Genomic DNA, 55,913 nt, shown 5'->3' on the forward strand with positions numbered 1-55,913 from the left:
TGATTTCATCCAGCCAAAGGTTCTTTGCTATGCGAAAAAGCCATCTATCCAGATCGGTTCCCTGTGTGAACTGATCGAACTTGGTGAGGGCTCTTTCGATCGTTGAATGCAGCAGGTCTTCACCGTCATGAAGTGTCCCTGTCAGTGAGACCGCATAACGCCTCAGCCTTGGCAGCAGAGCCACCAATTCTTCACGCCATTCGTTGGCAGGGTCATGTTTCATAACTGCGTTCATCACCTTGGTAACGGTAAGCAAGCGGAGTTTATTCCCACTTTTTTAATTTTTTTCAATTTATTATGGCACAGAAAGCGGTTTCCTGCGCGTGTGAGTGTTAATCGGGGTTTATCTACTCAGTAGGGAATAAAATTGTGTGCTTACGCGTTTTCTTAATAGAATGGCGTTAAACGTCACCTGATACAGCGCGTTTGCGCTGTAAATTCGGCCCCCAAACACCTGGAGAACGGGATAATGAATTATAGGCACCTGACATTGCTGTGCGGCTTTAGCGCGCTTGTTGTGTCACAGGTGGCTTTTGCCTTCCCCGATGTCTCCCAGATACCTGACGCGCGCCCTTCTGGGCGTACTTCCGCATATGTGGAAAGTGCCTTGTTCGCTTACTTCGGCCCTGAAGAGGATGAAGCGGAAGACCAGGCTGAAGATGAAGCCGAGGAAGAGGCCGAAGAGGAAGCTGAAGCACAAGCGGAAGCCGAGGCAGAAGCCCAGGCTGAAGCGGAAGCCGAGGCCGAGGCTGAGGCAGAAGCAGAAGAACAGGCCGAAAAAGAGGCAGAAGATCAGGCCGAAGAGGAAGCTGAGGCACAGGCAGAAGCTGAAGCAGAAGCCCAGGCAGAGGCGGAAGCTGAAGCACAGGCTGAAGAAGAGGCTGAAAAGCAGGCTGAAGAGGAAGCCGAAGATCAGGCCGAGGAGGAAGCTGAGGCACAAGCGGAAGCTGAGGCAGAAGCCCAGGCAGAAGCGGAAGCAGAGGCACAGGCCGAAGAAGAGGCTGAAAAGCAGGCTGAAGAGGAAGCCGAAGACCAGGCCGAGGAGGAAGCTGAGGCACAAGCGGAAGCTGAGGCAGAAGCGCAGGCCGAGGCGGAAGCAGAAGCACAGGCTGAGGAAGAGGCTGAAAAGCAAGCTGAAGAGGAAGCGGAAAAACAGGCTGAGGAAGAGGCTGAAGATCGGGCTGAAGAGGAAGCAGAAAAGCAAGCTGAGGAAGAGGCCGAAGACCGGGCCGAAGAGGAAGCAGAAAAGCAGGCTGAGGAAGAGGCCGAAGACCGGGCCGAAGAGGAAGCAGAAAAACAGGCTGAAGAAGAGGCTGAAGACCGGGCCGAGGAAGAAGCGGAAGAGCGGGCAGACGAGCTTCAGGATGCAGCCGAAGAGGCGGCCGAAGAGGCAGAAGATGCTGCAGAAGACGCCGCAGAGGATGCTGAAGATGCGGCTGAGGACGCACGGGAAGCAGCCGAGGAATTCTCAAGGTTTGACGATGAAGATGACAGGGAAGACTTCAAGGAAGACGACGACCTTGATGACGATTTTGACGACGATGATGCGGTCGAACGCCTGAACGGGGCGGAAGATCAGGACCATGATGCCCGATCTGACGCGCGGGACGATGATGACCGGGACGATGATGACAGGGACGACCGGGTCCAGAGGCTGGGTGGCACGGAATACAGAGCCGCAGACTCCATCGTGGCGGAACGCGACATGTTTGAGATTGAAGAAGAGCTTGGCGCGGTCTTTGTCGCAGATGAAGTACTTCTGCTTGCTGAGCGGGAAGCCGCAGAGGCGATAGACCTGTCGTCCTTTGAAGATCGCAATGTGGAATATCTGGCAGGCCTCGACATGGTGCTTGTGCGCGCAAGCAGGTCTGGTGCCCCGGAACTGCAGCGCGACATTGATGATTTGACGGCGGCGCTTGAAAGCGGCGTTGTTGACCGCAACCACCTTTATGTGTCTGAAACTTCTGTTAGCCCGGACGGCGCAGCATCTTCCCCTGCCAGTATGGCCAAAGCGCTGGGCTTTGACGCCTATGCCGTTCCAGGCCTGGTGATTGGGCTGATCGATACGGCGGTCGACACCAGCCATCCATTGTTCCCGGCAGATACGATCGTCGTCCGGGACTTCGTCAGCTACGATGCGCCGCGGCCGCAAGAGCACGGTACGGCAGTGGCCAGTATCCTGATTGGCCAAGGACAGCAAAACCCATTCGGACTTCTCCCGGGGGCGACCCTATATTCAGCAAGTGTTTTCCTCGAAACCGGCAAGGGGCACAAGGTTGCAACCGCAGAAAGCCTAGTGCGGGCGCTTGACTGGATGCTGCAGAATGAGGTTGCTGTGGTGAATATGAGCCTGTCCGGCCCACGGAACCAGCTTTTGGAAATTGCTGTCCGCCGGTCGATCGAACGGGGCATGACAATTGTTGCCGCCGTTGGTAACGCGGGCCCGGGGGCGGCGCCACTCTATCCCGCCGCTATTGAGCCGGTCGTGGCCGTCACGGCCGTTGACGGTGAAGGCCGCGTGTTCCTGCGCGCCAACAGGGGCCAGCACGTAGACCTGTCCGCACCGGGTGTGGCAGTCTTTACCGGCGATCCAGCAGGTAAGTACAAGTCCAACACAGGCACTTCGATCGCGTCGCCATTTGTGGCGGCCATGCTGGCCCGGCTGGCGTCGGAAGAATATCAGGGCGAAGTCAACACAGCATTTGAGGCTATCAAGGCCCAGGCCACAGACCTTGGCAAGCCGGGATTTGATGAAGTCTATGGCTATGGTCTTGCCAGAACACACTCAGAATAAGAACACATTCAGATTAGAGGGGTTACAGGGAACAATTATGTGGAACGCGCGTGAAGTCGCACAGTGGGCTGTGCTTGCAGGGGCTTGTTCGTTGGTGATTGCCGGTGCAGCGAAGGCGGACAGTGGCCTGGAACTCGACCTGGAGTTCGGCGCCGAATATAACGACAACGTCACCATTGATTCCATCGATAGCACCAGCCGTCAGGGCGACAGCCTGTTGCGCATCAGTGGCGCAATCGGCGCACAGGTGTTTGAGAAAGGCGATACAAGTTTCAGCGGTCGCTATAGCTTCTTTCAAAGCATCTATCAGGACCTTTCGAACTTCGATCTGCAGATCCACGGCCTGTCCGCCCGCCTGAAAAGCAAAGTGGGCAAGGTGAATGTGGGCGGCAGCTACCGGTATGACCATATCCGGCTGGACGGTGCAGCATTTCTGGATGTCCATTCGGTGGGGCCCGATATCGGGCTTTTGGTTGCCAAGAAAACCTATCTTACCGCCAGTTACCAGTTTCGGCAGCAGACCTTCGCAGACCCATTGCGGTCAGAACGGAACGCTGACCGGCACAGCGCCGATGCCAAGGTTTATTTCCTGCTGGGCGACGGCAAGAACATCACAACGGGCTACCGCATTAGTCGACAGACCGCCGAAATCGACAGCTTGTCCTACTGGGGGCATAGCTTTGATGCAGGCTACAAGCATCCGTTCAAGCTTGGCAGCAAGGAAGCCACCTTCAGGCTTCGCTATCAGTACCGCCAAAGGGACTATTCCGGTTTTGACGCGGCGATTGGCGATGAACGGCAGGACAAGCGCCATACTGCCAGGGTCAGTCTTGAAGTTCCCCTGACTGAAAGGCTGGAGCTCGGGGCTGAATATAAATATGTGTCTTCGATATCCAACCTGCCGGTCGCTGACTATACAGGCAATTCGGTGCGGGCGTCCCTGAGCTGGTCCTTCTAGGGCTTATGCCTTGCGCAAGCGAAGCGCTCTCCCTGTCTCTGTCTCTGTTATAATCTGGTGCAACGCCACCTGGCGGCTTTTGCCGGCGGCACGATTTTCTGGATCGCGAACCGCGACAGGAAAATCAGGCTGGTGATGAGGTGCTGCCGGTCAAATCCGGCTCTTTCTATGCCCTTGATTGAAGCGATATTGTCTGGATGGCAAGTAATGACAGCCCGGTCGTGCCCAAGCGCGGCCAGCGTCTTGCAACCATACTGCAAAACGGTTGGATAAAGCTTTCTGCCGCGTGCTTCGGCGGCTGTCCAGCAATGGGTGAATAGCGGTGTCTCAGGGGCTTCACTGAGCAAGGTCTTGTAGCGGCTTTCAAACTGGATACAAGAATAGTGCAAAACCGCCTCGCCCGTGCCCACCACCACAAACATCAGGTCATTCTGGCGCAGCCCATCCGCATAATGCCTGTTTTCTTCCGTCAGCACCTGGCCCACGAGCGCTTTGATGGCCGGGTCCTGGATGGTGTGGCGGTTGATCTCCACTAGAGTACCAATTTCTGGTGTGATGTCCTTGTCTGCGACCGTATCTGTCAGCAGGGTGTCGAACACCAGATCCTTGTCGATCCGCACAAGGCGGCTGAACAGGAACCGAAAGAACCCGAAAGGGCCCCGCGTTTTCCAGATGCCGGTCAGGCGTTCAAGGATATAGCCCATTGCCGTGACGCCTCCTTCAGCCGCTATGAGCTCCGGAGGAGCTTCTTGAGTGCCTTCTTGACGCCGAGCTTTTCCAGAACGAATACCAGGGCTGCTTCCAGCCGCAAATTCAATCGGTAGAGAGCGGCGGTAAGGGCGTTTTTGAAACTCCGCGGCAACAGCAGCAGATTGATCTCCTCTCGCTCAGTATTGCCGAATTGCGCCTTATGGTAGCCATAGCCGGTACCGAAGTCGAACAGGCTTGGGGTATTTTCCTGCGCGTAGAGGTCTTCGATCACATGCATCTGCAAAACCGATCCCACAGACCATTTTGACCAGTCGGGGTCGAACCCCACGTCCGTATAATAATAGCAGCCCTCATAAAGATAGCCCAACATGAAGGCCACAGCCTGCCCATCAACGAACAGGATATAGTTCCTGAGCCAGCCTTTCTGGGCTGCATAGTCGAAGGTTTCTTTCAGGTGCGCGCGGTCGCGCAGCCCAAGGCTCAGCAAGCGCCATTGATATGTCTTCTTCGATAGCGGAATGGCATGGTCCAGAAAATCGTCCACGCTCTCCGGCGCTTGGTAACAAGCCGGAACAACGGCCTTGAACTCACGGCTCAGCTTGCGCTGGTCGTATTTGAGGTTGCGGCGTGTCTTGCCGTTCATGCCGCCAAAATAGTCCTCCACCGTTTCCGGCATGCGGATGAATTGGTGCGCGAACGGCTTTCCAACGGGAATGGCCACATATTGGCGCTTGATGGCTTCATCATGCATGATCAGGTCGTAAAGGGCGCTCTCAAGCGGCAGCCCCTCGATGCTTAAGGCACCTTCTGCCGTCAGCTCAGGGCGCAACCTCGCCAACAGGTCGCGGGTGTGCTGGCGATTCTCATCTGCGGTCAAGTCGTCATCTGCAAAAACTGGCCCTTCCCAAAGCTCATGGCGGACCAGCTTTTTCCGAAACCAGACAAGCTCACCAATCTGAAAGGGCAGGGGGCGGTCTTTCGTGAAGACCAGCGCGTAGGCGTAGGCCTTCTCGCGATCACTGCCTGAATAGACGACAACCTCGGCCTGGGGGTGCGTTGCCTTGATCCAGTCAAGATCGTGGCGCAGGTGGAAGCCTTTGGCGCGGCTTTTCATGTGCTGGAATGCCGCCTCAGCGTCCCTGGCGGTCCCGGCGCTGCCAGCATCAATTTTGATCCAGTTCATTGGTCCCTACCTGAGTCCGCCTTCATCTGAGCGTAGCCTCACGGTAAAGGCTACAAAAATCAAGCCTCTAAAGCGATGTGATGCTGTGCGAGGGCGCGAAGTTCTAGCCACGTCGGCGTCAGTACCAGCGAAACAGGTCATTGAGCCTGTTCTCGGCAACCCGCGCCATCACGGATGGAAGCGGCGCGGTGATCTGCGCTGCAGGGCCCGCTGTTGTGGCCTCGGCCCAGATTGGGGCTTTGTCCGTGAAGGTGCTGACGGAAAGGGCTGGGTCTTCGGCAATCAACTGGCAAAGCTTGCGCAGGCGCTTCTGGTTGACCCGGTTTACAGACAGGTCGCTGAAGCTTCTGTCATGGCGCTTAATGAACTCAAAAGGATGGGTCAGCAGCACGATGTCTTTGAGGCCTGCTTTTACCGCGCGGCGGATCACGGCCTTGGTTTCCGATGTGCCGCAGCCTGTGATGGTCAGGTTCTTCCAGTGGGTACGGCCAGCAAGCTTCATGTCAGCGTATCCCAGTACTGGCACTTCGATAGCCTTGCCAATGGTGTGACACCCGTGATCCAGCCTGAGCACAGGGTCATCGCTTTCATGAATCGCTCTGCCGATGGAACTGGAGACAGGAATGCCGAACTCTGCCATTGTGTCATAAACCAGCCGTCCCATCTGAAGGTTCCCGGCCCGGAAGGCCACCGGGTGCGGCACGCCCCAGCGGCGGAATGCTTCACATCCCGTTTCAAACATTTGCCTCAGGCCGCCTTCATCCATTGCCGCGGCGGAATCGCAGACTGGCTGCCCCGGCACATGCCCGGATGCCTGCAGCCACATGGGGTGCAGGTGAAGCTGTATGTCGTGCCCGGCTGAGCGGATGTCGTCGACAACCGGTCGCATGGCGTCAAACCCCAGGTGTGCGGTATGCGCGGCCTCAAGGAAGAACGTGGCTTTCGCGCCTGTTTCATGGAACGTGTCCAGCATGAACCCAAGGCCATGGGATTGGCCACCGATCATGCAGGAAATGGACTGTTCAGTGACGGGGCTGCCTTTGCCGGAAAAAAGCCCCCCGGCGCTGAATTCGGTATCGATGGTGATGAGGATATCGCTCATGTATGCATCAGGTGCCAGAGACCGTGGGGGTATCGTCGTCCTGAAGCTTGAAGATGTCCTCAACAGGCACGCCGAAATATTTCGCGATCTTGAGCGCGATGATGGTCGACGGCACGAAGCGGCCCACCTCAATGGTGCTGATGGTTTTCCGGGTGACGCCGATCTTTTCGGCCAGTTCCGCCTGGCTCATACGGTATTCGGCCCGGTAAACACGGATGCGGTTGTCGAGACTGGTCACGGCGCATCCTCCCCATACTCATCATCTTCTTCCGTATCCCGGCTCAGAATAAAGAAACTGATGCTGAAGACGTAAAGCGAGACCATGAGCGCGATCTGGATGAAAAAGGCTGCGGGCTGGTCTGTGAAGATTTTCCCCGAAAGGACCTGAAGCGCAAGCAGGGTAACGAAGGTGACGCTGAAGGCCAGCGTCGAGGCACGCGTCAGCATATCCTTGACGAAGCTTTCGGGTTCCTGACAGCCCGGACGGTGTCGGAAGGCCCCGATGCGCATCAGCGACCAGACAGCAGGCGCCACAATCAGGATCACCAGAATGCCGAGCGGCTTCTGAATGAGGTCAAGCGTTTCGGCCAGGTCGCTAGCCACAAGATGTTCGGCGGTGCCGATACTGTAGGACACTGCAAGAAGGAAGGTACCCACAGCCGTACGCTGCATGAATTTTTCAATGGTTTGTGCGGCAGAGGGTGTGGCTGTCATGCGGTTGCTCCGGCAGTTTAGGTGCGAAATGAAACCTAAAGGTTACACCTAAGGGGCTTGCGGGTGGAAGTCAAGCCGCGGCACAATCGCGACAGAATGATCCCGTTCAGGTTAGACTGGGCTTGCAAATATGCCCGCGCATGCCACATTGACACCAATCGGGATTATAGCCTCTCAGGGAGAGATGAGTGATGAGTAAACAGGAACAATATGAGCTGGTTGCCGAGCAGCTGCGTGCGGTTCTCGAAGGCGAAACAAATGTGACCGCCAGAATGGCGACTGTCTCTTGCCTGCTGTCTGAGGCGTTTGGTGAAACATACTTCTGGACCGGTTTTTACGTTGTTGACCCTGAAAAGGACAACGAGTTGGTTGTCGGCCCCTATCAGGGCACGCTTGGCTGCTTGCGCATCCCATTCGGCAAGGGCGTATGCGGCGCGGCTGCAGCGACGGGTGAAACCCAGGTTGTTGAGGATGTCCACGCGTTTCCGGGGCACATCGCCTGCGACAGCCGCTCCAATTCTGAAATTGTGGTGCCGGTACGTGACAAGACAGGCAAGCTGATCGCTGTTTTGGATGTGGACTCCACGAAATATGGCTCGTTCGACGAAGTCGATAAGCAACACCTTGAAAGCCTGATGGCTGACCTTTTTGCCGCCTGATAAACCAGACAAGGGAGACAATGGCGTGAAATATCTTCACACGATGGTCCGGGTAACGGATCTGGACGAATCGATGGATTTCTATTGCAACAAGCTGGGGCTTGTGGAAGTGGGCCGCAAAGAAGTGCCGGCCGGTCGCTTTACACTTGTATTTTTGGCGGCGCCCGGGGATGAAGAAGCCCAGGTGGAACTGACGTACAATTGGGACCCTGAGGAGTATGGCTCAGGCAGGAATTTTGGCCATTTGGCCTATGCGGTTGATGATATTTATGATATCTGTCAAAGACTTATGGACAAGGGTGTAACCATTAACAGGCCGCCTCGGGATGGCAGGATGGCATTCGTGCGCAGCCCTGATAATATCTCCATTGAGCTTTTGCAGAAGGGTGATGCTCTCCCCGCGCGCGAGCCATGGAGCAGCATGCAAAATACTGGCGAATGGTAATAGGCGAGTGGTAATAAGGTTGAAAACTACCCCAAATTAAGGACAAATTTTCGGGGTGTTAACCAAGTCTTTATGGATTCACGCCTCAATAGTAGTCTTAGGGGATGCGTAAGGGGATAATCTTTGCAGCTTCACTGGTCTGACAGGATTTCGTTCAAGCTGGCACGGACAGCGGTGATCATCGCGTTCGCCGTTGGGCTGGTTTTGTCGGCGGGTCAGGTGTATCTGGATTACCTCGAAGAAGGCGGCATTCTTGATCAGAAAGTGAACAAGAGCCTTCAGGTGGCCGAAAAAGCGGCTACGCGTGCCGTGCTTATCCTCGATAGTGATTTGGCGCAGGAAGTTGTCTCCGGCCTCATGGAATATGAGTATGTGGCCGAGGCCGCAATCCTGGACGACCACGGGTCGATCCTTGCGGGTGACCAGGCCGACACCACCAATTTCGGCCCCGCCAGCGTGAACTATGCGCGCTTCTTCATCGATGACGTGAAAACCTACATCTTCCCGCTGGACCTGCCGGACACCATGGCCGAGCGTCCCGGTAGCCTGCGTGTGGTGATTGACCGCGCAGTGGGCCTGCAGCCCTTTTTCTCGCGGGCGGTGACCACATTCCTGTCTGGCTTTGTGCGGAACCTTCTTCTGGTGATGCTGCTTTATTTCGCGTTCCACCAGGGGCTGACAAAACCCCTCGCGCAGATCGTGGAGAAAATTTCCTCGATCAGCCCGGAACATCCCGGCGAGCAGCGGATCAGCGTGCACAAGCGCCACAAGAAGGACGAACTGGGCCTTTTGGCAGGCCAGATCAACCTGGCGTTCGACGCTGTGCAGGTACTGCTCGATAACCTGCGGTCCACCAACAAGGCTCTTTCGTCATCTGAGGAAGCGCTGAGGAAGCGGTCCTGGGAGCTGGAGCAGGAGGTCGAGCGCACCAAGAAAACCTCAATGGAACTGATCGTTACCAAGGAGCAGGCAGAGGCCGCGAACCGCGCCAAATCTGTTTTCCTGGCAAATGTCAGCCACGAGCTTCGGACACCGCTCAATGCCATTATCGGTTTCTCATCCATCATGGCTGACCAGATGTTCGGCCCCATCGGGCATGAGAAATATCGCGAATATCTGCAGGATATCCGTTCATCCTCGGAACATCTTTCCGACGTGCTCGGCGAAGTGCTCGATTTGGCGAAAATCGAGGCCGGCCAGTTCAAGATGGAAGAGGAAGAGGTGGATATGAACAAGCTCTTCCACGAAAGCCATGCGCTTGTAACCGGCCAGGCGCAGCAGAAGGGCCTGAAGATCAAAATGGAGGTGCCGGACGGCCTGCCGATGGTTTATGGCGACCGCCTGCGCATCAAACAATCTGTGCTGAACCTGCTGTCGAACGCCGTGAAATTTACGCCTGAAGGCCGCGGCCATGTTACGCTCAAATCTTGGATGGACGATGAAGGCCGGATGGCGATCAAGGTGTCTGACCATGGCATCGGCATCCCGGAAGAAGAGCAGCAGCTTGTCTTCTCGCCCTTTATGCGCTCAGCCTCCGCGCTCAGCCGCTCCCACGAGGGCACGGGCCTTGGCCTGTCGCTTGTGAAGGCCTTTATCGACATGCATGGCGGCGATATCGAGCTTGAGAGCGAGGTCGATGTCGGCACCCGCTTCACCATCTTTATCCCGGCATCGCGTGTGCTGGTGGCGGACGGTGAAAAAGAAGCAGAGCCTGCAGCAGACCAGACTGCCTGACCGGGGGATTTACGATGAAATCGATAATGTGTGCAGCGCTTGCGCTTGGGCTCAGCCTGCCTGTGACTGCGGGTGATGATCCTGTTGCTTTGGTAAGCGAATTGTTTGACGGTATGCGGGCAGGCGACGGCGATGCCATTCGCGCGATGGTCTTGCCGGGCGCGAAGCTGGACCGTTTGAAGAAAGACGGCACCATCCACCAGGGCACATTTGAGAAATGGGCCGCCTGGGTGGATACGCTGGAGCCTGGCCAGGCAGACGAGCAGGTCTTTGGCGTGAAGATTCTGCAGGCGTCGGATGATCTGGCCACCGTTTGGGCGCCTTTCCAGGTGTCATTTGATGGCGAGATGGTCGGGTGCGGTGTGAACCAGTTCACCATGGCCCGGTCTGAAGGGGGCTGGAAAATCCTCTATGGGATCGATCAGCCAACCGGTGAAGACTGTACTAAATTTCGTCGTCAAATCGAGGGTCAGTAACCCAATATTCGGTAAATACCAGCGAATGGTCCAGGACGCCGTCATTTTTGACCGGCACAATCAGGCTTTCTGCATTCTTATGCTCTTTCTCAAACACCTGTGACTGGGTCGCGAACATCTTCCCGTGGTCGATCAGATGCTGTCCGGCGGTCCGCCAGCGTTCGAACAGCGGGGCGGGCAAGTGGTTTCGCCCGGTCTTGCCGGATATCTCAATGGTGGTTTCCGCAATCTCGCCGGCCAGGACCTTGGCGACAAAGTCGGTGACTTGCCCATCTGCGATGAAGAACTCAAAGAAGGATGCGTGGCGAATGAAGGGGGCGAGCTTTGGCGCGGTCACATGGGCGCGGTCCAGCATGCCATCGGTGTCCAACCGTTCCTGTGCCCATGCCCGGGCTTTTATCAGCACAGGGCGCGTTAGCTCCTGAGCGCTGATATAGCGGACTTCAACATTATCTGACACAGAGTTAGGCACCGACTTCCCCATCCTCCTCAAAACTCAAGCTTGCAGTCTATGCAGGGTCAGGCGCCAAAGCAAGAACGGCGGCTGCCAATTCGGAGCCGCCGTTCAAGATTGTTGCTGGCAGGATTGTTGCTGGCCAGCTTATCAGGCAGCGTCGAGCGCCTGTGCCAGGTCTGCAATCAGGTCGTCAGCGTTTTCCACACCCACGGAAATCCGGAGCATGCTTTCGGTGATGCCAAGGCGGACCTTCACATCGTCCGGCACGTCAGCGTGGGTCATGGCGAACGGGTGTTCCATCAGGCTTTCGGTGCCGCCAAGGCTGACCGCCAGCTTGATGATCTGCAGCGCGTCCAGCACGCGGAAGGCCGCGGCTTCGTCGCCGTCAATATCGAACGCGAAGGTAGAGCCGGCTGCGCCGCCGCACTGGTCGCGGAAAATGTGGTAGCTGGGGTGGTCTTCGCCCAGGAACCCCAGATAATGCACCTTCTTCACCTTCGGGTGGTCGCGCAGATATTCGGCAATCTGCTTGGCGTTCTCTGCCGCTGCAGTCATGCGCAGCTTCAGCGTTTCAAGCGAGCGCATCAACAGCCAGCCGGTGTGTGGGTCACACATGGTGCCCAGGATGGTGCGGAAACCCATCACCGGCCCCATCACATCCATGTTGCCGATTGCTGCACCGGCGACAACGTCGGAATGGCCGCCAACATATTTGGTCAGGCTGTAGATAACGATATCCGCGCCGTGCTCAAGCGGGCTTTGCCACACAGGGCCCAGGAATGTGTTGTCGGTCATGATCACCGGGCGGTGGCCGGTCTCTTCACCCAGCTTGTCTGCCTGGTCGCGGCAGGCGTGCAGGTCAATCAGGCCATTCGTCGGGTTGGCGGGCGTTTCAGTGTAGATCACCGCCACGCGGCCCAGCTTTTTCGCTTCTTCAAGGGCAGGTGCCAGCGTTGGCTTGTCGCCGCCGGCTTCAAACTCGACAGCCTTGATGCCGAATTCCGGCAGGATGTTGCGGATCAGGAATTCGGTGCCGCCATAGATGGGCGCGGAATAAACGATCACGTCGCCCGGGCGCAGGTAGGCCCACAGGCAGGTGGAAATCGCCGCCATGCCGCTTGAGAATGTCAGGCCTTTTTCGGCATCTTCCCAAAGCGCGAGCCGGTCTTCCAGAACCTCAAGGTCAGGGTTGTTGATGCGGGAATAAATCAGGCCCGGCTCTTCGCCCTCGGCCGCCTGGCGCTTACCGTAAGCCAGCTCGAAGAATTCTTTGCCATGCTTTGCGCTCTCGAACACGAAAGTGGACGTCATGAACACTGGCGGTTTCAGCGAGCCTTCGGACAGGGCTGGGTCATAGCCATAACCCATCATCTGGGTTTCCGGGCTCAGCTTGTGATTGCCGATCATTTTTTTACGGTAGTTTTTCCGGCTAGCGGTCATTGGGGCGTCCTTCATCAACTTATTCTTTTGCGTCTGACGACAATTTCTTTGGCGTCTTTGTCTGCGAAATTTGACGAATGTGCAACCAGATTTTGGAATGGCGGCCATTAATTAGCCAAGGCTGGCTGCGGCTTTGGCGCCTCTGGCGCCTTTTGGCTGTGCACTGAGTAACACGGTCGGGCAGGGCGTCGATTGTTGCTGTGCTCAGGAATATCAGGCGGTTCGGTGCTGTCCCCTTGCAGCGTCCCGTGACTACCGCCTTATGCGGCACGGGCGAAACCAAGCCAAAGATATTTTTTGTGCAGCGTTGGTTGCCGTTCGCCGTCGGCCCGATAGGGGCACATCTCCCCTAGGCAGGTCAGACCTGCTGTAGTAAAGCTACGCCTTTACAAAGTAGCGACTTTGGGGGCAATCGTTTGATCCGGGAAGTTCGGCAATATTTAGATGGTCTTACAGGCGGTGAAGGCGCAGTGAACGTGCTTCATGCTGTGCACCGCGCCGAGCTCCTCTCAGACGCAGACTATGTCTGGCCATGGCTGCGCTGGCCGCAAGTGATCGCGGACGGCGCGGGGACGGCGGGTGTGGTTGACGCGCTGTGCGAAGCGGCTGACACGACAGGCCTTTCCCCACTTGAAGCAGATATCGTCCGTCAGGGCCTCGCGCTCAGGCAGGCGTCCCCCGACCTAAAGGCGACCGAAGCGCTGTTCGCCACGCCGAAGGTGGTGCTGTCCCGGATTGATGGCATGAATCCGGTCGTGCTTCTGGAACTGGCCCTTCTGGCGTATCTGGAGAAGCGCTGGCGCATTCTTGAAGTCGCGGCTGTTAAACTGTTGACCGTGAAGCCGTGGCGCAAGGACGCAGCCCTTTCAGAGCGTGTCGAAGACTTGCTGTTCGAGCTTCTGGTTTTTGCCATCTATCGGCCTGCGATGCCGTCCTTTGTGAAGGACCCAACTGCGCTGGTGACGCGGCTTGAGAACCTTGCATCAGCCAGCCATGTGGCGGATGTGCTGGCCCGCGACAGCATCGCTGCAACCACCTTCTGCGCCAACAGGCTGGCGCTTGAAGGCAAATTTGACGAGGCTCTCGTGCTCTATGCTAGGGCGAACGCGAGAGACGGATTCCGGACACCCGTGTTCCAGCAGGCACAGGTGCTGTTGCCTGTTGGTGAACTGGAGGCCAAGGCTGCCCTAGAAATTGATGGCTGGATCGATGACCATGTGACGTCTGATATTGTTTTTCGCCACGCGCCGGAAGGCGAGCATGCCGTGATGGTTGCCTGCGAACAGCGCTATTTTGACTGGTACGGTGAACTGTATGCTGCGGTGATGGCGGAAACCAACCCGGGCGCACTGATTCATTTCCATTTCATCAACGTGGCCGATACCAGGGCGCAAATGGAAGCGCGGCTTGCTGCTTGGGAATCAGCTTACAATATTCGCCTGAATTACACCCTTGAAACCAACCGCATCGCGCGCGAGCACCCGGCCCAAATTGAAGGCATCTGCGTATGTACGCGCTATCTGCATCTGCCCACCTATCTTGAGAGGTACGAAGGCGTGACCATAACCGATATTGACGGCTGGCTTGACGCGCCGGTCGCCCAAGTCGCCGATTTTGGCTACAAAGACCTTCTGATTAGCAGCTGGATATGGCGCAAGAACAGCGGCTATTGGCGGCTGCCATGGGGCAACCTGGCAGGCGGGTTTATTTCCTTCGCAGGCACGGAAAAAGGCCAGCGTTATGCGTGCCTTGTGTCACGCTATATTCAGGAAATCTATCACCGAAACGCCCTTGTTGGCAGGCCGCTCTTTTATGCGGACCAAGCAGGCTTGTTCCTATGCCTGCTTCATGCCATCAAGGACTTCGAGCTTGATTTCGGTTTCCTTCTGGGCGGATTTGAGCAGAGCACTGAACAGCGTTACGGCTCCCGGCATGAAGGTAAACAACTGGCAATGAAAGCCAAGATAGAAGAATTGCGCCAGAATAAGGCGACCAGCGAAGGCCAGAATAAGGCGACCAGCGAAGGATAGAGTGTGACACAGTACCGAAACGTAATTTTGCTGGCGCTCGCGCAGGCCTGTTTCCTTGCCACCAGCATGACAATGGTAACCTTTGCGGGGCTTGCGGGCATTGCCGCCGCGCCTGACCCGAAGTATGCGACACTTCCCGTCACGCTCTCAATCGTATCAACCGCGCTTACAACAGCGCCCATGTCCATCATCATGCAGCGCACCTCGCGCCGGTTCGGCTTCCGCCTGGGCGCGGCCATCGGCGTTCTGTCCGCGCTGATGATGACCTATGCGGTCTATAGTGGCAGCTTTATTCTTCTGTGTGTGGGCGCGCTGATGGTTGGGCCGTTTCAGTCCAGCGCGCAATATTACCGCTTCGCGGCGGCTGAAAGCGTGCCGGCAGACAAATCCTCGAGGGCAATTTCCTTCGTGCTGATCGGCGGGCTTGTGGCGTCCTTCTTTGTGCCGACGCTGTGGCGCTTCTTCGGCGACCTGTTTGAGGGCGTAGACTATATGGGCGCGTTCGTTTTTGCGGCTGTTGTGGTGGCTTGCGTGTTCATCCCTGTGGCCTTCCTGCGGCCGCTTGAGGAAGCTTTTGATGTCGGGAGTGACAATGCCAAAGAGGAAGACGCACGTCCGATGGGGGCGATCGTGCGCCAGCCCGGCTTTATTGTGGCTGTGGTCAACGCCGCCCTTGGCTATGCCATGATGAGCTTTGTCATGACCGCTACGCCGCTGGCGATGGAGATCTGCCGGATCGGTGAGGCAAGCCCTGAGGTAATCCAGCAGCACGTGATCGCCATGTTCCTGCCCAGCCTGTTCACAGGCTTCCTGATCCAGCGCTTCGGGCTGTTTTCCATCCTGCTGGTGGGGCATATGGCCTTTGCCGTGGCCTTCATGACGGCGCTTTCGGGCATTGAAGTGATGCATTTCTCTGTCGCGCTTATTGCGCTTGGGCTTGGCTGGAACTTCTGTTTTGTGGGCGGCACCACGCTTCTGACCCGTGTGCACACACAGGCAGAGAAGGGCAGGGTGCAGGGCCTGAATGAATTTCTGGTTTTCTCCACCACCGGGGTTGCGTCCTTCGCCGCGGGCCTTATCTTGAACCTCTACGGCTGGCAGACCGTGAACCAGGCCGCCTTTGTCATGCTTGTGATCGCCTCCGCCATTACGCTCGTATGGGGAATGGCGGGACAGTTGCGGGCAAGGCGAGGCAGGCTATGAACCTAGACTTGGATGCGCAGGAGTTGGAGCTTCTCCGTAGGTTAAAAACGGATGTGTCGCAAATATCGGTATATAAAACCGAACCCTATCCGTCGGCAGTCTCATTTGAACTTTCAAATGGCGGCGTTGTCACCTTGACGGCAAGGAGCGAAGATGTTGCGCCACGATTTGAGGTTTTCCCTCTTCAGGTGACGGACCGCCGAATAGCAGGGGATGCTGACCTCGTAATTCCCTGTGGGAAAGTTGCTAGGGTAGAAGTCCTGAAGAAGGCGGAGTGGGACGAGCCCGCATCGTCGGCAGTGATAGAAGATCTGCTGGGGCAAGCAGATGGGGCCACACTTCAATGTGAAGGAGGGGCTTCCGACACGCCTGAAAATGCGATTAATAGAGTCAGGCTGGATGCAGGAATAAGGTGCCGCCTTGCTGATGGAAAGGAATTTGCGGTCGCAACTTCCATGTTCCCATTTTCGCTGTATGTAGCTGACTGTGGATTTTCGGAGCCGTTAGATTTAGGCATATATGACTTTGTCAAATTGGACTGATAGGGAGCATTAAATGATCATCGTTCTTTCACCGGCCAAGAAGCTTGATTTCGAAAGCGAAAACTTTGCGAGCGACGCCGGTCAGCCAAAACTGATGACCGAGGCGGAGGAGCTGGCAGGCTACGCCAAGAAACTGAAGGCGCATGACCTTAAGGCGATGATGGGCATTTCCGACAATCTGGCAGAGCTCAATGTGGCGCGCTTCAAGGCTTTTGAGGCGCCCTTTACAACAGCCAACGCCCGCCCAGCACTCGATGCCTTCCAGGGCGACGTTTATGTGGGGCTGGACGCCGCGAGCCTGTCTGATCAGGACCGCGCGTTCGCCAATGACCATGTGCGCATCCTCTCTGGCCTCTATGGCGTGCTGAAGCCCCTGGACCTGATGCAGGCCTACAGGCTTGAAATGGGCACCAAATTCAAGACCGAGAGAGGCCCGAACCTATATAGCTTCTGGGACACCAAGATCGCGGAAGCCCTGAACGAGGACCTTGAAGGCGATGGTGTGCTGATCAATCTGGCATCAAACGAATATTTCAAGGCGGTCAAGCCGAAGGCGCTGAAGGCGCGGGTGATTACGCCGGTGTTCAAGGAAATCAAGGATGGCCGCGCGCGTGTCGTTTCCTTCATGGCCAAGAAGGCGCGGGGCCTGATGACCCGCTATGTGATCGACAACCGCCTGACGGATCCTGAAGCCCTGAAGAAGTTCGACGTGGGCGGGTACAAGTTCGATGCGGCGGCATCAAGTGATGATCAGTGGGTCTTCTCCCGCCCTCAACCGTGACGAAAGCGGCCCTCAAAACAACATTTGATGTATCTTGTCATCCCCTGTTATAACGTCTCCTGAGACTTGGTGATGGGGGTAGCATGAACAGGGTTGTTTATCTCAGCTTGACGCTTTTTTTGGTCGCTGTGCCGTTAGGTTTGGCCTGGTCCAGCATGCTGAAGCCTGCGCCTGCGCCTTTGGAGACGCGCGAAAGTTACCGCGACAAGATCGCCATTGAGGGGCTTTTCGCTGTTCGCGGGACAGAAGGCAAGCAATCAGGCATTCCTGTCGTTTGGTTCCGCCTCAGGAACAATGGGCAGCGAACCGTTGATGAGGTGCGCGTGCATGTGAACTTCCTCAATAAGTATGGCGATATCGTCCATGAGGTGGACTTTCATCCGGTGCACACAGGCGCTTATGGTTTCGAGAAAGTCGAGCCGCTTGGCCCCGGCGATGTCTGGCAAATGTCGAATATTCGCTATTATATGCCCCAGGGTGTGCCGCACACCTGGAAGCCTGGTGCCGTGACAGCCCACGTGGAAAGCGTGCGTTTCAAAGAATAGCTCAGTTCGTCGCGCCAGACAGGCAGATAAACAATAGTTGTTTAGACAGCGCGGGCAGGAGCGTTATACTCCGCCACGATAAAAGATTCTGTGAGGGGATTTCCGATGGACTTCAAATTGAATGGCCAGACCGTTTCCTATGACGGCGACGGCGAGATGCCGCTTCTGTGGTATCTGCGTGACCTGGCAGGCATGACCGGCACAAAATTTGGCTGTGGGGCTGGGCTTTGCGGCTCCTGCACTGTGCATGTGGACGGCATGGCAACCCGCTCCTGCCAGACCTGGATGGCTGACGTGGAAGGCACAGAGGTGACAACCATTGAAGGCCTTGGGGACGGTGACACATTGCACGCCCTCCAGATCGCTTGGGCGGAAAATGACGTGCCTCAGTGCGGCTATTGCCAGTCTGGCCAGATCATGCAGGCGGCATCCCTTTTGAAGGACAACCCGAACCCCTCTGACGCGGATATCGATGAAGCCATGTATGGCAATATCTGTCGCTGCGGCACGTACCAGCGGATCAAGAAAGCGATCCGCGATGTGGCCTCGGGCAAAGTGAAGGGAGGCAAGCTATGAATTTCATGGTTGAAAATATCTCCCGTCGTGGCGCGCTGAAGACCCTTGGTGTGGCGACCGGCCTTGTGGTTGCGGCGCCGATTATTGCCAAAGGCGTTCGCGCCGAAGCCATGGGCACGGCCGGACAGCTTGAAAATTCCGCCTATCTGACGATTGCCCTGGACGGCACGGTTCACATCTTCATCCACCGGGTGGAAATGGGACAGGGCAGCCGCACCGGCCTGCCGCAGATCATCGCCGATGAGCTGGAGGCAGATTGGTCGCGCATTGTGTTTGAACCCGCCTATGGCGACAAGAAGTTTGGCGACCAGAACACGGATGGGTCTACCTCCATCCGGAAATTCTATGAGGCCTTCCGCGCCGCAGGCGCCGGCGCGCGCCAGATGCTGGAACAGGCGGCAGCCGCCCATTGGGGCGTTTCGCCTGCTGATGTGGAGGCAAAGAACCACCGTATCCACAATAAGGTGACGGGCGCGTCTGAAGACTTCAGCGCATTTGTTGATGCAGCATCCAAGCTTGAGGCACCGTCCGCTGACGCGCTCAAGCTCAAGTCCAACCCGGACTGGAACCTGATCGGCAAGCCCGTGCGCAACATCTATATGAAAGATTTTGTCACGGGCAGCAGCGTGTTTGGCCAGGACGTGCGGCGCGAGGGCATGCTCTATGCCGTGGCAGCCCGCCCACCTGTGGTTGGCGGCAAAGTTACAGCCTACAACAAAGAGGCCGCCATGGCGGTCAGCGGTGTTGTGGACGTTGTGGAACTGCCAGCGCTCACGCTGCCAGCGTCTTTCAAACCGCTTGGTGGGGTGGCGGTTCTCGCAACCAACACCTGGGCTGCAATGAAAGGCCGTGAGGCGCTTGAAGCCCAGTTTGAAGGCGGTGAGAATGCGTCCTATGACACCACCGAATATGAAAAAACGCTGTGGGAATCGATTGACGGTGACGGCATCACGCACGTGGACCGGGGCAATGCGCCAGCCGCGATTGAGGCGGCAGACAAGGTCTTATCCGCAGACTATTTCGTCGCGCACCAGCACCATATGACCATGGAGCCACCGGCGGCGACCGCCGAATGGCAGGGCGACGACCTGAAGATGTGGGTGTGCTGTCAGGACCCGCAGTCTGTTCAGCAAACTGTGGCCGCGTTTGTCGGTAAAAAGCCCGAGGAAATCTATGTCGAGGCAACACTGCTGGGCGGTGCGTTCGGGCGCAAGTCAAAACCGGACTTCGCAGCCGAAGCAGCCATCCTGGCCAAGCATGCCATGAAGCCTGTGAAGATGGTGTGGACCCGTGAAGACGACGTGCATCACGGTTACTATCACACTATTTCTGCCCAGCGCGTGACCGCAGGCATGGACGGTTCGGGCACTGTAACCGCCTGGAACCACAAAGCGGCCTATCCATCCATTGGCGGGACTTTCAACCCGGCGGCGGACGGTCCGGGCAGCTTTGAACTGGGCCTTGGCCTTCTGGATCTGCCGTTCGACGTTGAAAACCTGCGCGTGGATGCCGGTAGCGCGAAAGCCCATGCCCGTATCGGTTGGCTCAGGTCTGTGACCAACATCCAGCAGGCATTTGCCATTGGCTCTTTCGTGGACGAACTGGCCAATGAGGCAGGCAAGAACACGGTTGATATGTGGATGGAAATGATCGGCAGTGACCGCAAGCTGAACCCGACCCAGGACATGCCGAACCTTCTGAAGGGCGAACAGCGCTCCAGCTACTCAAACTATGGTGAATCGCTTGAACGCCATCCTGTTGATACGGCGCGCCTCAAGGCAGTGCTCAAGAAAGCTGCTGATATGTCCGGCTATGGCAAGAAAATGCCAAAAGGCCGCGGCATGGGCATCAGCGTGCATCGCAGCTTTGTCTCCTATGTCGCCTGCGCGCTGGAGGTGGAAGTTTCTGACGCGGGCGAGCTGAAGGTGCATAACGCCTGGATGGCAATCGATTGCGGCGTTGCCGTGAACCCGGACCGGGTGAAAGCCCAGATGGAAGGGGCTGTTGTGTTTGCGCTTTCCCATGCGCTGCACGGTGAAATCACGTTCGAGAATGGCGCGGTGGTGCAATCGAACTTTGATGGCTATCCGGTCTGCCGGATCGACGAAGCGCCACACGTGGAAACCGCCATCATCCAGTCTCATGCCGCACCGGGCGGTGTGGGCGAACCCGGTGTGCCGCCGGTGGCTGCAGCCCTTGCAAACGCCATTTTCCAGGCAAGCGGCAAGCGCATCCGCCGCCTGCCGATCAAGTATCAGCTGATGGATTGAGCCACAGTGAACAGAACAGTGAACAGATAAGGAAAAAGGCGCCGTTCGGCGCCTTTTTTGATGGTGACCTACATCCAGGCTTTTCTGGATGCTTCCACTTCATACAGGATACAGTCGCGCCAGGCGTCCGCATCCGAAAGCGACATGAAGGGCACATAAAGCATTTGTCCGGCCAATTTGATTTTCAGCGTTGCAAGCTTTCTGCGTCGTTGGCTGGGGCTTTGGGTCAGTGTGACGGTCTGTACCTTGTGGAATGGGAAAACAGTGGTGCGCGTTCCAACGATACCATAGCGGACGATCCCAATTTCGCCGTTGGTCCAATAGCCATACCGTTGGTAGCGCAGCATCACCACAGGTGTCATCACAAGCGGAAGCGCAAGGACCAGAAGCCCTGCAGCCCCATTATAGGCAACTAGCGGCGCAGCTGCGATGAGGGCAGGTAGGAGGAACCAATAGGACATGACTTTCCAGATGAAAAATCTGTCAACAGGGTTGAGCTTCAGGTTTCGCCAGTCGATATCGCCAAATAGGCGGTCGGACAATGGCTGGTAAAAGGATGGCAGGACACTGGGGATGATGAAACTGGATTTCTTGTTTTGGGGGGCGTTGCCACCTATGCCGAAACCCACCTGTTTCAAAACCAGATGCCATCGCCCCAGCAACAGCGCGGGCCACGGTTGGTTGATCTGCAGGCTTTGCGCCTTGGTTTCCGGCACGCTGGTCTCAAGCCGTTCAAACAGGCCGGTCGTGCGGTGATAGCGTCCGTCTGCATACGCCAGCCGGAACTTGTAAAAGACGACAATCGCGCCCAGCACGGAAAAAAGGGTCAACAGCGCCACAATGGCCAGCAGCCCGGCTGCGAACAGGAGGCCTAGCACAGCCTTGTCATCACCCGTTATGGGAATGACCGAATTTTCGATAAAGGCCTCGGCATCCTTTTCCCAGGCGTCGAACTGCTGGAAAATGGCACCAATGGCCACACCGGCCACCACCCAGATATTGTTGTTGGACAGGCCGTACCGCGCCAGCTCGGACATCGGCTGCTCCAGGAGAAGCTCCTCTTCGGCGGCGGGTGCGACCGAGTCTCCGTCTGTTGCTGTATCCTGTTCTGGCGTCGCGTGTGCCTGGGTGTTGTCCCGCCGCTCCAGAACCGCTCGGCGGATGTCCTGTGCGAGTGGGGTGGGAATGCCCGCCAAGCTGACTTCCTCGTCACGTGACCCAGCGCTTTCAAGCGCGAGCGCCACAAGGCCGAACGGGCGGAAATAGAAAGGTTCCTTGACCACCACATTCTGGATTCGGTCGAACGACAGGGTCAGCCGCTTTTTGTTGAACACACCGCGGTTGATCAGGAAGGTCTGGCCGTCGAGCCGGAACTGGAAATTGAGGTAACTCAGGATGCCGCTGAGGAGCAGGATCACAGATGCCCCTGCCGCGATGGCGCCCAGGATCAACCACCTGTTGTCGCCGGTGAAGATGGCAACACCACCCAGGTAGGCCACATTCTGGATGCCGTTTTTGGCAAAGCCGACAACAAATTTGACGATGAAATGGATGATGGCTGCGGGTGCAAGCCTGTTCCAGGCCTGGCTTTTCAGGCTTTCAAGTGTGGCGGCAGACGGATCAGGCGCGGTCATCGGCTTCCCCCGCCAGCTTGAGCACGAAGGACTTGAGCTTTGTGGCATCGTCTTCACTCAGCGCCGGAATTTTCATGTCGGCAGATCCGCCGCCCGCAGTGAAAAACTTCAGCGTCGACAGGCCAAAGAATCGCTCAATGGGGTTGCGCTCAACCTCCACATGCTGGATGCGGTTGAAGGGCAACGCGACGCGCTTCTGCCAGATCACGCCGGACATGTAATGGATGTCCTGCTCGCGGACGGCATATCCCGCGTGCCGCGCTTCAAGCGAACAGATAATAAAGATGAACGGCAGTACAGCAAGCGGCAAGGCAAAGCCCCAAGGGGCGGCAAGGAAGCTGCTTTCAATCTTGCCGATGGCCAGAAGCACGGTGAAGGCGATGCTGGGAATGGCCCAGATCATAAGGCTTTCGGTAACAAGTTTCAGCGCGTACCGGGCATGCAGGGGTTCAAAATTGATGTCGCTGGCCGTCGGGATTTCGTGCGCCGGCACTTGTGTGTTTGAAAAGCTATGCTCTGCCACTGATATGTCCCCCATCCGTCCGCAACCCTCAATAGCTCCCCAGCCAAAGGTCACGGATTTTATTCCTGTTAACGCATCCATGCTTGAATGCCTCTCCTATAGCTGGGTATAAGGCACGGAATGCGCAAGAGGCGCAAGACATGCGGTAAAGAGGCACCATGGCACCACCGATATTAAGCTTGAAGGATATTGACCTGCATTGGGGCGCAGACCCGGTGCTGGACAAGCTTGAGATGCATATTGGCGCGAATGAGCGCCTGTGCCTCGTGGGCCGGAACGGTACAGGTAAATCCACGCTTCTGAAGCTGGTGGCTGGCATCATCGAGGCCGACGGCGGCGAACGCTGGGTCCAGCCGGGGGTGCGCATCGCCTATCTGCCGCAGGAGCCAGACGCCAGCCAGTATGCCACGCTGAAGGATTATATCGTTGCGGGCCTGCCGGAGGACGAGCAGGACCAGACGTACCGCGCCGACGTGCTGATTGAGGACTTGAGCGTGGCGGGTGACGCAGACCCCAAGACGGCATCTGGCGGGGAACTGAGGCGCGCGGCGCTCGCCCGCACGCTGATTGGTGAGCCAGACCTGCTGCTTCTGGACGAGCCCACCAACCATATGGATATCGCCACCATCGAATGGCTGGAGGATTATCTGAAGGCCTGGCGCGGCGCGATGGTGCTGATCAGCCACGACCGGACCTTCCTGAATAACCTTGCAAGCGCCTGCCTGTGGCTTGATCGCGGCAAGATCAGGCGGCTGGATGAAGGCTTCGACAAGTTCGAAGCCTGGCAGGAAAAGGTTTACGGCGAAGAAGCCGAAGCGCTGAAGAAGCTTGATAAATTCATCAAGGAAGAGACCCGCTGGTCGGTGGAGGGTATCAGCGCCCGCCGGACCCGAAACCAGGGCCGCATGCGCCGTCTGCAGGGCCTGAGGCAGGAGCGCCGCGGTGTCATCAAGGCCACGGGGCAGGTGAATATCTCTATTGCGGGAGCGGATAAATCCGGCACACGGGTGATCGAGGCCAAGGGTATCTCGAAGGCGTTTGACGGCCGCACGCTGTTTGAGGATTTCTCCATCCGCATCAACCGCGGTGACAGGGTTGGCATCATCGGCCCGAACGGCGCGGGTAAATCCACGCTCCTAAAGGTGCTCATCGGCGAGATGGAGCCCGACAGCGGCGAGATCAAGCGCGGCACCAACCTTGAAACACTGGTGATCGACCAGAAGCGCGCCGACCTCAAGGACGATATGACCATCATGGATGTGCTCACGGGCGGTCGCGGCGAATGGGTGCATATCGGCGACGAGACCAAACACATCATGTCCTACCTGAAGGACTTCCTGTTCGACCCCTCGGTTGCCAATACCCCTGTGTCGGCGCTTTCGGGCGGAGAGCGGAACCGGCTTCTGATCGCCAAGAACTTCGCCCGCCCGTCGAACCTGATGATCCTTGATGAGCCGACAAACGACCTGGATATGGACACGCTCGACCTCTTGCAGGAAGTGCTGGCCGATTATAAAGGCACGATCCTTCTGGTGAGCCACGACCGGGACTTTCTGGACCGCGTGGTGACAAGTTCGATCGTCATGGAAGGCGACGGCACAGCCACCGAATATGCCGGGGGTTACACAGATTATCTGGCTCAGAAGAAGCTGTCAGCGCCGCAGAAGGCCGAGCCGAAGCCTGAGAAGACCAAGCCAGAGAAGGCAACAGTGGTGTCCATCACGGACGCGCCCCAGAATGCCGCGCGTAAGAAAGCCACCAAGCTTTCCTACAAGGACCAGCGGGAGCTCGATCACCTGCCGGCGGAAGTGGAAGCCCTGAGCCAACAGCTGCAGCAGATGGAAGCCGAGCTTTCTGACCCCGGGCTTTACGCCAAGGACCCGGCCCGGTTTAATGCGCTCAGCAAAGAGCTTGAGGCCAAGCGGGACGCGCTTGACGAAAAGGAAATGCGCTGGCTGGAGCTGGAAGAACTTAAAGAAAGCCTAGAGGGATGAGGGACGCGCTGGCCGAACTGGGATGGTTTGGCCTGATGCAGGCGCGGGCCTGCCTGTTTGGCGCGCTGCTGATTGTCCTGATCCTGCTGACGCGCTGGCTGTGGCCTGAGAATGCCCCGCTTGCGCGCTATGACTTCCTGTTCCTGGCAGCGCTCTTGATCCAGGTCATCATGCTCAGGTTCCGGCTGGAGACCTGGGAAGAGGCCAAGGTGATCCTGGTGTTTCATATCGTCGGCACAGCGATGGAGCTCTATAAAACCTCGACCGGGTCCTGGATGTATCCGGAAGAGAACCTGATCCGCATCGCCGGTGTGCCGCTGTTCTCTGGCTTTATGTATGCCTCAGTCGGCAGCTATTTTGCACGTGTCTGGCGGCTGTTTGATTTTCGCTTCACCGGATACCCGCCAACTTGGGTCACTGTGGTCCTGTCGGCGGTGATTTATATCAATTTCTTCACCCACCAGCATTTCTTCGATCTCAGATATATGCTGTTTGTTGCTGTGATGCTGATCTTTGGCCGCACCTGGGTGTATTTCACGTCCGCCAGTGGCGTTCGCCGCCGTTTGCCGCTGATGTTTGCGCTTGTGTGCATTGCGACTGTAATCTGGGGTGCCGAGAACTTCAGCACCTTCGGGCGTGTCTGGGTCTATCCGCATCAGGTGAACGAGTGGGACTTTGTGCATGCGTCAAAGCTGGGGTCCTGGTTCCTGCTGATGATCATCTCCGGCGTGCTTGTCAGCCTGGTGCAGCGCCCCAAGGCGGAAGTGCGCCTAGAGGTCCGCGAGCGCGACACCTAAATCCTTTTCCATCAGGCGGATATTGCGTTCGTTGGCCTTGAAACCAATGTCGAACAGGTCGCCGACAATTGGAATCGTGCCGATGACCCAGTCAATCACCAGGTTGCCCAGCATGCGTGCGATGAAGCGCCGGCTGACCCCAATCCGGAAAGCCTCGAAAATGATGTAAGCCGCCATCCCGGCGGTGACAGTATCGCCCACCACAGGCACCAGGCCAAAAAGGCTGTCCAGGCCGAAGCGAATATCTGTGCCGGGAATGCGGAACTGGCTGTCCAGAAGACGCGCAAGCCTGTGAACGCGCTTTGCCCTCTTGCGGTCTTTGTCTGTCAATCTGTTGTGGCCAAATGCTGCCATCTTTGTCCTGTCTTCAACTGGTGCGGCCATAAACGAACCAGTAAACAAGGGCAACCAGCCCGCCGCCGCCAACAATGTTGCCTGCCGTAACCCAGACCAGGTTGGTCATGAGGCCCGCGCCGTCCCACACGATGCCACCATCCAGCATCGCAACCGGGATCACATACATATTGGCGACCGAGTGCTCAAATCCAAGGGCGACAAATGCGGCGATGGGCAAGACAATGGCCAGAATCTTGTCGGTTACGCTGTGGGCGGCGAAACACAGCCAAACGGCAAGGCACACCAGCACATTGCAGAGCACGCCGCGGAAGAAGGCCTGATCGGTCGGAAGCGAAAGCTTCGACGCCGCGATGGAGGCCGCCGTTTCGCTAACGGCACCGCCCGCCATGTCATAGATGCCGGAAAGCACCACAAGCGCTGCCGTGCCTAAGGCGCCGACAAGGTTCCCGACATAGACAATGCCCCAGTTGCGCAGAAGTGCCGCAAGGGTGATCTGCCGGTCCGCCCAGGCCATGACGATCAGGTTATTGCCGGTGAACAGTTCCGCCCCCGCCACAATTACCAATATCAGGCCGGTGGAAAACACAAGACCACCCAGCAGCCGGGCCGGGCCAAAACCAAGCGGGCTGCCAGTCATGGTCAGGGTATAGAAGACCGCCCCAAATGCGATGAAGGCACCAGCCAGAACCGCCAGCACGAAGGTTTTTCGCGCGGGCTGCGACACCTTCGCGACCCCGGCATCTTCTATGCGTTTCGCGATCTCCGCGGGCTTATAGGCATCAACGTCATAGGCCATGGATGGTCTCCCTTATCGCTTGATTTTTTGTTGTGTCTATTTGTGCCCTGACACTTATTGCTATTATTTTATGAAGCGATGCGTGAAAAAGCGAGCCTTTCATAGATGGGAGAGGCATTGATGGCAGAGGAAGCAACGGTGACAGACATAAACCTGGAAATCAGGGCCGAAGAAGACGCAGTCCCCTTCATGGACCTTCTTTTGCAGGCAGACCCATCACCCGCCATGGTTATGGACTATCTGGCTGACGGCACGCTTTTCAGCGCCACCTGGGACGGTGTCGTGGTTGGTGTTTTTGTGTTGATGCATCTTGGCGATGTGAAGTGGGAGCTGAAGAATATCTCCGTCGCGCCGGAGTGGCAGGGGAAGGGTGTTGGCAAGGCACTCCTTCGGGCCGCTATTGAGGAAGCGCGCAAGGAAGGCGCCAAGCTTCTGGATGTGGGCACGGGAAATTCCAGTATCGACCAGCTTGCCTTCTACCAGAAGATGGGGTTTCGCATGCGACGGATCGCCAAAAACTATTACACGCTGAATTACCCTGAGCCGATCTTTGAGAACGGTATCCAGTGCCGTGACATGGTGGTGTTGACGTTCGACCTGGATGAAACAGATGATTATTGAGCCTAGGTCGGAGTCGCTGCCCCCGCACCCGTCTGGCAGTGTCCGCTGTGCCTTTCGTGTAGTTTTAACATAACCGGCGATGGGTGAATACAACCGGTCTGGTTGAATTTATAGCCCACATGCAGCTTTCACCTTGTCACGGCCATCTGCTGCGCTACCCTTTAAGGGCCGATGGGGGCAGTGTTTGAGGTGGATGTATGGCCAGAGGCAGCAAAAAGGCAGCGGCTGATAAGGGTGCAGAAGCACCAGGTACCCAAAATGGGAACACAAGCGGGGCGAAGCCCCAAAAAGCGAAGAAAAAAGGCGGCAGCCTGTTTCTTTGGATATTGGCGTCAATCACGATTGCCGCGCTTTGGTGGGCCCAGCACGCAATGGCTTGACCTGTTACGATTGCGGCTGGGAAATCAATTTTAGGGGAATATTGTAAGCTTTTCAGTTGAGCGCAGACTGAATGCATAGAGACCTGCATGCCAGGGGGTAACTATGCAGCAAGCCATTCGAAACGCGGTACTGAACCCTATCCAGCTGATTTTCTATGCTTTCCATTTCTGGAAACCGGTGCGGCAGTTTGCGGCATCCACCCAGGCCTTCAGTTATCACAAGATCAACACAGATGCTTTCCTGCTTAAGGGGGCAATTGTCTATTTCATTCTTGAACTAATCGCCTTGCATTTCATTGTCATGAAGCTGGCACCCGAAGTTCTGTGGCAGGTGTTTGCTATTGGTGTGTTCACCATTCTTTATTTTGTCGGGATGTTGGTGGCTTGGCGGCTGTGGCCCGTAACGCTGTCGGGTAACGGGCTGACCGTTCGGACCGGGCTTGGTAACCTGTATCATATTGAGCTTGCGGATATCGAAAGCGTGCAGGCTTCAGCGGCTGGGATCGACGTGGCGGAGGACGCCAACATACTTAAACTGACGATCCTGGCGCAGCCAAATGTGTTGATCCGGGTAAAGCCGGGCGGGCTTCCGCGAAACGGTTTGTTCCGAAAAACCCCCTATGACGGCATCGCCTTTTTTTTGGATGACCCGGAAAGCTTCCGGAAAGCATTGGCGTAATCTACTTAGTTGGCAGATTCCTTGCTCTTGCACGCGAAATACTCTTCCTGCAAGGGATGAGGGGCATAGGAAAATGAATTTTCCAGCGTGCCATCTTTTCGGAGGACGAAGGTGGTCCGTGTACTAACGCTATGAGCAGTGTAACCGGTTTCGCAGCTTTTTGTTTGGGTGTTTGTGTGAAACTCGACGCCAACTACGCCCTCTGGTCCGGCGTTTTCCTTCAGTTTGACCGCTTGACCGGGAGCGATGTTTCCCAGTTGATGCTGTTTTTGAGCAATGCTGACTGTGACCTTCTCTAGCGCGAAGGAGCTTTCGTTAATCACGATAACCTTGTTGGAAGCAAATGCTGAAAACCAAATGCTGATGAGCACAGGCGACGAAGCCAGTAGAATGACAGTGCTGACAACTGCCAATGCAACTAGAATTTTTCGTCTATTGGCTTTCATGGTGCTCTAAAGCCCTACGTCCCAACAGTCCTTGATCCGCACATCGCCGATCCACAGCTTGTCCCAGCGGGCGAGCTTCTCATTCTTGCCCAGAAGCTTGGGCGAGGCGGGCTCGGTCGGCGCGAATTCGTCTCGGCTATCCATGATGCGGGCGTTGAAAGCGCCTTTCCTGGTGCCTTCAATATCGCAGGTTACGGCGGTTACCACGCCGCAGCGCTGGCACAGCCAGAAACGCGCGCTTTCCGACCCTTGCTCAAACAGGCTGATGGCCGCCTCGTTCTGGATTTCGATTTCCATGCTGGCCTTCGGGATGGATACCCAGGCTGCACCATTCATGGTGCAGAAGTCGCAGTCGCAGGCGCGGGGCGTCAGGTGGCTTGGCGTCTCGTCGCACGTAACACGCACGGCGATGTTGCCGCAGTAACAGCTGCCTTCCAGATGTGTCATCATACGCTCCCGTCCTGTTCTTCGTGTGCGGCTGAAGTTTACATGGATTATATGCAGCTAGCATAGGGAAAATCCCGCAATTTTCCCTGTTCAAGTGCCTTAAATCTGCTAAGAAGAGTGCCAACACCGGCTGGCTGCATCCGCGCCGCTGTGCTTCAATGTGTATTCAAGGGCTTCGAGGGACGTCTGTCTCTGGCCCGTGAGTCTAAAACGGGACTATCAGAGGGTAACCATGGCAGGTCATTCCAAATTTAAAAACATCATGCACCGCAAAGGTGCGCAGGACAAAAAGCGTTCGAAGATTTTCTCCAAACTGAGCCGTGAGATCACGGTGGCCGCGAAGATGGGCGGTGAGGACATCGACAGCAACCCACGCCTTCGTCTGGCTGTTGCGAACGCCAAATCCCAGTCCATGCCGAAAGACAATATCGAACGCGCAATCCAGAAAGCATCGGGTGGCGACGCCGAAAACTATGACGAGATGCGCTATGAAGGATACGGCTCCGGCGGTGTTGGCGTGATCGTTGAAGCGCTTACGGACAACCGTAACCGCACAGCATCCGAAGTACGCACCATCTTCAACAAGGCGGGCGGTAACATGGGTGAAAGCGGCAGTGTGAACTTCATGTTCGACCGGGTTGGCGAAATCACATACCCGGCTGACGCGGCAGATGCTGACGCCATGTTCGAAGCAGCACTTGAAGCTGGCGCGGAAGAGGTTGAAAGCGATGATGACGGCCACGCCATCTACACCGAAGGCGCAGACCTGCACGCTGTTGTGGAGGCACTGACCGCGGCGCTGGGCAAAGAGCCCGACAACGCAAACCTGATCTGGAAGCCGAAGGAGCCGATCGAGCTCGATAAAGACGGCGCCGAGAAAATGATGCGCCTGATTGATGCGCTCGAAGACAATGACGACGTCCAGACCGTGTATGGCAACTACACGATTCCGGAAAGCGTTCTGGCAGAACTGGACGCCGAATAAAGATCAACTGGTCACTCGCCGGCTTGATCGGCGAGTCCACGTTTGAGCCAGGCGAAAGGATCATGGATTCGCCGATCCAGTCGGCGAATGACGAACGACTAGAGGAAGGGCGCACATGAGGCTTTTGGGGATTGATCCTGGCTTGCGGAACACGGGCTGGGGCATTGTTGAAAGTGTCGGTACACGGCTTTCCCATGTGGCCAATGGTGTCATCAAGTCTGACCCCAAGAAATCTCTTGCCGACCGTCTAGTGGAACTCTCCGAAGGCCTGGAGGCTGTGATTGCCGACTGGCAGCCCCGGTCCTGCGCGGTCGAGGAAACTTTCGTCAACAAGAACCCCACCTCAACCCTGAAACTTGGGCAGGCGCGCGGCATTGCGCTCCTCATTCCGGCGCGTGCGGGCCTACCGGTTGCCGAATATACGCCGAACCATGTGAAGAAGTCCGTCGTGGGCGTTGGGCATGCCGCGAAGGAGCAGGTGGATGCCATGGTGCAGGTTTTGCTGCCGGGTGTGAAAATTAATGGCCCGGATGCGGCAGATGCGCTTGCAGTTGCCATCTGTCATGCGCATCATGTCAGCACAATGAAAAATCTCGGGGGGATCAAATATTGATCGCGAAACTGACAGGCTTGCTTGACAGCACAGGTGAAGACTGGGCCATCATTGATGTGAACGGGGTTGGCTATCTGGTGCATAGCTCCAGCCGCAGCCTGTCCTCGCTGCCCGGCCGGGGCGAGGCCGCGCAGATGCACATTGAAACCGTGGTGCGTGAAGATGCCATCACGCTGTTTGGTTTTGTCGATGTACTTGAGCGCGATATGTTCCGGCTTCTAACATCCGTGCAGGGTGTGGGCGCCAAGGTTGGTCTGGCGATCCTGTCGGCGCTTTCGCCCACCGAACTCCAGAACGCGATCGCAGCCCAGGACAAAACGGCCGTGTCTCGTGCCAAGGGTGTTGGCCCGAAAGTGGCGACGCGCATCGTCAACGAACTCAAAGACAAAGTCACCGGCCTGGTGTTTAGCCCTAAGGGTGTCGAAATGGGCACTATGGGTGTGACCAAAAGTGCCCCGGATGGTGGTAGTGCCCAGAGTGCCCAACAGAGTGCCCTTGAGGACGCCGTATCGGCGCTTGTCAACCTCGGGTACAAGCGCGTGGAAGCGCATGGTGCCGTGGCCAAAGTCATGGGAGAATTCGGTGATGACGCAGATGTTGGCAAACTGGTGCCTGCGGCACTGAAGGAGCTGAGCAGCCTATGAGTGAGCTCGATCAGGACCGTCTGGTGGACCGCTCTGAGACGGGTGGTGACACCATTGATGTCGGGCTAAGGCCCCAGACTCTCAAGGATTTTATCGGCCAGAAGCAGGCGCGGGAGAACCTTGAAGTTTTTATCGGTGCTGCGCGCACTCGCACCGAAGCCATGGATCATGTGCTGTTCTTTGGTCCGCCAGGGCTGGGTAAAACGACCCTCGCGCAGATTGTGGCGCGGGAGCTTGGCGTGAATTTCCGGGCGACATCGGGGCCGGTGATCTCCAAAGCGGGTGACCTTGCCGCGCTGCTCACCAACCTGCAAGAACGCGATGTCCTGTTTATCGATGAAATTCATAGGCTTAACCCGGCGGTGGAGGAAGTTCTCTATCCGGCGATGGAAGATTTCCAGCTTGATCTGATCATTGGTGAAGGCCCCGCGGCGCGCTCCGTGCGCATTGATCTGCCGCCCTTTACGCTTGTGGGGGCGACCACGCGTTCGGGGTTGATTACCAAGCCGCTCAGGGATCGTTTCGGAATCCCAACGAGATTGGAGTTCTATACCACCGAAGAACTCACCGAGGTGGTTCGGCGTGGTGCGCGGCTGCTGGACTTGAAGATGACGGAAGACGGCGCCCGCGAAGTGGCGGCCCGTTCCCGCGGTACCCCGCGAATTGCGGGGCGGCTGCTGCGCAGGGTGCGGGATTTCGCCCTGGTGGCGGAAAAAGAGGTGGTGGATGCGCCTCACGCTGACGCGGCGCTCACCCGGCTGCAGGTGGATAACCTGGGCCTGGATACCATGGACCGCCGCTATCTGAAGTGTATCGGCGAGACCTACATGGGCGGCCCGGTGGGAATTGAGACTCTGGCTGCCGCACTATCGGAACCGCGCGACGCAATTGAGGATATCATCGAGCCTTATCTGATGCAGATTGGCCTCGTGCAGCGCACGCCGCGCGGGCGGATGCTGTCGCCAGACGGCTGGAAGCATCTGGGGCTCACACCGCCGCCCGGCAAGGAAACCGGCCAACTGGATATGTTAGGGAAGTAATGAGCACACCACAGACAGCAGAAGGCGCCTGGGCTGACGGCGTATTCCAGTTCCCGATCAGGGTCTATTATGAGGACACCGATGTTGGCGGCATGGTCTACCATGGTCGCTATGTCAGCTTCTTTGAACGCGTGCGCACAGAAAGCATCCGTAATTCGGCTGCAGATGTTAACTATCTGTTTGACTTGCCGGAATCAGAAGGTGGGCCGCTGACTTATGTCGTGTCTAATATCAATATTCGCTATCACCGGCAGGCCAAGATTGGCGATGTCCTGATGGGGCACTCCAAGGTCACGCGTGTTCGCGCCGCGGCCATTGAGGTAAAACAATGGATCATGCGAGACGGTGAATTGGTCGCGGAGGCCGATGTGCTGGTGGCAGTGATCGGAAATGACGGCCGGCCACGCCGCTGGCCTAATTCTGCCAAAAAGTGCTGGCAGGACTGGATGAACGCAGCGGCTGCCGCTCAAAACGGTTAAGGCTGAATAGTTAAGGTTTCGGGGAGAGTTTGATGCAGGTTCAAACAGTGGAATCAGTCCAGCTTGGTGGGAATGCGCCCGATTTTTCGATCATGGGCATGTTCCTGCAGGCAGATTTTATCGTGCAGGCCGTGATGATCATGCTGATCGCCGCCAGCCTCTGGAGCTGGTCGATCATCTTCAATACCTGGGCGAGGGTGAAGGATGCCCGCGCCAAGGCCAACGAGTTCGAAGACCGTTTCTGGTCAGGCGGCAGCTTGGATGAACTCTATAACGGCCTTAAGGCCGCGCCGGCACATCCGCTGGCGGCCGTGTTTGTCGCGGCGATGCGGGAGTGGCAGCGTAGCCTGGCGAAACGGTCTGCGGGCGTTGACAAACTCACGGTACAAGACCGTATCTACAAGGCGATGCATGTCACCACCAGCCGGGAAATGGACCGGCTTGAGGGGCAGGTTGGCTATCTGGCGACCATCGGCTCCGCCGCTCCCTTCGTGGGCCTTTTCGGCACGGTCTGGGGGATCATGAACAGCTTCACTTCTATTGCTACCGCAAGTGACACGTCGCTCGCCACTGTGGCGCCGGGCATTGCGGAAGCACTTCTGGCGACGGCCCTGGGCCTTGTTGCCGCTATCCCGGCGGTGATCGCCTACAACAAGCTGTCGACCGACCTTGGCCGCTACGCTGGCCGTGTGGAAGGATTCTCGGACGAATTCGCCGCGATCCTGTCCCGCCAGCTTGACGAACAGGGGCACTAGAAATGGGCGCGACCGTAACTTCAGGAGGCCGCGTCGAAGGCGCGCGTCGGCGGCGGGGACGCTATCAGCCGCTTGCCGAAATCAACGTCACGCCCTTTGTCGATGTGATGCTGGTTTTGCTGATCGTCTTCATGGTAACGGCGCCGCTGTTGACGGCGGGAGTGCCGGTTGAACTGCCGAAAGCCGCAGCCAAACCTTTGCCGCAGGACAGCAAGCCGCTGGAGATTTCGATCAATCAAAAAGGTGCCATATTTATTGTCGACACTGAAGTCAGCCTGAATGAGCTGATCCCACGGTTGACGGCGATTTCAGGCGAGAGCCGCGAAACCCGTATCTATGTGCGTGGGGACACCAAATTGGATTATGGCAGGGTGATGGAAGTGATCGGCGCGATCAATGCCGCCGGATACACCAAGGTCGCACTGGTTGCTGAACAGAATTAGGTCTGGATAGAGTAAGCGTGTCGAAGTCTGAAACGATCGGATGGATGTTCTCCAGCGCGCTGCACCTTGGTGTGGTGACAGTGGCGCTTGTGGGCATCCCTGATTGGTCAAAAGACCGCCCATTGCCGCCGCCCCCGATCGCCATTGAATTCGTCCAGATCGCGGACAAAACACAGGTGGTTGCGCCTGAGCCCGCAAAGGAAACACAGGAACAAGCAGCGCCGGAGAAGCCCCAGCCCAACTATGCCCGGGAAGAGGTTGCCGCTGAAGCCCCTGCGGAAGCTGTGCCGTTGCCGGACGCCAAGCCGGTCAAGGCCGTTGAAAAGCCGAAGCCAAAGCCCAAGCCGGAAGTGAGTGAGCGTGAGAAACTGGTTGCGCGGACAGCGCCACGGTCAAAACCGAAACCGCCTTCGAGGCTGAAGTCCAGCAGGATTGCTGCCCTGATTGACCGTTCCATCAAGGAAGAACAGGAGCAGGCGCCGAAGGATGAAGAAAAGAAAGAAGAAAAGATCGAGCAGAAGCCGGAAGAGGCGAAGCCCGATCCATTTGCAGGTATGCGCGGAAGGATAGCGACAGCAACGCTGATGGATGCCTTGCAGCAGAAGGTATATGGCTGCTGGAATTTGCCTATGGGGGCCAAGGGGGTTAAGGATATGCGCGTGGACGTGCTTGTTCGGCTTGCGTCGGATGGCAGTCTTTTAGGGCAACCTGAATTTCTGAATGCGGGCGACCTGAACGATCCAGATCGCGCCTTCTTTCGGGTTTTTGCTGAAACCGCGCGGCGCGCAGTACAGCTATGTGCGCCGTTCCCTGAGGCCTCAGAATATATTCGGAAGACGGGACAGAACGAAATTATCTTTAAATTCAACCCTCGAGAGTTCCTCGGCGGATAAATGAGAGACGGCAGAATGTTTGGACGGATAGGCTTCATATTTTCACTCTTGGTTCTGATCTTGTCAGCGGGCGCAAATGCCCAGCTGGTAGTGGATGTGAACCGGGGAAACATTGAACCTGTGCCCATCGCGGTGCCTGAATTCGCGCCCGTGGTGGATGTGGAAACGCCAACCGGCAAGCTTTCCGACATTGGGGTGAGCATCAGTGACGTGATCACGTCAAACCTTGTGTCGACTGGTCTGTTTCGCGCCGTGGACCGCAATGCTTTCATTGAGAAAATTACAGCTGCTCCCACGCGGCCACGCTTTGCTGCCTGGCGCCCGCTTGCGGTTCAGGGCCTAGTGACCGGTCGCCTGAACATGCTGCCAAACGGCAATTTGCGGGTGGAGTTCCGCTTGTGGGATGTGGTTGCCGAGGTGCAGATGGAAGGCGTTGGCTATACTACGCCTGTGTCCAACTGGCGCCGCATCGCTCATGTGATTTCCGACCGCATCTATAGCCGCCTCACTGGGGAAGAGGGCTATTTCGATACGCGGATTGTTTATATCGCAGAGCAGGGAGACCCGCTTAGCCGTGTGAAGCGCCTGGCGATCATGGACCAGGACGGTGCGAACCAGCAGTTCCTGACAGATGGCAGCTATCTTGTGCTGACGCCGCGTTTTTCGCCTAACCGGCAGGAAATTACCTATCTCAGTTATTTCAACGACCGTCCGCGGGTGTATCTCTACAATATCCTGTCGAACAAGTTTGAGGTGCTTGGGGATTTCCCGAATATGACCTTTGCTCCGCGCTTTTCGCCGGATGGTAACAAGGTGATCATGAGCCTAGCGGAAGACGGTAATTCCGACATCTATGTGATGGACTTGCGCACGCGCAAAGTGACAAGGCTGACTGACGACCCGGGCATTGATACGTCGCCTTCTTATTCACCGGACGGTAGTCGTATCGTCTTCAACTCGGACCGCGGTGGCACGCAGCAGCTTTATGTGATGGATGCTGACGGCTCAAACGTGCAGCGCATCAGCTTTGGGCGCGGGCGTTATGCCACGCCTGTCTGGTCCCCGCGTGGCGATCTGGTGGCTTTCACCAAAATTGGTGAAGGAAAATTCCGCATTGGTGTGATGCGCCCAGACGGCAGCGGCGAACGACTGCTGACAAATGCCTACCAGGATGAAGGGCCGACATGGTCACCGAACGGTCGGGTGCTGATGTTCTTCCGTACGCCGCCTTACAATCAAGGTGCCAATGGCGGCAAGCCTAGCCTATGGAGCGTGGACCTGACCGGCTATAACGAACGCCAGGTGCCAACGCCCTTTGATGCGTCTGACCCGGCCTGGTCACCACCACTGCCAGTGACAACGCGTTAAAGTCAGAAAGAAGGGGCCCTGCGGCCCCTCTTTTTATTCGTATTCATATTCGCGGCGTTTGAAGTGTTTCATTTCGCGGCGATATTTGAGCGTTGACCAGGGCCAAAGTGTGTAGATGCGCCCGTCATCACCCTGATACCAGCTTTTGCAGTGACCAGCCCATACTGTGCCTTCCAGGTCCTTCTGGAGCTTTGCGTCATAAGCATCGGCTTCTTCTGGCTTGACTTCGATCGCCGCAGCACCCTGCGAGACCACATCTTTGATGGCGGAAATAATGTAGCCGACCTGGGCCTCGATCATCACGATGACGCTGTTGTGTCCGAGGCCGCTGTTTGGGCCAAGCAGCATGAACAGGTTTGGGAAATGCGGCATGGCCACCGTTCGGTGCGCGCGAATGCCGTCCGCCAGATAGGCATTCATGTCCAGGCCGCCTTTTCCCTTGATGGTAACGCCTTCCATCTGGTCCCAGGGCTTGAAGCCGGTTGCGTAAATGATGGTGTCAACCGCCCTGACCGTGCCGTCATTCGTTTTGATGCCTTCTGGCACGATTTCCTCGATGCCATCGGTGATCAGCTCAACGTGATCGCGCTGCAGGGCGGGGAAATAGGTGTCCGATGCCAAAATGCGTTTGCAGCCGATCGGATAATCGGGGGTTAGTTTTTTCCTGAGTTCAGGGTCTTTTACCTGTGCTTCCAGATGCTTCTTGAACATGCGTGTTGCGCGGCCGGAGAAAAATTTGTCTCGCCGGAAAAGGGGAAACCGCATCTCGAAAGTCAGGTAGATTTGCAATCGGTGCAGTTTTTCTAGCCATGGAAAACGCTTGAAGCGCTGCTTCCATTTCTCGGAATAAGCCATATAGGGACGTGATACGATCCAGTTGGGTGTGCGCTGGTAAACGTCCAGATGTTCTACCTTGTCAACGATCTCAGGGATCAATTGTATGGCGCTGGCTGCGGTACCAATTACGGCTACTCGCTTTCCCGTCAGGTCATGATCATGGTTCCAGGATGCCGTATGGAAGTTGGTTCCCGTGAACTGCTCCTTGCCCGGGATGTCCGGATAGCTAGGGATATGCAGGCCGCCCATACAGTTCACAAGAAAATTGGCTGTGTGGGTCTTGCCGTTCGCGAAAGTCAGGTGCCACTTTCCGCCTTTCCATTCTGCACCGGTTAATTCTGCGCCAAAGACCAGGCTTTCTTGCAGGCGGTGGCGGGCCGTAACGTCTTCGATATAGTCCTGTATCTCGCCGCCAGGGCTGAAGACCATGCTCCAGTCGGCCTTCGGTTCGAAGGAATAGCTGTAAAGGTGGCTGGGAACATCACAGGCAACCCCGGGATAGGTGTTGTCGCGCCACGTGCCGCCAACCTTTTCCGCTTTCTCGAATATCCGAAAATTTGAAAACCCAGCTTCTTTCAGCTTTATGGCCATGCATAAGCCCGAGAGGCCAGCGCCAATGATGGCAATGCTTGGGCCTTCTTTTTGGAATGTTGATCCGTCTGCCACCTGTGTCTCTCCCCTTCTCTCAGGCAGAGATTAATTGAAAACATTAAATTGTAAAGGAGGATATCGGAGAGAGGACCGGCGAAGGCGTGGCTTAGGGAAGGTTGCCCGGATCGTTAGAAAAAGCCGTCATGACAAATAGGCACTTTGGGGTAAAGTCCGCGCCGGGCTTGCATTTCGTTTTTGGGGTAGGGCTCTCTCACATTTGTGACGAGAGTGAAGATGGATATATCAAGTGTTTCTGACCCTTTGCGGGTTGAATTGAACAAGGAATTGCACGGACGCCCTGCCATTCGGCTGGGGGCGCCGGCGCGGGTAAGCCATTTTGCCTATCTGTCTGGTGAAGACGGCGGGGTGGCAGACCGCAAGCATCTGCAGAATCTGTGCGACCGGTACGGCATGGCGCGGCCGCCCGCGGCTGGTCGGCATTATGTTGGTGACTTTGGCCCCTTCTTCCTGAAGTGGGAGCGCCACACGGAATTCACGACATATACGGTGGCTGTCAGAAGTGGCAGGGATATACCATTTACGGTCGCTGCCGTGGAAGCAATGCCGCGGGACTGGGTGGAGGCCATACCCGGGCGCATGCTGGTGGCCCTAAATATCGAACTTGTCGACAGCGACGACCAAGTGGCCAAGGAAGCCTGTTTCACGCCTTTCTGGCACAAGGATGTGGCGGGAAGTAAGGTCGCGGGCGGTCGCTCGTCGGTGTGGAGCGATTTTCGCATTCATGACGACAGCTTCATGCGCCTCGCGATTTTGGCTGATGATCTGTCCGAAGGCAGGGCAGGGCGCTTGGTGCAGCGGGTGATCGAGATATTCACTTATAGCCATATGGCATTGATGGCCCTGCCGGTGGCCCGGGAAGTGATGGCGCAGTCCTCTGAAATAGAGAACAAGCTCGAGCAGACGGTATCGGAGATGTCGCATACGACCGCCGGTAGCGAGGCGGAGCTGCATCTGGATACGCTGCTGGGGCTTGCGGCGCGAACGGAGCATCAGGTGGCGCAGTCCAGTTTTCGATTTTCGGCGGCAAAAGCTTATCATTCTTTGGTGGAGCGCCGGTTCGAGGAGATGCGCGAAGTTAGGATTCCTGGCAGTCAGAGGCTTTCAAACTTTCTTGACCGACATCTGGCGCCAGCCATGCGAACCTGTGAAGCGGCCGCCAAGCGTCTGAATGATCTGGCACTTCGAGTGGATCGGGCGGCCGGGCTTCTGCGAACGCAGGTGGACCTTGATTCCCAGCGGCAGAATAAAGAGCTGTTGATATCCATGAACCAACGGGCGCAGCTACAGCTTAGGTTGCAGGAAACCGTAGAGGGCCTGTCTGTTGTGGCCATCAGCTATTATGCTATTGGGCTTGCCGGTGTGGGCTTCAAGGCCGCCAAAGCAGCCGGATATCCAATTAACCCTGGCTTGATGACGGGTATCAGTGTGCCCTTTGTTATGCTGGCGGCCTTCCTGCTGATCCGCAGAATTCGTCATTCTGTACTGAAGAAGGGGGAATCAGCAAAGGTTTCCGGACTTTAATGCAGACAGAACAAACGGCCTAAAGGCGTGCTTTAGGCCGAGTTCTCAGCACGGAAAGGGTTGTGCTTTGTTCGGGCTTGTACTGGCTAGGTGACAGGCATCGGACTGACGCCGATCAGCCAATCGTGGGCCCAGAATGCAAAGCCGCCATAGAATGCCAGAGCAATGACAACTGTGACGGCATCCATGACTAAGCCAACCTTGTCGGGTTTCTCCCATTCCCCGTCCCGTCGGTTGGAACCCCATATGGTGATCAGAGACCAAATGAAAAAGCCGCCAAACATGATGAGGGATCTGTTGTCACCATTCACCAACATATGGCCCGCAGACCAGAAGAGGATGGCGGTTAGTTGCGGGTGGCGAATGACCCGGCGAATGTTGGTGGGCGCATTGCTGGCGATGAATAAGACAAAGCCGATAAGCACGAGAAGAGCTGTCAGGTGATATGCCCAGCCCGGTGTTTCATACAGAAAAACAGGGTCAGTCAGTGTCCAGCCCTTGTAGACCAGATACAAAGATGAAATTGAAGCGAGGGCAAAGAGGCCCTTATAGGGCAGGGCCCCGATCCGCGACATGACACTGCTTCGCGCTTCGCGCGCGAAAATTGGTACCAGGTGCAACAGGAAAAAAAGGGCCAAGCCCAGCACTAATAAGGTCATCTGCTTCCTCCCACAGTTTCCTACAGGCTAACCGAGGATCCCAAATTCCCAAAGCTTTGTGTTGAGCTAAGGCTTCGGCGCGTGGTCAGGCATCAAGCCCGGGTGTTGTGAAGCTTGGGTCTGCTTTGCAAAGGAACCAAGGGTTCAGAAATGTCTTGAGGTCCTTGCCGTATGTGAGCGGACTGCCGCCTGCGACTTCAACACTTCCGCCAGCAGCCAGAAGGACGGCGTGGGCGGCAGCAGTATCCCATTCACACGTTGGGCCCAGCCGGGGATACAGGTCTGCTTCGCCGGTTGCGAGCAGACAAAGTTTCAGGCTGGAGCCGATTGATACATGCTCTGCAGTTGGGAAATGGGCCAGCCATGCTTCCAATTCTTCCGAGCGATGAGATTTTGACGCGACGATCGTCAAGCTGTCCTCGTTTGGCTGCCTTGTTTTAGTGGCACGCGGGTTCTTCAGTTTGCCGTCTTCCACGTCTGCAATCCATGCACCTTCACCAGCAATGCCCCAATAGAGCTTGTTCATGGCCGGCGCAAGGACCAAGCCCATAACAGGTAGGCCGTCTTTGATGAGCCCGATATTCACTGTGAAATCAGACCCTTTCTTGATAAATTCCTTGGTGCCATCCAGCGGATCAACGAGCCAGAAGGTGCCGCCAGAGATATCCGGGCACTTGCCTTCGGACTTCGCTTCCTCACCTACAATCGGAATGTCTGGCGCAAGTTCCTTGAGGGCTGCCTCGATAACTTCCTCGCCGCGCCGGTCGGCCTCCGTTACAGGTGACTGGTCGGATTTTCCGAACACTTCAAAGTCGCTGTGGAAGACCTCCATGACAGTCTCGCCAGCTCGCAAGATGGTTTTTTGAAGGGATGGGATCATGGAAGAAAGGTCGTGCGACATGATAGTCCTTAGAAAAATATGTGATTGGCGGCTTGGCGCTCGGGATACAGTTGGCTATGGTTCTGCCATGACTGGAAAAAATCGCAAGTATTTATCGCAAGACTGACTTGTGGCCCAGGGTGGGGTTTTAACAATGCGGAGGCGTATATGGCCAATATAGATTTCGCGGCGCTCTTATGTTCGCGTCTTTGCCATGATCTGGTGAGCCCCGTTGGCGCAATCAATAACGGATTGGAAGTCTTGCAGGACGAGCAAGAAGCTTCGATGAGGGAAGCCGTTCTTGACTTGATTGAAAAGTCGACACATCAGACAAGCAACAAACTCCAGTTCTTTCGCCTTGCATTTGGTGCGGCAGGTGGTTTTTCGGCCCAGCTGGATGTGCGGGAATGTGAAAAGGCCATGCGGTCTTTCCTTTCTGGCAGCCGAGTGGAGCTGGACTGGCAGATTGATTTGACAAGTGCGCCAAAGAGCCTGGTGAAAATCCTTCTGAATGTCGGCTTGGTAGTATCAGAATCCCTGATCCGGGGCGGCAAGCTGAGGATATCGACACAGCGTTCGGGCGACGAGGTCACGGTTCTTGTTGTAGGAGAAGGTCAACGCGTCATCCTCCAGAAGCCCGTCAGGGATGCGATGGAGGGCGTTTTGGCGGAAGAAGACTTGGATCCGCGCGCCGCGCCAGCATTCCTTGCTCATTCGGTTGCAAAGGAAACTGGAGGCAAGATTGTGGTTGAAGCGCTCGGGGAAACCAATATCGTGGTTAAAGCGACCTGTGTACTGCCTGCAAAAACGGGCGGAGAATAGAGAAAGTTTTACACGTTCTTAACTCTTTTTGGCCATGGTGCAAGATACGGGATTATGGGCACGTTCGTTCTGCGAACAGCCCAAGTTGAGGCCAGTCGAGGCCGTCTGTGGAGTTCATAGGCAGAAATACCAGGCACCTCTCCAGGGAATATGGAAATGGATGATCTATTAAACGAATTTCTTACTGAAACTGCAGAAAGCATCGACGTTGTTGACGTCGAATTGGTTAAGCTGGAGCAGGACCCCAACAATAAAGAGGTGTTGGATAACATTTTTCGCCTTGTTCACACCATTAAGGGGACATGTGGGTTCCTTGGTCTGCCGCGGCTTGAATCTGTTGCTCACTCTTCCGAAAACGTTCTGGGCAAGTTCCGTGACGGCGAGTTGGAGGTGTCCGAGCATGCAGTGACGGTTATTCTGGAAAGTCTGGACCGCATTAAAGAAATTCTGGCCGGCCTTGAAGCCACGGAGGAAGAACCCGAAGGCGACGACAGTGAATTGATAGGTAGGCTTGATGCTATTGCTGAAGGGGCTGTTGCTGAACCTGACCCTGAGCCTGATACGGTGGAAGGCGAAATCGTAGATCCGGGCCTTGGTAGGACCCTGAAGCCAGGGGAAGTTTCCCTGGAAGAGCTTGAGGCAGCATTTGCGAACGCGCCAGGGCCAGAAGATGAAGCTGACGAGGAACCTGCCGCAGCACAGCCTGCTAGTAGCGGAAGTGGGGCTCTGTTTGATCGTATCGGTGGCGAAGACGCATTGGCTGTAGCCGCGCATCTGATTTCCCAGCGCCTTGAGACAGACGAAAAACTTTCGAAATTTTTTGCGGGCACCACAGTAGACCAACGTAAGATGCGCTTTATGGGGCTTATGCTGGCGCTCTTTAAAGATGACATAGATGCAGCGGATAATGTTGGGCGACAACTCGTAACTGTTAACGGTTTTGCTGATGCAAACTTTGACCAGCTGCTGACATTGGTTAAGGCTGTGCTTGAGGAATGCCAGGTCGACGGCGATACATGCGATGAAGCCGTCATGACCTTTGAGCTGGTTCGCGAAGCTGTCGTTACTGCTTCCAAGGCAATCGCCAAGGCTGAAACCAATAAGGCAGGGACCTCTCAAAGTGCCCAGCAGCAAGCGGCAGGACGCGAGCAGAAGAAGGTTTCCCAGTCAATCAGGGTAAGCGTTGACCTGCTTGAAGACCTGATGAATATGGTTTCCGAACTGGTGCTAACCCGGAACCAGTTGTTGCAAATCACACGCAATATGGACAATTCGGAGCTTGGCGTTCCCCTCCAGCGGTTGAGCCAGTGTACGACAGAACTGCAAGAAAACGTGATGAAGACGCGGATGCAGCCCATTGGCAATGCCTGGGCGAAACTGCCGCGTATCGTAAGGGATCTGACCGTCGAACTGGACAAGAAAATTGATCTCGACATGAGGGGTGCAGACACAGAGCTGGACCGACAGGTTCTTGAGTTGATTAAGGACCCGCTGACGCACATGGTGCGGAACTCAGCAGATCATGGGATTGAAACACCCGCAGAGCGTATGGCCGTAGGGAAACCGGAAAACGGCACGATCATCCTGAATGCCTATCATGAGGGTGGTCACATCATCATTGAAATCAAGGATGATGGCCGCGGTATTTCCGCAGCCAAGCTCAGCAAAAAGATTTTGGAAAAGGGCTTGGCGACGCAGGCTGAGCTTGAGGATATGTCTGATGCCCAAATCCAGAAGTTCATCTTCCATCCGGGCTTCTCGACAGCAGAGAAGATCACCAGCGTTTCCGGTCGGGGCGTCGGGATGGACGTTGTGCGGTCAAACATTGAGAAGATTGGCGGCACTATTGATATGAACTCGGTGGAAGGCAAAGGCAGTACCTTCCAGATCAAGATTCCGCTGACGCTGGCGATCGTTGCGGGCCTTATCGTCAAGGCCGAAGAAGAACGGTATGCGATACCTCAAATCAGCGTGCTGGAACTTGTTCGAGCCTCTCAGAATTCTGAACACAAAATCGAAACCATCAAGGATACACCTGTTCTGCGCCTGCGGAACCGGTTATTGCCTCTGGTTTACCTTAATGAAATCCTTGGCTTCATGACACGCGACGAGATTGATGCGCGCGAAAATGTTGATGATTTCATCGTTGTTACGCAGGTTGGTGCTTTCACCTTCGGGATCGTGGTGGACCAAGTATTCGATACCGAAGAAATCGTGGTCAAACCTGTTGCGCCAATTTTGAAGGATCTGGAAATCTATTCGGGTAACACCATCCTGGGCGACGGTAGCGTTATTATGATCCTGGATCCTAACGGTATTGCATCGCTTGCTAACTCCGGTGTCGGGGATCATGAGCGCGAAGAAGCTGAGGCGGAGGATCTTGTGAAACGGTCCGTTGGCAATGACAAGGAGAGCATGCTTGTCTTCAGGGCTGGCAGCAAAAATCAGAAAGCCGTCCCTCTGGCTCTGGTCGCGCGACTTGAAGAAGTTGATGTCGATACCATCGAGCTTTCTGATGGTAAGCACATGGTCCAGTACCGTGGTGCGTTGATGCCTTTGATCATGGCTCACCCAGATATGAAATTCCGGGAAGAAGGCAGACAGCCGGTGCTCGTGTTCTCGGATCGGGAATACACAATGGGCCTCGCTGTTGATGAAATTCTCGATATTGTTGAGGAAGAGCTCACCATCAAGTTGGCGTCTGATAAGCCAGGTGTTGTGGGATCGGCTATCATTAGCGGCAAGGCATCTGAGGTTGTGGATGTCTCCTACTATCTCGGACTTGCTTTTGCTGATTGGCTCAAGAGCCGCGACCTTTCGGATGATGTTGCCCCATCTTCGGGCGCCAGGGTGCTTTTGATCGATGACAGCGATTTCTTCCGCAATATGCTTCGCCCCGTGCTTACTGTGGCCGGCTACCGGGTAAGGGCGGTATCAAGCGCTGCAGCAGCACTGGCGCTGATGGAAGACGGGGAGATGTTCGATCTGATCGTTTCCGATATCGAAATGCCAGACATGAACGGATTTGAGTTTGCGAAAGAGGTCAAGAAGGACACTCGTTGGGCAGATACGGCCATGGTTGCCCTGTCTTCACTTGCGACTGAACGTGACATCAATCGTGGGCATGAGGCTGGATTTGACGATTATATCGCCAAGTTCGACAAGGAGACGCTGCTGCGTAGCCTGGCACAACAGCTTAAGATTAAAGGAGATGCAGCATGAGCGACCTTGTTGTGAGAGATGATCTGAGCGTTGTTGCGACAGGCAGCCAGGATTTTGTAACAGTTCGTCTTGCCGGTCAGACGCTGGGGATTCCGGTGCTCGGTGTTCATGATGTTCTTAACCCACAAAAGATCACGAAGATTCCTCTGTCGCCGGAATGGGTGTCGGGTGTATTGAACTTGCGCGGCAAGATTGTGACAGCCATCGACCTTCGACAGCGTTTGGGGTTGCCTCCGCTGGAAGCTGGGAAACAGAGCATGTCCGTGGTTGTGGAGCACAATGAAGAGCCCTATAGCCTGCAGATTGACAGCGTTGGTGAGGTTCTCTCGCTCGACGATCAGGACTTTGAGAGAAATCCAGTGACCCTTGACCCTCGTTGGCGGGAAGTTAGTCGCGGAATCTATCGCCTGGAGAACGAACTGTTGCCGATTCTTGATGTAGATAAACTTCTACGCTTTGAAAGTAGCAACAAAGCTGCGTAAATATATAAAAATACCGAAACACTTGTCACCAATAGGGGTGGAGTTGGGAGACATTCGCAAATGAAACTATGTCTTGTCGTCGATGATTCAAAGGTGATCCGAAAGGTCGCCCGGCGCATCCTTGAGGAATTGAACTTTGACATCGAAGAGGCGGTCGATGGTCAGGACGCCTTGGATGCCTGCGACCGAAATATGCCTGACGTGGTGCTGCTGGACTGGAACATGCCTGTAATGGATGGCCTGGAGTTCCTGAAAGCCATTCGGTCGCGACAAGGCGTCGATCAGCCGATTGTGGTTTTTTGCACGACTGAAAATGACATGGCCCACATTCGTACCGCGATTGAGGCAGGTGCCAACGAATATATCATGAAGCCTTTCGACAGAGAAATCATTGAAGCGAAATTCACGCAAGTCGGCTTAATGTAATTGAGGAATAACGGGTGAGCTCAGCTGCCTCCAAAACTACCAATACTGCCTCTCAGAAGGGTGGTCCTTACCGGGTAATGGTCGTTGATGACAGCGCCATCATTCGTGGTTTTCTGTGCCGTTACCTCTCTGAAGATCCAGATATCGAAGTGGTCACTACAGCGAATAACGGGGTCGTGGCGCTCCGGCAATTGGCTGCCAACGATATTGAAGTTGTGGTTCTGGATATAGAAATGCCTGAAATGGATGGGTTGACAGCCCTTCCGAAAATGATCGAAATGGTTCCTGATATTCAGGTCGTTATGGCTTCTACGTTGACCCGTAAGAATGCGGAAGTCAGTTTGCGTTCCTTGCAGATGGGCGCTGTTGACTATGTGCCTAAGCCAGAAACAGCGCGGTCTGTTAACGCCAACATCGATTTCAGAAGAGAACTGGTCGACAAGGTAAAGGCCTGGGCATCCCGGCGGCGTAAGAAGCGCGGCGAAGAGTTGCCTCATTCGGATAATAGCGCAGGTCCCGGCAGCAGAGTTGCTTCGGCTTCGGGGCATGCTGCCAGGGTGGTCTCGCCAAGAGCCTCCAGCGCGCCGGCCGGGTTCGTTACGGCTCGTCGACCGGCAGCTCCTGTCAGCGTAGCATCCGCTCGTCCTGCCGCTGCCGTAGACCCAATCAAGGATGTGCCGCACCAGAAGGACATCAAACTTCGAACAGGTTCTTTCCGACGGCCAAAAATCTTGGTTATCGGGTCTTCAACCGGTGGCCCGCAGGCGTTGATGAAGTTCTTTTCGGGCTTCAAGAGAGCGCCAAACGTACCTGTGTTGATTACGCAGCATATGCCGTCAACTTTTACGGCAATTCTTGCAGAGCACTTGGGGCAGGCCACGGGGTGGCCATCGCAAGAAGGCAGAGATGGCATGCCGATCCGGCCTGGCGAGATTTACGTTGCGCCAGGAGGAAAGCATATGGAGGTTGTTGATGACGAGGGGGTGATGAAAATTCGCCTTACCGATGAGCCACCGGAGAATTTCTGTCGGCCCGCCGTTGACCCTTTGTTCAGAAGCGTGGCTTCATATTATGGCGAAAATGTTCTGGCAGTGATTTTGACAGGTATGGGGCATGATGGCCTCAAGGGTTCCCGTGAATTGACGCGACATGGCGCGACTGTCCTGGCTCAGGACGAAGCGACAAGCGTTGTCTGGGGAATGCCTGGCGCAGTTGCGACAGCGGGCCTTTGTACTGAAGTGCTTCCGGTGCTGGAGTTGGGAGCAGCAACAGCTACGCGTTTGCAAGGAGGAGTCGGTTGAAAACTGAAGATTTTGAATTCCTTGCAGGACTATTGAAAGAGCGTTCCGGCTTGATGCTGACGCCAGACAAGGTCTATTTGCTGGAAAGCCGGTTAACGCCGCTGGCGCGCAAGCGTGGTTTGGACACGTTGGACGCTTTGGTACAGAAGCTGCGTCTTAGCCGTGAAGAGGCTCTGTGCGTTGAAGTCACTGAAGCGATGACAACCAACGAGTCATTTTTCTTCCGGGACAATACACCTTTCGATCTTTTCAAAAATCATGTTTTGCCAGCCATGGAAAAATCGCGTGGGACCCAGAAGCGTCTCAGAATATGGTGTGCTGCAGCGTCGACCGGGCAGGAACCTTACTCGCTGGCAATTCTTCTGCGCGAAAATTGGATTAAGTGGCAGAATTGGAAGATCGAGATTGTCGGCACGGACATCTGTACTCAGGTGCTGGATAAAGCCAAAGCCGGTACATACAGTCAGTTTGAAGTGCAGCGTGGTCTGCCGATCCAGATGCTGATCAAGTATTTTACCCAGGAAGGCGATACCTGGAAGCTAAACAGTGATATTCGCAATATGGTTACTTTCCGGCCGTTCAACCTGTTGAACAATTTCGTCGGACTGGGGTCATTTGATGTGATCTATTGTCGGAATGTTTTGATCTATTTTGACCAGGCAACCAAGAAACAGGTTCTGGAACGCATGCGCAAGGTACTGGCGGATGACGGAACCCTCTTCCTTGGAGCGGCAGAGACAGTCCTGGGGATCACTGATTCATTCCGGCCGGTTCGCGGGCAGCGCGGTATGTATGTTCCAAGCGATGGTTCGGCCGAAAAACTCATGGGGCTGGGCTAGGCCAAAATAAAAGGCGGCATTCGAGGCCGCCTTTTGTCATTTATGTTCAGAGGGTTGCGCCTAGCTCGCCGCAGCTTCTGCCTCTTCAGAAGGGTTTCGCAGCACGTACCCGCGTCCCCAGACCGTTTCAATGTAGTTCTCACCGTCTGAAGCAGCCGCGAGCTTCTTACGCAACTTGCAGATAAAGACGTCAATGATCTTCAATTCTGGCTCGTCTATCCCGCCATAAAGGTGGTTGAGGAACATTTCTTTGGTCAGCGTGCTTCCCTTCCTTAGGGACAGCAGCTCAAGCATGGCGTACTCTTTGCCGGTCAGGTGGACGCGCTGGTTGTCCACTTCCACAGTTTTTGTGTCGAGGTTGACGGCGAGCTTCCCTGTCTTGATTACGGACTGGGAATGGCCTTTGGACCGACGGACAATCGCATGAATACGTGCCACCATTTCTTCTTTGTGGAAGGGTTTGGTCATATAATCGTCAGCGCCGAACCCGAGTCCCTTCACCTTGTTTTCCATTTCAGTAAGGCCAGAAAGGATCAGGATGGGCGTGTTGACCTTGGCGGTCCGAAGTTTTTTCAAGACGTCATAGCCATGCATGTCGGGCAAATTCAGATCCAGGAGGATGATGTCGTAGTCATACAGCTTTCCAAGGTCCAGGCCTTCTTCGCCCAAGTCAGTGCTGTATACATTAAACCCCTCCGAATTCAGCATCAGCTCGATGCTGCGGGTCATTGTTGGGTCATCTTCGATCAGAAGAACGCGCATATTTTTTCCCCGTGGATTATTGAGGAATAGCGGTTGCCTGAACCCTCATATCCCCCAGAAATTCTTCCTGTTGAAACACTCCGGGAACCCAAAAATACGGCGACCCCATTCCCGGATGACGTATGTTTCTATGGTTAATGTTAACGAAGGTTAACGAATTGTCCAAGAAAAATCGCAACGGTGGGAAAGGGGTTTGACTAGTCTGTCGTGGGCTTTTACCAATCTTTAAAGTGATTGCGGCATGATGGGCGCCGACGACAGAGAGAATTGCTGCGGGCCAGGGGTGGTCCAGCTATTAGGCTTTTATAGCGGTTCGGGTTTTATGAGGGACAATGCGCAGCCTTATTCAGGAAATTGAGCGAGTTCAAACCGAGCGTCGATATGGACGGGTTACTGGCGTCCGTGGACTTTTGGTTGAATTGGCCGGGATTGGCCAACATATCTCGATCGGGTCACGCCTGGAGGTGGAGACCCGCGGCTATCGAAAGGTTCCGGTTGAAGTTGTCGGCTTTCGTCATGAAACTGCGCTTGCTATGCCTTTCGATGCACTTGAAGGGGTAGGGGTTGGTTGCCGGGCTGTTCTGACCCAAAGTGAACCGGTCGTCTTCCCGTCTAATGCGTGGCTTGGCCGCGTGGTGAATGCCCTTGGTGAACCAATAGACGGGAAAGGCCCCATTCAACATGGAACGCGTCCAAGGCTGCTTAGGGCAAGCCCCCCCCCAGCTCATAGTCGGCAGCGCGTCGGCGGAAAGGTCGATGTGGGTGTCAGGGCGCTGAACACCTTTATCACCTGCTGCAAAGGACAGCGCCTTGGTATCTTTGCAGGCTCTGGTGTGGGCAAATCCGTCCTGCTCTCAATGGTCGCTCGTCATTCATCTGCAGACGTTAGTGTCATCGGCTTGATCGGTGAGCGGGGCCGCGAGGTTCAGGAATTTATTGAAGATGACCTGGGTGAAGACGGCTTGGCCAAGTCTGTTGTTGTGGTTGCCACATCAGACGAGTCGGCCCTTATGCGCCGGCAGGCAGCGCATCTGACAATGACACTCGCTGAGTATTTTAGGGATGGTGGCGCGGAAGTAATGTGCATGATGGATAGCGTCACCCGTTTTGCCATGGCACAGCGTGAAATCGGCCTCGCAGGTGGCGAGCCTCCGACCAGCAAGGGCTATACGCCAACAGTTTTCACCGAACTGCCAAAGTTGCTGGAGCGGGCTGGGCCGGGGCCAAGAGGTTCTGGGAATGTGACAGGAATCTTTTCCGTGTTGGTGGAGGGCGACGATCATAATGAACCCGTTGCTGACGCTGTCCGCGGTATTCTTGATGGCCATATTATCATGGAACGCGCCATCGCTGAACGTGGCAGGTTTCCAGCGATTAATGTGTTGAAATCAATCTCCCGGACGATGCCGCGCTGTAATTCTGACGATGAAAACCTGATTGTCAGGGAAGCGAAAAAATTCATGTCGACCTACGCTGATATGGAAGAGATGATCCGACTTGGCGCTTACCGACGCGGCAGCAACCCGGATGTGGATGCTGCCATTGGATACCATGATGCGTTTGAGGAATTCCTTGGCCAATGGAAAGACGACAAAACGCCCCTTGCAGAGGGTTATCTTCAGCTGAAAAAAATTCTGGAAACGGGTCCGGCCCAATTGAATTTGTCTGGCGCGGCATAAGGTAGCTCATGAGCAAACTGGCAAATATTATCCGTCTCAGAAAATGGGAGCTCGATGAAAAGCGGCGGCGGCTTGCGGATTTGCAGGGCGAGCGGGAAGAGATCGTGCTTGCCATAGAGACGATGGAAGCAGAAGTCGTTGAGCAATCCAGAAACAGTGGGCTGGAAGTGTCGGCCGTGGCAATTGGGGCCTATCTTGAAGGGGTGCGGATGCGCCAGCAACAATTGTCTGAGCTGCTTGCTGCCAAGGAGCGTGAGGTTGCCAAGCATCAGGACATTGTTGCTGAGGGGTTTCGTGAACTGAAGACGTTTGAAATTGCCCAAAGTCGGGAAAAAGCCCGGGAGGCCGCAGCGGAAGCCAAAATGGAGCAGGATGCATTTGACGAGTTGGGAATACAGAACCACGCTCGTGAAGAAGCGTTGGCTGATCCACGATATGTGAATATGCGCAGAAACTAGCGCGCCTTTTTTAATCCCGTCCAAATCCCTAAATGCCAGCAGATTCATTTTCTTACCTGCCCCTTTCTGATATTAAAGAATAAACAGGGGAGAAAATGATGGGCCTATCCGATCAGGCAATATTGGAACAGCTTCAAGCGCTGGACAGGATGCATCATTTGCATCCCTTCACCGATCCGCAAGCCGTGAAGAAGGCAGCCCCGTTCGTGATCGAGCAGGCTAAGGGTGCCTATATAACCGGGCAGGAGATCAGGCTCCTGGACGCCATGGCTGGGCTTGGCTGTGTGAATATCGGGTATGGCCGAGAAGAAATGGCTGACGTAGCTGTCGAGGCTATACGTACCCTGAGCTATTATCACAGTTTCTCAGCTGTATCGAACCCTTATGCCGCCGCACTCGCAGGAAAAATTGCAAGCCTTGCACCGGCTGGCCTGAACAAGGTTTTCTTCGCAAATTCCGGGTCGGAAGCGAATGAGACACTGATCAAGCTTGCCTACCTTTATTGGCGCCGAAAGGGGCAGCCCAGTAAACGGATACTTATTTCTCGGGACTATTCGTATCACGGCAGCACCCTTGCGACGACGCGCCTGAACGGTAATGCTCCCATGATTGAAGATTTCGGTCTTGCGGGCGGCGATGATGTGCTTCAGGCCACCTCGCCTTTCTGGTACCGGTGTGGAGGGGACCTGGAGCCTGAAGAGTTCGGCCTTGCGGCCGCCAGAGACGTGGAGAAGAAAATCCTGGAGGCCGGTGCGGAGAACGTCGCCGCCGTAATTGCAGAGCCCATCCAGGGTACAATGGGCGCGATTGTGCCGCCAGACAGCTATTGGCCTGAACTTTCCCGGATATGCACGGAACATGATGTGCTGCTTATCGCGGATGAAGTTGTTACCGGCTTCGGCAGGACAGGGCATTGGTTCGCGCAAGAAACATTCGGCTTCGAAGCTGATATGATGGCTTTGGCCAAGGGTCTGTCCTCGGGCTATGCACCAATTTCTGCGGCGGTCATTTCTGATGAGATTGCAGACGTGATCGAAGACAAAGGCGGCGTTCTACACCACGGATTTACGACGTCAGGACACCCTCTTGCGTCTGCGCTCGCATTGAAGAATATCGAAATCATTGAAACTGAAGGACATGTGGAAAAGGTACATGCCGACATAGGCCCCTATTTCAGCAAGAAACTCAAGACGCTTGAGGACCATCCGCTGGTGGGTGAAGTTCGGGTGTCCGGGCTGATTGCCGGTGTTGAACTGGCAAAAGATAAGCGTTCGCGTGAGCAGTATCCATTGGAAGCGAGCGTCTGCAATCACGTTGGCCAGATGGCGTTGGTGCGTGGGCTGATTGTCCGGCCAGCAGGAAATGTTGTTGTTTTGTGCCCGCCCTTTATCATCACCCATGCGGAGGTTGATTTCCTTGTGGGTGTGATGCGCGATGCTCTTGACGAAACTCAAAGGGCCCTGGAATCATCTTAGGATTTTGAGATTTGCTGAGACGGCTTTTCGCGGGTACGGGCCACCAGCAAGTTGCCACAGACCACGAGTGCCAGACCTGAAAGCGCAAACAGGTTCCATGTAAAACCTTCAAGCACTGTTGAAATTGCCAGAGCAATGACAGGTGTGAGAACGCTCATATAAGCCGCCCGACCAATGCCGATTTGCTCAATCAGCCAAATATACATGGAGAACGCAATCACCGTCCCAACAATTGCAAGATATAACAGCGAACCCACATAAGAGGCGGATGGGTCAAACCCTACAGGTTTTCCGCTATAGATGGCGTAGCTGAAATTGAACAGGGCTCCATAGCCCAAGGCCCATGCATTGAAGGAAAAAAGTGGCATACTCCGGGACCCACTGGTGCCGGCAAAGGTATTGCCGAAAGAACAAACAAGTGTTGCCCCAAGGCATAAAAGGAGTCCCCTGAAGGCTTCGTCATCAAGTGTGAAGCTGTCAATTTCCGGTTTGAAAATGAACGCCAGCCCCAGGATGCCCAGCAGTGCGGAAAACAGCGCGCTGGGTTTGATGGCATTTCCCAGAAATATTCGACCGTTGATGATGTTTAGAAATGACAGAAGGGCGAAGGTGATGGCGACCAGCCCGGACGTAAGATATTCTGCGCCCCCATATGTCAGGACATAGGTTGCGGAGAATAAAAACAGGCCGGTGCAGGCTGGCCAGAGATGCTGATTTATCGGGAAAATTAGACGCTCTTTGCGGACGAGGCAGAGCAGGAAAAGTGTAAAGGATGCAATCCCGAAACGATAGACGAGAGACCATTCCTTGGGAACGATGCCCAATTGCAACTCAATCGCATACCAGGTAGAGCCCCAGATCAAGACGCAGCCAACAAATGCCAAAGTAACGCGCACGCAAGTATCCTAAATTGAACCGGAGCAAGAGATACAACAAAAACTATCGAGTTCAAGTCAGCGATGCATGTTCAGGCCTGATTTGTACCTGCTGCATCAGCGCCTCTACATCCATGGGGAAGGGTTGGTTCTCAGTGATTGAAAGTTGGCCAGTGTAGCCGTTCGCGTCAAGTGCTGCGGCGAACAAGCCAGATGCTTCTCGCATTAGTGTTTGAGGTAAAGGTTTTTCCGAGCGCATTGCAAGATCAAAGCGGTTTTCGCGTACGAGACCATCCAGTTGAATGGCTCCCAGGACAGAAAAACGAACCTCCACCAGAAAACGCTGTGCGCCCTGCATATCATCGCCCTCGTTGCCAGAACCTTGTTTGCCGCCTCCTGCGCCGTCGTCTCTGGGGGGAGGGCCAAAAAGCATGGCGACCCAAGGCATATCAGGCAGTCGCATTTCAAGGGGTAGAAGGGCCGGCCGCCAATCAGATGTTGTATCCGTTGCCGCCTGCATCAAACGTGACATGCCGGACTTAAATGCCTCAAATAGGGACTTATTCGATTGTTCCAATACCCGGGCGGCATCTTGTCCCAGCCATCCTTCCGGGTTGCCGCGTCCTGCGGCACTCAAGAAAAAGAGCAAGCTGTTTGCAAGCTTGCCACCGCCTTGTGCACTTTTGCTTGCCAATTGACTTGCCGCGGCAGGATCCGCTCCCATGATGGTCGCAAAGCTTTGTTCCAGTGCAGGCCAGTGATGGGCGCCAAGAGTACTGAGCGCGGTCCCGGCAGATAGCTGCGCGGTTTGTTCGGCCCTAAGGGGCAAGCCAACTGTTTGTGTTTGGCTCGTTTGCCCAGGGAGAATTTGTATCAGGTCGTCTGTGGTTGGACGAAAGCTGTTTGGCATGGTGATAAACAGCTCTCCCTGAGTTGTCTCAATTCGGAAATCAGCGCTGGGCCCTTTGGGCGTAAGGAACGCGCGAACGGTATGCACGGCCTTGATTTGCGCTTCGCCGGGTATGCCTTGGGGGGCTGCATTCTGGTTTATCTGAATTGTCACCGCACTGCGTTGGCCAGCGCCAGGCGCCGCCAATATGGCATTGAACGTGGCCTGATGCTCTTTGGGGGCAACGCCCGACAGTGGCTGAATGTCGGATATCTTTACCAATTCACCTGAGAGGTTGTTAGCCTGAGCGAGGGGAATGACAAAATTACCCTTATTCGTCTCTACAGTGGCTAGCGTGGCCCCGGAAGGGCTTAAGGCGTTTACCGCAAGCGGTAGGGCCTTTGCATCCTCAGGCGGTAAGGGGCGAACAGCGAGAACCGTAGCAACTTGGGCCGGAGAAACCTGACTGGTACTGGGATCCATCAGTTGAAGTGAATGCGACTGGCCGGAGAAAGAGAATGCCCTGATTACTGGACCCAAGCCGTCTTGCGGGCCACTTGTTGTTAGCTCCGTTAGACTGGATTTCGGGATAAGGTGCGTTGCATCAAGAGCCTTCGGTGAGGCAGGGTTTTGATTGGTAGCAGGACCATAGCCCGAGCCCCTGCTGCGGTTTCCTTGCTGCGCGGCTATCAGGGTTGCCAAGTCCGGGCTGCTATTGCGGCTGGCCAGAAAGTCAGGATTACCTGTTTGTTCAGCAGGTGAGCCAGTTACCTGAGCATGGGGCGCTTGTTGTGCCTCAGGGGCAGGGGGCGACTTTGGATAGTATTGTGCGGGCTGGGTTGAGCTACCGCCTTGGGCGGAACGACCAAGCATGCTTGCCAAGGCGTCGCTGGTAGTACTGGATATATTTTTTGTTTGAACGGCAGGCCCATATCCCGTTTTCTCAGGAAGAGGGGCTGGGTTCTGCTGTGTCTCATTAGTTTGAGGCTGCTGTTTCGCATGAATTGCAATAACTACCAGGGCAAGCCTGATCGGTGGGTCGATGGTATGCCCATTGCGCTCATGGAGGTCTGCTGCCAATTTATGTCCGGCTTCAATGATTTCCAACCTGACGTCGTCGCCTGGGCGCAGTCCCGCATCGGGGCGCAAGGCGAATGTCGCTGTTTCCGTAACAATGATCGGACGGCCTTCATTGTCGATTTTTTTTACCTGTTCCTTTAGCCGCTCTCCGACTTCCAGGTGAGCCGCTGTTGCGGATATGGAAACGGCGGGCTCTCGGCTCCGGAGGTGCTCAGCCTGTTCGTGTTTTGAGGAACTTTCGCCCTTATGTTCACGAGCCTCGGTCTGGGCCTGCTGAGGATCCTTTGACACAGCACTGGTCTTGCCGGTCGTTCTGGCGACCGGGTCGACGGGTTTAGGCAGTGGAGGCCCGGATATATCACTCATTCCGCAGTCCTTCGCGTTCGAAGCTGCTTCAGTGGGTACGCTTAGCGTCCGGTAATGGCTGCAGCCAGAGCCTTAATGTCCGAAGCCGCTTCTGATTGAGGGTGCCTGATCAGAAGGGGGACTTGCGACCTAATCGAGTCAACGACCTTTGGGT

57 protein-coding genes (1 of these 57 running past the window's edge) are annotated in these 55,913 nt (G+C 55.7%); 36 read left to right on the forward strand and 21 right to left on the reverse strand.

Annotated elements, in window-relative coordinates; genetic code table 11:
• A partial coding sequence (locus tag ACFO5Q_RS09660; RefSeq protein WP_380084342.1) for a sigma factor occupies positions 1–223 on the reverse strand: 223 nt, incomplete at its 3' end.
• Between the two features lie 246 nt (positions 224–469).
• Between ACFO5Q_RS09660 and ACFO5Q_RS09665 the strand changes: the two genes are divergently transcribed.
• The gene (locus ACFO5Q_RS09665; RefSeq protein ID WP_380084343.1) at positions 470–2,794 is read left to right on the forward strand and encodes a S8 family serine peptidase; all 2,325 of its coding nucleotides are present in this window, start codon (positions 470–472) and stop codon (positions 2,792–2,794) included.
• A 37-nt stretch (positions 2,795–2,831) separates the two neighbouring features.
• Positions 2,832–3,752: an outer membrane beta-barrel protein gene (locus ACFO5Q_RS09670; protein WP_068149920.1), complete on the forward strand. Its 921-nt coding sequence runs from the start codon at positions 2,832–2,834 to the stop codon at positions 3,750–3,752.
• 47 nt (positions 3,753–3,799) lie between these two features.
• Here the strand turns inward: ACFO5Q_RS09670 and ACFO5Q_RS09675 are convergent, their stop codons facing one another.
• The 5 genes from ACFO5Q_RS09675 to ACFO5Q_RS09695 form a co-directional block, all read right to left on the reverse strand.
• Positions 3,800–4,456, reverse strand: a complete 657-nt coding sequence (locus ACFO5Q_RS09675) for a hypothetical protein (protein ID WP_068149923.1) — start codon at positions 4,454–4,456, stop codon at positions 3,800–3,802.
• Positions 4,457–4,479: 23 nt separating this feature from the next.
• Positions 4,480–5,646 carry a GNAT family N-acetyltransferase gene (locus ACFO5Q_RS09680; RefSeq protein WP_068149926.1) on the reverse strand — a complete coding sequence of 389 codons (1,167 nt, stop codon included), beginning with the start codon at positions 5,644–5,646 and terminating at the stop codon, positions 4,480–4,482.
• A gap of 118 nt (positions 5,647–5,764) precedes the next feature.
• Positions 5,765–6,748 carry a polysaccharide deacetylase family protein gene (locus ACFO5Q_RS09685; RefSeq protein ID WP_068149929.1) on the reverse strand — a complete coding sequence of 328 codons (984 nt, stop codon included), beginning with the start codon at positions 6,746–6,748 and terminating at the stop codon, positions 5,765–5,767.
• Between the two features lie 7 nt (positions 6,749–6,755).
• Complete coding sequence (locus ACFO5Q_RS09690; RefSeq protein WP_082719969.1) at positions 6,756–6,986, reverse strand: helix-turn-helix transcriptional regulator; 231 nt, start codon at positions 6,984–6,986, stop codon at positions 6,756–6,758.
• Positions 6,983–7,462: a hypothetical protein gene (locus ACFO5Q_RS09695; RefSeq protein ID WP_068149934.1), complete on the reverse strand. Its 480-nt coding sequence runs from the start codon at positions 7,460–7,462 to the stop codon at positions 6,983–6,985. Before ACFO5Q_RS09695 ends, ACFO5Q_RS09690 begins: the two co-directional genes overlap by 4 nt.
• A 191-nt stretch (positions 7,463–7,653) precedes the next feature.
• On the opposite strand from ACFO5Q_RS09695, the gene ACFO5Q_RS09700 reads away from it, so the two are divergent.
• From ACFO5Q_RS09700 to ACFO5Q_RS09715, 4 genes are all read left to right on the forward strand, one after another.
• Entirely contained in the window at positions 7,654–8,121 is a 468-nt protein-coding gene (locus ACFO5Q_RS09700; protein ID WP_068149939.1) for a GAF domain-containing protein, read from the forward strand.
• Between the two features lie 25 nt (positions 8,122–8,146).
• Positions 8,147–8,566 carry a VOC family protein gene (locus ACFO5Q_RS09705; RefSeq protein WP_068149942.1) on the forward strand — a complete coding sequence of 140 codons (420 nt, stop codon included), beginning with the start codon at positions 8,147–8,149 and terminating at the stop codon, positions 8,564–8,566.
• Between the two features lie 123 nt (positions 8,567–8,689).
• A complete protein-coding gene (locus ACFO5Q_RS09710; protein WP_068149944.1) occupies positions 8,690–10,300 on the forward strand; it encodes a sensor histidine kinase in 1,611 nt (536 codons plus the stop codon).
• A gap of 14 nt (positions 10,301–10,314) precedes the next feature.
• Positions 10,315–10,776 carry a nuclear transport factor 2 family protein gene (locus ACFO5Q_RS09715; RefSeq protein WP_068149947.1) on the forward strand — a complete coding sequence of 154 codons (462 nt, stop codon included), beginning with the start codon at positions 10,315–10,317 and terminating at the stop codon, positions 10,774–10,776.
• Here the strand turns inward: ACFO5Q_RS09715 and ACFO5Q_RS09720 are convergent.
• Together ACFO5Q_RS09720 and ACFO5Q_RS09725 are read right to left on the reverse strand one after the other, a co-directional pair.
• Entirely contained in the window at positions 10,745–11,248 is a 504-nt protein-coding gene (locus ACFO5Q_RS09720) for a hypothetical protein (protein ID WP_156432002.1), read from the reverse strand. The two genes, ACFO5Q_RS09715 and ACFO5Q_RS09720, sit on opposite strands and share 32 nt — an antisense overlap.
• Before the next feature lie 132 nt (positions 11,249–11,380).
• The gene (locus tag ACFO5Q_RS09725) at positions 11,381–12,673 is read right to left on the reverse strand and encodes a cystathionine gamma-synthase family protein (protein WP_068150109.1); all 1,293 of its coding nucleotides are present in this window, start codon (positions 12,671–12,673) and stop codon (positions 11,381–11,383) included.
• A gap of 416 nt (positions 12,674–13,089) precedes the next feature.
• Between ACFO5Q_RS09725 and ACFO5Q_RS09730 the strand changes: the two genes are divergently transcribed.
• From ACFO5Q_RS09730 to ACFO5Q_RS09760, 7 genes are all read left to right on the forward strand, one after another.
• Positions 13,090–14,703: a glycosyltransferase family protein gene (locus tag ACFO5Q_RS09730; RefSeq protein WP_068149952.1), complete on the forward strand. Its 1,614-nt coding sequence runs from the start codon at positions 13,090–13,092 to the stop codon at positions 14,701–14,703.
• 3 nt (positions 14,704–14,706) lie between these two features.
• Entirely contained in the window at positions 14,707–15,906 is a 1,200-nt protein-coding gene (locus ACFO5Q_RS09735; protein WP_156432003.1) for an MFS transporter, read from the forward strand.
• Positions 15,903–16,448 carry a hypothetical protein gene (locus ACFO5Q_RS09740; RefSeq protein ID WP_068149958.1) on the forward strand — a complete coding sequence of 182 codons (546 nt, stop codon included), beginning with the start codon at positions 15,903–15,905 and terminating at the stop codon, positions 16,446–16,448. The genes ACFO5Q_RS09735 and ACFO5Q_RS09740 overlap by 4 nt, the downstream gene beginning before the upstream one ends.
• 13 nt (positions 16,449–16,461) lie before the next feature.
• A complete protein-coding gene (gene yaaA, locus ACFO5Q_RS09745) occupies positions 16,462–17,229 on the forward strand; it encodes a peroxide stress protein YaaA (RefSeq protein WP_068149963.1) in 768 nt (255 codons plus the stop codon).
• A gap of 83 nt (positions 17,230–17,312) precedes the next feature.
• Entirely contained in the window at positions 17,313–17,774 is a 462-nt protein-coding gene (locus ACFO5Q_RS09750; protein ID WP_068149966.1) for a hypothetical protein, read from the forward strand.
• A 105-nt stretch (positions 17,775–17,879) separates the two neighbouring features.
• On the forward strand, positions 17,880–18,350 hold the full coding sequence (locus ACFO5Q_RS09755) for a (2Fe-2S)-binding protein (protein ID WP_068149969.1): 471 nt from the start codon (positions 17,880–17,882) through the stop codon (positions 18,348–18,350).
• Positions 18,347–20,620: a xanthine dehydrogenase family protein molybdopterin-binding subunit gene (locus ACFO5Q_RS09760; protein WP_068149973.1), complete on the forward strand. Its 2,274-nt coding sequence runs from the start codon at positions 18,347–18,349 to the stop codon at positions 20,618–20,620. The genes ACFO5Q_RS09755 and ACFO5Q_RS09760 overlap by 4 nt, the downstream gene beginning before the upstream one ends.
• Positions 20,621–20,688: 68 nt before the next feature.
• Here ACFO5Q_RS09760 and ACFO5Q_RS09765 read toward each other — a convergent pair whose 3' ends face one another.
• A complete protein-coding gene (locus tag ACFO5Q_RS09765; RefSeq protein ID WP_068149976.1) occupies positions 20,689–22,254 on the reverse strand; it encodes a PH domain-containing protein in 1,566 nt (521 codons plus the stop codon).
• Positions 22,241–22,792: a PH domain-containing protein gene (locus ACFO5Q_RS09770; RefSeq protein WP_068149979.1), complete on the reverse strand. Its 552-nt coding sequence runs from the start codon at positions 22,790–22,792 to the stop codon at positions 22,241–22,243. The genes ACFO5Q_RS09765 and ACFO5Q_RS09770 overlap by 14 nt, the downstream gene beginning before the upstream one ends.
• Positions 22,793–22,935: 143 nt before the next feature.
• Between ACFO5Q_RS09770 and ACFO5Q_RS09775 the strand changes: the two genes are divergently transcribed.
• Positions 22,936–24,771, forward strand: a complete 1,836-nt coding sequence (locus ACFO5Q_RS09775) for an ATP-binding cassette domain-containing protein (protein WP_068149982.1) — start codon at positions 22,936–22,938, stop codon at positions 24,769–24,771.
• Complete coding sequence (locus tag ACFO5Q_RS09780) at positions 24,768–25,568, forward strand: DUF817 domain-containing protein (RefSeq protein ID WP_068149985.1); 801 nt, start codon at positions 24,768–24,770, stop codon at positions 25,566–25,568. Before ACFO5Q_RS09775 ends, ACFO5Q_RS09780 begins: the two co-directional genes overlap by 4 nt.
• On the opposite strand, the gene ACFO5Q_RS09785 is transcribed toward ACFO5Q_RS09780, so the two are convergent.
• Positions 25,542–25,922: a DUF4112 domain-containing protein gene (locus ACFO5Q_RS09785; protein WP_068150112.1), complete on the reverse strand. Its 381-nt coding sequence runs from the start codon at positions 25,920–25,922 to the stop codon at positions 25,542–25,544. The genes ACFO5Q_RS09780 and ACFO5Q_RS09785 overlap by 27 nt on opposite strands.
• A gap of 13 nt (positions 25,923–25,935) precedes the next feature.
• Entirely contained in the window at positions 25,936–26,721 is a 786-nt protein-coding gene (locus ACFO5Q_RS09790; RefSeq protein ID WP_068149988.1) for a formate/nitrite transporter family protein, read from the reverse strand.
• Positions 26,722–26,841: 120 nt separating this feature from the next.
• Here ACFO5Q_RS09790 and ACFO5Q_RS09795 point away from each other — a divergent pair, with 120 nt between their 5' ends.
• Positions 26,842–27,342, forward strand: coding sequence for a GNAT family N-acetyltransferase (locus ACFO5Q_RS09795; RefSeq protein ID WP_197421189.1), 501 nt, complete (start codon positions 26,842–26,844; stop codon positions 27,340–27,342).
• A 483-nt stretch (positions 27,343–27,825) separates the two neighbouring features.
• A complete protein-coding gene (locus ACFO5Q_RS09800) occupies positions 27,826–28,401 on the forward strand; it encodes a hypothetical protein (RefSeq protein WP_068149994.1) in 576 nt (191 codons plus the stop codon).
• 5 nt (positions 28,402–28,406) lie between these two features.
• Here the strand turns inward: ACFO5Q_RS09800 and ACFO5Q_RS09805 are convergent, their stop codons facing one another.
• Together ACFO5Q_RS09805 and ACFO5Q_RS09810 are read right to left on the reverse strand one after the other, a co-directional pair.
• Positions 28,407–28,847 (reverse strand): hypothetical protein, encoded by a 441-nt coding sequence (locus ACFO5Q_RS09805; RefSeq protein ID WP_068149996.1) that lies wholly within the window; start codon positions 28,845–28,847, stop codon positions 28,407–28,409.
• Positions 28,848–28,853: 6 nt separating this feature from the next.
• Complete coding sequence (locus ACFO5Q_RS09810; protein ID WP_068149999.1) at positions 28,854–29,297, reverse strand: GFA family protein; 444 nt, start codon at positions 29,295–29,297, stop codon at positions 28,854–28,856.
• 229 nt (positions 29,298–29,526) lie between these two features.
• Here ACFO5Q_RS09810 and ACFO5Q_RS09815 point away from each other — a divergent pair, with 229 nt between their 5' ends.
• From ACFO5Q_RS09815 to tolB, 9 genes are all read left to right on the forward strand, one after another.
• A complete protein-coding gene (locus tag ACFO5Q_RS09815) occupies positions 29,527–30,279 on the forward strand; it encodes a YebC/PmpR family DNA-binding transcriptional regulator (protein WP_068150002.1) in 753 nt (250 codons plus the stop codon).
• Between the two features lie 115 nt (positions 30,280–30,394).
• Positions 30,395–30,892 carry a crossover junction endodeoxyribonuclease RuvC gene (gene ruvC / locus ACFO5Q_RS09820; RefSeq protein WP_068150006.1) on the forward strand — a complete coding sequence of 166 codons (498 nt, stop codon included), beginning with the start codon at positions 30,395–30,397 and terminating at the stop codon, positions 30,890–30,892.
• The gene (gene ruvA, locus ACFO5Q_RS09825) at positions 30,889–31,536 is read left to right on the forward strand and encodes a Holliday junction branch migration protein RuvA (RefSeq protein WP_068150008.1); all 648 of its coding nucleotides are present in this window, start codon (positions 30,889–30,891) and stop codon (positions 31,534–31,536) included. The genes ruvC and ruvA overlap by 4 nt, the downstream gene beginning before the upstream one ends.
• On the forward strand, positions 31,533–32,576 hold the full coding sequence (gene ruvB, locus ACFO5Q_RS09830) for a Holliday junction branch migration DNA helicase RuvB (RefSeq protein WP_068150011.1): 1,044 nt from the start codon (positions 31,533–31,535) through the stop codon (positions 32,574–32,576). The genes ruvA and ruvB overlap by 4 nt, the downstream gene beginning before the upstream one ends.
• Complete coding sequence (locus tag ACFO5Q_RS09835) at positions 32,576–33,055, forward strand: YbgC/FadM family acyl-CoA thioesterase (protein ID WP_068150014.1); 480 nt, start codon at positions 32,576–32,578, stop codon at positions 33,053–33,055. Before ruvB ends, ACFO5Q_RS09835 begins: the two co-directional genes overlap by 1 nt.
• A 32-nt stretch (positions 33,056–33,087) precedes the next feature.
• Entirely contained in the window at positions 33,088–33,810 is a 723-nt protein-coding gene (gene tolQ / locus ACFO5Q_RS09840) for a protein TolQ (RefSeq protein ID WP_068150017.1), read from the forward strand.
• A gap of 2 nt (positions 33,811–33,812) precedes the next feature.
• Positions 33,813–34,253, forward strand: a complete 441-nt coding sequence (gene tolR, locus ACFO5Q_RS09845) for a protein TolR (RefSeq protein ID WP_068150020.1) — start codon at positions 33,813–33,815, stop codon at positions 34,251–34,253.
• A gap of 17 nt (positions 34,254–34,270) precedes the next feature.
• Positions 34,271–35,146, forward strand: coding sequence for a hypothetical protein (locus ACFO5Q_RS09850; protein ID WP_156432004.1), 876 nt, complete (start codon positions 34,271–34,273; stop codon positions 35,144–35,146).
• Positions 35,147–36,514, forward strand: coding sequence for a Tol-Pal system beta propeller repeat protein TolB (tolB, locus tag ACFO5Q_RS09855; RefSeq protein ID WP_068150025.1), 1,368 nt, complete (start codon positions 35,147–35,149; stop codon positions 36,512–36,514). It abuts the gene before it with no gap.
• Positions 36,515–36,547: 33 nt separating this feature from the next.
• On the opposite strand, the gene ACFO5Q_RS09860 is transcribed toward tolB, so the two are convergent.
• On the reverse strand, positions 36,548–38,017 hold the full coding sequence (locus tag ACFO5Q_RS09860; protein WP_082719972.1) for a flavin-containing monooxygenase: 1,470 nt from the start codon (positions 38,015–38,017) through the stop codon (positions 36,548–36,550).
• 219 nt (positions 38,018–38,236) lie between these two features.
• On the opposite strand from ACFO5Q_RS09860, the gene ACFO5Q_RS09865 reads away from it, so the two are divergent.
• Complete coding sequence (locus ACFO5Q_RS09865; protein WP_068150028.1) at positions 38,237–39,544, forward strand: DUF3422 family protein; 1,308 nt, start codon at positions 38,237–38,239, stop codon at positions 39,542–39,544.
• An 86-nt stretch (positions 39,545–39,630) separates the two neighbouring features.
• Here the strand turns inward: ACFO5Q_RS09865 and ACFO5Q_RS09870 are convergent, their stop codons facing one another.
• Together ACFO5Q_RS09870 and cysQ are read right to left on the reverse strand one after the other, a co-directional pair.
• A complete protein-coding gene (locus ACFO5Q_RS09870) occupies positions 39,631–40,203 on the reverse strand; it encodes an NnrU family protein (protein ID WP_082719973.1) in 573 nt (190 codons plus the stop codon).
• A gap of 85 nt (positions 40,204–40,288) precedes the next feature.
• Complete coding sequence (gene cysQ / locus ACFO5Q_RS09875; RefSeq protein WP_068150032.1) at positions 40,289–41,104, reverse strand: 3'(2'),5'-bisphosphate nucleotidase CysQ; 816 nt, start codon at positions 41,102–41,104, stop codon at positions 40,289–40,291.
• A gap of 24 nt (positions 41,105–41,128) precedes the next feature.
• Between cysQ and ACFO5Q_RS09880 the strand changes: the two genes are divergently transcribed.
• The 6 genes from ACFO5Q_RS09880 (at position 41,129) to ACFO5Q_RS09905 (ending at position 48,175) form a co-directional block, all read left to right on the forward strand.
• Positions 41,129–41,905, forward strand: coding sequence for a histidine phosphotransferase family protein (locus ACFO5Q_RS09880; RefSeq protein ID WP_231727294.1), 777 nt, complete (start codon positions 41,129–41,131; stop codon positions 41,903–41,905).
• 156 nt (positions 41,906–42,061) lie between these two features.
• A complete protein-coding gene (locus ACFO5Q_RS09885; RefSeq protein ID WP_068150038.1) occupies positions 42,062–45,127 on the forward strand; it encodes a chemotaxis protein CheW in 3,066 nt (1,021 codons plus the stop codon).
• Positions 45,124–45,609 carry a chemotaxis protein CheW gene (locus ACFO5Q_RS09890; protein ID WP_068150041.1) on the forward strand — a complete coding sequence of 162 codons (486 nt, stop codon included), beginning with the start codon at positions 45,124–45,126 and terminating at the stop codon, positions 45,607–45,609. Before ACFO5Q_RS09885 ends, ACFO5Q_RS09890 begins: the two co-directional genes overlap by 4 nt.
• 60 nt (positions 45,610–45,669) lie before the next feature.
• Positions 45,670–46,035 (forward strand): response regulator, encoded by a 366-nt coding sequence (locus ACFO5Q_RS09895; RefSeq protein ID WP_068150043.1) that lies wholly within the window; start codon positions 45,670–45,672, stop codon positions 46,033–46,035.
• Positions 46,036–46,112: 77 nt separating this feature from the next.
• Positions 46,113–47,336, forward strand: coding sequence for a protein-glutamate methylesterase/protein-glutamine glutaminase (locus tag ACFO5Q_RS09900; protein WP_082719975.1), 1,224 nt, complete (start codon positions 46,113–46,115; stop codon positions 47,334–47,336).
• On the forward strand, positions 47,333–48,175 hold the full coding sequence (locus ACFO5Q_RS09905; RefSeq protein ID WP_082719976.1) for a CheR family methyltransferase: 843 nt from the start codon (positions 47,333–47,335) through the stop codon (positions 48,173–48,175). Before ACFO5Q_RS09900 ends, ACFO5Q_RS09905 begins: the two co-directional genes overlap by 4 nt.
• Positions 48,176–48,235: 60 nt before the next feature.
• Here the strand turns inward: ACFO5Q_RS09905 and ctrA are convergent, their stop codons facing one another.
• A complete protein-coding gene (ctrA, locus tag ACFO5Q_RS09910; RefSeq protein ID WP_068150049.1) occupies positions 48,236–48,937 on the reverse strand; it encodes a response regulator transcription factor CtrA in 702 nt (233 codons plus the stop codon).
• A 332-nt stretch (positions 48,938–49,269) separates the two neighbouring features.
• On the opposite strand from ctrA, the gene fliI reads away from it, so the two are divergent.
• The 3 genes from fliI to ACFO5Q_RS09925 all read left to right on the forward strand — a co-directional run bounded on the left by fliI (position 49,270) and on the right by ACFO5Q_RS09925 (position 52,549).
• Positions 49,270–50,616, forward strand: coding sequence for a flagellar protein export ATPase FliI (gene fliI / locus ACFO5Q_RS09915; protein WP_068150051.1), 1,347 nt, complete (start codon positions 49,270–49,272; stop codon positions 50,614–50,616).
• Positions 50,617–50,624: 8 nt separating this feature from the next.
• Entirely contained in the window at positions 50,625–51,074 is a 450-nt protein-coding gene (locus ACFO5Q_RS09920) for a flagellar FliJ family protein (protein WP_068150054.1), read from the forward strand.
• Positions 51,075–51,169: 95 nt separating this feature from the next.
• Positions 51,170–52,549, forward strand: coding sequence for an aminotransferase (locus ACFO5Q_RS09925; RefSeq protein ID WP_082719977.1), 1,380 nt, complete (start codon positions 51,170–51,172; stop codon positions 52,547–52,549).
• Here the strand turns inward: ACFO5Q_RS09925 and ACFO5Q_RS09930 are convergent.
• The 3 genes from ACFO5Q_RS09930 to ACFO5Q_RS09940 form a co-directional block, all read right to left on the reverse strand.
• Positions 52,546–53,445: a DMT family transporter gene (locus ACFO5Q_RS09930; protein WP_082719978.1), complete on the reverse strand. Its 900-nt coding sequence runs from the start codon at positions 53,443–53,445 to the stop codon at positions 52,546–52,548. The two genes, ACFO5Q_RS09925 and ACFO5Q_RS09930, sit on opposite strands and share 4 nt — an antisense overlap.
• Before the next feature lie 52 nt (positions 53,446–53,497).
• The gene (locus tag ACFO5Q_RS09935; protein WP_156432006.1) at positions 53,498–55,684 is read right to left on the reverse strand and encodes a hypothetical protein; all 2,187 of its coding nucleotides are present in this window, start codon (positions 55,682–55,684) and stop codon (positions 53,498–53,500) included.
• 116 nt (positions 55,685–55,800) lie between these two features.
• Positions 55,801–55,913 carry the 3' end of a MinD/ParA family protein gene (locus ACFO5Q_RS09940; protein ID WP_068150065.1) on the reverse strand. The gene runs 676 nt beyond the window's last position, so 113 of the gene's 789 nt are visible here — the last part of the coding sequence; its start codon lies beyond the right edge, outside the window — the gene reads right to left on this strand; the stop codon is at positions 55,801–55,803.

The organism is Kordiimonas lipolytica, from assembly GCF_042651265.1.
GTDB lineage: Bacteria > Pseudomonadota > Alphaproteobacteria > Sphingomonadales > Kordiimonadaceae > Kordiimonas > Kordiimonas lipolytica.

Coding starts and splice junctions, on each gene's coding strand:
- ACFO5Q_RS09800 (WP_068149994.1), top strand. CDS start 27,826: ATGCAGCAAGCCATTCGAAACGCGGTACTGAACCCTATCCAGCTGATT.
- ACFO5Q_RS09760 (WP_068149973.1), top strand. CDS start 18,347: ATGAATTTCATGGTTGAAAATATCTCCCGTCGTGGCGCGCTGAAGACC.
- ACFO5Q_RS09835 (WP_068150014.1), top strand. CDS start 32,576: ATGAGCACACCACAGACAGCAGAAGGCGCCTGGGCTGACGGCGTATTC.
- ACFO5Q_RS09750 (WP_068149966.1), top strand. CDS start 17,313: ATGAACAGGGTTGTTTATCTCAGCTTGACGCTTTTTTTGGTCGCTGTG.
- ACFO5Q_RS09740 (WP_068149958.1), top strand. CDS start 15,903: ATGAACCTAGACTTGGATGCGCAGGAGTTGGAGCTTCTCCGTAGGTTA.
- ACFO5Q_RS09685 (WP_068149929.1), bottom strand. CDS start 6,748: ATGAGCGATATCCTCATCACCATCGATACCGAATTCAGCGCCGGGGGG.
- ACFO5Q_RS09810 (WP_068149999.1), bottom strand. CDS start 29,297: ATGATGACACATCTGGAAGGCAGCTGTTACTGCGGCAACATCGCCGTG.
- ruvB (WP_068150011.1), top strand. CDS start 31,533: ATGAGTGAGCTCGATCAGGACCGTCTGGTGGACCGCTCTGAGACGGGT.
- ACFO5Q_RS09785 (WP_068150112.1), bottom strand. CDS start 25,922: ATGGCAGCATTTGGCCACAACAGATTGACAGACAAAGACCGCAAGAGG.
- ACFO5Q_RS09675 (WP_068149923.1), bottom strand. CDS start 4,456: ATGGGCTATATCCTTGAACGCCTGACCGGCATCTGGAAAACGCGGGGC.
- ACFO5Q_RS09770 (WP_068149979.1), bottom strand. CDS start 22,792: ATGGGGGACATATCAGTGGCAGAGCATAGCTTTTCAAACACACAAGTG.
- ACFO5Q_RS09780 (WP_068149985.1), top strand. CDS start 24,768: ATGAGGGACGCGCTGGCCGAACTGGGATGGTTTGGCCTGATGCAGGCG.
- ACFO5Q_RS09715 (WP_068149947.1), top strand. CDS start 10,315: ATGAAATCGATAATGTGTGCAGCGCTTGCGCTTGGGCTCAGCCTGCCT.
- ACFO5Q_RS09665 (WP_380084343.1), top strand. CDS start 470: ATGAATTATAGGCACCTGACATTGCTGTGCGGCTTTAGCGCGCTTGTT.
- cysQ (WP_068150032.1), bottom strand. CDS start 41,104: ATGTCGCACGACCTTTCTTCCATGATCCCATCCCTTCAAAAAACCATC.
- ACFO5Q_RS09765 (WP_068149976.1), bottom strand. CDS start 22,254: ATGACCGCGCCTGATCCGTCTGCCGCCACACTTGAAAGCCTGAAAAGC.
- ACFO5Q_RS09870 (WP_082719973.1), bottom strand. CDS start 40,203: ATGACCTTATTAGTGCTGGGCTTGGCCCTTTTTTTCCTGTTGCACCTG.
- ACFO5Q_RS09890 (WP_068150041.1), top strand. CDS start 45,124: ATGAGCGACCTTGTTGTGAGAGATGATCTGAGCGTTGTTGCGACAGGC.
- ACFO5Q_RS09900 (WP_082719975.1), top strand. CDS start 46,113: ATGGTCGTTGATGACAGCGCCATCATTCGTGGTTTTCTGTGCCGTTAC.
- ACFO5Q_RS09790 (WP_068149988.1), bottom strand. CDS start 26,721: ATGGCCTATGACGTTGATGCCTATAAGCCCGCGGAGATCGCGAAACGC.
- ACFO5Q_RS09795 (WP_197421189.1), top strand. CDS start 26,842: ATGGCAGAGGAAGCAACGGTGACAGACATAAACCTGGAAATCAGGGCC.
- ruvC (WP_068150006.1), top strand. CDS start 30,395: ATGAGGCTTTTGGGGATTGATCCTGGCTTGCGGAACACGGGCTGGGGC.
- ACFO5Q_RS09815 (WP_068150002.1), top strand. CDS start 29,527: ATGGCAGGTCATTCCAAATTTAAAAACATCATGCACCGCAAAGGTGCG.
- ACFO5Q_RS09700 (WP_068149939.1), top strand. CDS start 7,654: ATGAGTAAACAGGAACAATATGAGCTGGTTGCCGAGCAGCTGCGTGCG.
- ctrA (WP_068150049.1), bottom strand. CDS start 48,937: ATGCGCGTTCTTCTGATCGAAGATGACCCAACAATGACCCGCAGCATC.
- fliI (WP_068150051.1), top strand. CDS start 49,270: ATGCGCAGCCTTATTCAGGAAATTGAGCGAGTTCAAACCGAGCGTCGA.
- yaaA (WP_068149963.1), top strand. CDS start 16,462: ATGATCATCGTTCTTTCACCGGCCAAGAAGCTTGATTTCGAAAGCGAA.
- ACFO5Q_RS09865 (WP_068150028.1), top strand. CDS start 38,237: ATGGATATATCAAGTGTTTCTGACCCTTTGCGGGTTGAATTGAACAAG.
- ACFO5Q_RS09755 (WP_068149969.1), top strand. CDS start 17,880: ATGGACTTCAAATTGAATGGCCAGACCGTTTCCTATGACGGCGACGGC.
- ACFO5Q_RS09695 (WP_068149934.1), bottom strand. CDS start 7,462: ATGACAGCCACACCCTCTGCCGCACAAACCATTGAAAAATTCATGCAG.
- ACFO5Q_RS09670 (WP_068149920.1), top strand. CDS start 2,832: ATGTGGAACGCGCGTGAAGTCGCACAGTGGGCTGTGCTTGCAGGGGCT.
- ACFO5Q_RS09725 (WP_068150109.1), bottom strand. CDS start 12,673: ATGACCGCTAGCCGGAAAAACTACCGTAAAAAAATGATCGGCAATCAC.
- ACFO5Q_RS09805 (WP_068149996.1), bottom strand. CDS start 28,847: ATGAAAGCCAATAGACGAAAAATTCTAGTTGCATTGGCAGTTGTCAGC.
- tolB (WP_068150025.1), top strand. CDS start 35,147: ATGAGAGACGGCAGAATGTTTGGACGGATAGGCTTCATATTTTCACTC.
- ACFO5Q_RS09895 (WP_068150043.1), top strand. CDS start 45,670: ATGAAACTATGTCTTGTCGTCGATGATTCAAAGGTGATCCGAAAGGTC.
- tolQ (WP_068150017.1), top strand. CDS start 33,088: ATGCAGGTTCAAACAGTGGAATCAGTCCAGCTTGGTGGGAATGCGCCC.
- ACFO5Q_RS09925 (WP_082719977.1), top strand. CDS start 51,170: ATGATGGGCCTATCCGATCAGGCAATATTGGAACAGCTTCAAGCGCTG.
- ACFO5Q_RS09920 (WP_068150054.1), top strand. CDS start 50,625: ATGAGCAAACTGGCAAATATTATCCGTCTCAGAAAATGGGAGCTCGAT.
- ACFO5Q_RS09885 (WP_068150038.1), top strand. CDS start 42,062: ATGGATGATCTATTAAACGAATTTCTTACTGAAACTGCAGAAAGCATC.
- ACFO5Q_RS09775 (WP_068149982.1), top strand. CDS start 22,936: ATGGCACCACCGATATTAAGCTTGAAGGATATTGACCTGCATTGGGGC.
- tolR (WP_068150020.1), top strand. CDS start 33,813: ATGGGCGCGACCGTAACTTCAGGAGGCCGCGTCGAAGGCGCGCGTCGG.
- ACFO5Q_RS09680 (WP_068149926.1), bottom strand. CDS start 5,646: ATGAACTGGATCAAAATTGATGCTGGCAGCGCCGGGACCGCCAGGGAC.